Here is a 56,216-nt window from a genome sequence, read left to right on the forward strand (position 1 = left end):
CCAACCGCGAAGCCATGTTTACCGATGCACTTTCCCACTTGAAACCTTCTTTTTCTTCATACGGGGTAGAAGCATGTTGATGTCTTTTCCCTCGTGTATTTATGTCCCGCGTCCAGCGCGTTTGTTCTATGAGGCCAATGACTTCCTTTTTCTCCGGTGCGAACAACAGAATACTGTGGGCGAGTAGTCCTCGATACCGGTTTCCCTGATTCACATGTCCAAGGTCTGAGCGAACCGATTTATGGCTATAGCTAATGGTGGTCGTATCTTCCAAAGCCAGCAAAGTCTCATAAGACTTGGCGCTCAAGGCCGTCACATCAAATCCAGCTTCGGCAATAGAAGAGGCTTTGATGTGTTCGTTACGAATAAAGCGATACGCGCCTTCCATATCTGCGGGAGATTGTGTGATATTCACGATAGGTTTTCCTGGTGAGCTGGCTAACGATACCGCCAACTTTACCAAACGTGCAGTGCGACGGGGATCGCCTAAATTGGCTTTTCCAAAAGTATTATTAGACCACTGTGCAATTTCCATCATCATTTACTCTCACAACCAAGTTACAAGATCTGATCAGAGTGAAGAGATAATGTTCAAAAAAAATCCCCACTAATTTCTTAGCGGGGATTTGTGTATAAGAGACAGCCTTACGGCGCCTTCAATCGAATAAAGTAAACTTAGTAGTTGGCGTTACCAGGCGTACGTGGGAATGGGATCACATCACGTACGTTCTGCATACCAGTAACGTAAGCCACTAGGCGTTCGAAACCGAGACCAAAACCAGAGTGAGGGACTGTACCGTAACGACGTAAGTCGCGATACCAACCGTAATCTTCTTTGTCTAGGCCCATCTCTTCTAAGCGACGATCGAACACGTCTAAGCGTTCTTCACGCTGAGAACCACCAATAATTTCACCAATGCCTGGCGCTAAGATATCCATCGCTGCAACGGTTTTACCGTCGTCATTAATGCGCATGTAGAAGGCTTTAATGTCTTTCGGATAATTTTGCATGATGATTGGCGCACCTACGTGCTCTTCAGCCAAATAGCGCTCATGCTCTGAAGATAAATCTACGCCCCATTCAACAGGGAACTCGAATTCTTTGCCGCTGGCTTGAAGAATGTCGATTGCGTCGGTGTAATCCATACGCACAAATTCACTGTTTACTAAGCTTTCTAAGCGAGAAATCGCGTCTTTGTTAATACGTTGGGCGAAGAAGGCCATGTCGTCGGCGCGCTCTTCAAGCACGGCTTTACAAACGTACTTCAACATATCTTCAGCAAGTTGTGCGACGTCGCTCAGTTCGGCAAAGGCCACTTCTGGCTCAATCATCCAAAACTCAGCCAAGTGACGCGAGGTATTGCTGTTTTCTGCGCGGAATGTTGGACCAAAGGTGTACACTTTAGACATTGCTGTGCAGTAGGTTTCAACGTTGAGCTGACCTGATACCGTCAGGTAAGTCTCTTTGCCGAAAAAGTCCTGAGAGTAATCTACGTCGCCTTTGTCAGTGCGAGGAATGTTCATCATGTCCAACGTTGATACGCGGAACATTTCACCTGCGCCTTCCGTATCAGAAGCGGTCAATATTGGTGTGCTGATCCAAAAATAGCCACGCTCGTGGAAGAAGCGGTGAATCGCTTGTGACAGACAGTTTCGAACACGAGTCACTGCACCAATAACATTAGTACGAGGGCGCAAGTGTGCGTGCTCGCGCAAATACTCGATAGAGTGACGTTTCGCGGCCATGGGATAAGTGTCTGGGTTTTCTACCCAGCCAATCACTTCTACGCTCGTCGCTTCGATTTCAAGCGCCTGGCCTTGACCTTGTGACTCTTTTACTACGCCAGTCGCTGCAACAGAGCAGCCAGCAGTTAAACGTTGTACGTCAGCATAATTGGGCAATGAATTTAAGGCGATCACCTGAACCGGGTCAAAACTGCTACCATCGTGCAGTGCAATGAAAGATAAACCGGCTTTTGAATCTCGGCGAGTACGAACCCAGCCTTTAATCGTCACCGTTTCGCCAACAGCGTACTTACCTGATAGTACGTCGACAACGGGCGCATGCGTCATTCTTTAGTTCTCCAACAATCTATATTCAGGGTTAATCCGGCATCATCGCATAGCCCCAGCGTGATTGCACCTGCAATATTAAACTTCTTGCACGATTCGCCGATATGAGTACATCAGCTGGGTAAAGTGTGAACATCATTCACCCAAACTGATACACGGGAATAGACAAGGTTCGTTAATACGTACTCTGCGATATACCAAAAATAAAAAATTTCATAGTCGCTAGTATACCCAACACGGGGACGCTTTCCAGACAGTTGAGGGGTAGGTTTTGATAGACACAACTGAATATAACGGCGTTGATCGCAGAACAAAGCCACGAAGTGAAGACAAGCTTTTTCGTTTAGTCGTTAGCTTGAATGTGATGGCATGGTTTGGGTTGTTGGTTACTTTTGTGCTGTACCATTACGCACGTCCAGACCAATACACAGGGTTGCCTATTTTTGCTGGGCTGGCGATAAAAGAAGGCTGGAGTGTTGCTTATTTGCAAACTATGTTGATGATCCTACAAGCCTGTTTTGCTATGAGCGTTATGTGTTTATTGCTCAGAGCACCCCGCAATCGCCGCAAGGGCGACGGTTACGGGTTAAACTTATTTATACTTGCTGGCATTACTACCTTGGGTATTGCCAGCTTGACCAAGTAAGTATTAAGCCACAAAAGCGGACGAAATAAGGTAGTAAGTATAAGCGGCATAGCCCAGCAGAAAAGCGCCGCCTTCAAGCCGGTTTAGGCGACCTGGACCTTTCAAACCGATACAGAAAATGAACAGTAATACAGAGAACACCAGCATAATGGTTACATCGCGATAGAAGAAACTCGGTTCTACTGTCATTGGCTTAATTAACCCTGCAATACCTACAACGGCGAGAGTATTAAACATATTCGAGCCGATCACATTGCCCAAAGCCATGTCGTGTTCACCTTTTTTAACGGCCATAAGCGATGAAGCTAATTCAGGCAGAGAGGTACCAATTGCGATAATGGTGAGGCCAATAATGGTATCGCTCACGCCAAAGAAGGTGGCAACTTCTACGGCTCCCCATACTAATACTCGTGAACTGGCAATGAGTAAAACCAAACCGACTAACAGCCATACGATGTTCATTTTCAGTTCGGCTTTGTTGGCGCTAATCTCGTCACCAAACTCTTTGGCAAGCTCGTCTTTATCGCCTTGCAGGCCCTGCCAAATGCTCCAAGACAATAACAGAATAAATAGCCCAATCAGCGCAAAAGCGTCGTCGTTGGAAATTTCCAAATCGAACACTTGCCAAGCCGCAAAAAAGGTAATACCCAACATGACAGGTAATTCTTTTTTGATGATTTCAGAGCGAACGGCAATGGGGCTAATAATGGCAGTTAAACCGAGAATCAATGCAATGTTGGCTATGTTGGAGCCATACGCGTTTCCTAGCGCTATTCCCGAGTTCCCTTGAACTGCAGCGAAAATAGAAACGATTATTTCTGGTGCGGAAGTACCAAAACCAATAATCAACATTCCAATCAGTAAGGGAGGGAGACCAAAATGATTGGCTACCGAAGCCGCGCCCGCTACAAATTTATCTGCGCTCCACAGTAATATCGGCAGTCCCAAAACAATAGCGATAGTCGCTAACAACATAATGTCTCCTTGGCGTTTTTCTTGGTATTCGACAGGGCAAAGCTACGTCTTTATCCATGCGTAAAATTGATGGTAACGATAAAAATAAACCGTTCACAAATCACTTTGCATTTTAACGCGTTAACGTAGACTTTGCGCCAATTACTCATAGCGTTTAAGACGCCAGAGTAGTGAGGGAACTCCCTCTTTTTTGTAATTGTAACCTACCTTTGGGCTAAAAGAAGCGTTTTCAATGTATCGCACATTAATTGTGACCGATGAGGTCAACCAACTTAACTTGCAAGATGACAATATCATCAGCTTTGCACAATATTTATCAGACTTTCCTCAGCGTAATGAGCCGAAAACGCGTGTCATTAACTTGTGTGACACCGAACGTTATTTAAGCCAAGGTTACTACTGCTCATTACTTGCTGAGGCGCGTAACCACCGGGTTTTACCCAGCGTTAATACCATCAACGACCTGCGACTAGCTACCGAGTCAGACGAACTGACGGTGCGTTTTGCATTACCCGAAAATGTTGAAAATACCGCCGCCCTTATTGCCGGTGGTGTGTACAAGGTGTTTTTTGGCGAAGTAGACAACGCCTCATTAGCAAGTATTGGTCATAATGCATTTGCTCGATTTGCTTGCCCAATTCTCGAATTGTCGGTTGTACAACACGACGGTAACACGGCTGTAATTTGTAAAGCTGTTGGATTAAACGCACTTGGTGAAGAAGACAAGCAGTTGTTTGCCACCCGTTTGCGTGACTTTACTCAGCAGCAGTGGGTGAACAAACGCACTGTGAAAAAAGTACGCTGGGATATGGCGATGTTGGTTAATCCAACAGAAAGCACACCACCAAGTGATGCCAAAGCCATCGCGAATTTTGTTAAAGCGGGTGAAAAAGCAGGTTTTCACGTTGATGTGGTTACGTCATTGTCACCACGCGATGTAGGCCAGTACGACGCCTTATTTATTCGCGAAACGACAGCCATTGACCACCATACTTATCGTTTAGCTCGTGCAGCCGAACGTGAAGGGCTGGTGGTAATAGATGACACCCAATCGATATTGCGTTGCTGTAACAAAGTATTTTTGCAAGACGCCTTTAGTTATCACCAAGTGCCAGCGCCACGCACAGAGTTTGTCTCTCGTTCTGATGTTGGCACTTGCCAGGCGTTAGCTGAGAATTTGGGGTTACCATTGGTATTAAAGTTACCAGAAAGCTCTTTCTCACGTGGTGTGTATAAAGTTGATAGTGTTGAGAAGCTAGGGCTACGCCTTGAAGAAATGCTCAAGGAATCGGCGTTAGTGTTAGTGCAGGAATACGTGTTTACGGAATTCGATTGGCGCATTGGGGTGTTAGGCGGCAAGCCAATCTACGCGTGTAAATACTTTATGGCGAGAAACCATTGGCAAATTTATCACCATGAAGGCGATAAGTTCAGCTCGGGTGACTTCGTAACCATGGCGACTTTTGAAGTACCTAAACCTGTACTAAATGCAGCAGTGAAGGCCGCAAAGGCCGTTGGTAACGGGCTGTACGGTGTAGATATTAAGCAGCGTGGCAATACGGTGTACGTGATTGAAGTGAACGATAACCCCAGCATTGACGCGGGTGTCGAAGACAAATATTTGGGCAAAGAGCTTTACAGTATTGTGATGCAGGAATTTGCTAATCGCTTGGAACAACGCGGGCGATGACATTTCACTTTCGCAAAGCCGAGCTGGCAGACTTAGACAGCTTGTGCGAGATAGAAAAGCAGTGCTTTCTGGTCGACCGCTTGCCGCGGCATCGGTTAAAGCACTATATAAGCGCGCCACAAGCAGAGTTGTTTGTGGCGTGTAATGGCACAGAAATAACGGCTCAAGTAAAAGGGTACGGATTATTGTTGTGCCGCAGAGGTACTCAGTTAACGCGTCTATATTCTTTGGCCGTGTTAGAAGAAACACGCGGTCAAGGCGTCGCAGCGGGTTTGATCAATCAGCTCGCTGAACAAGCATTGGGGAGAGGAAAGCGTTTTATGCGCTTAGAAGTCTCAAGTGAAAATCATCAAGCTATTCGTTTGTATGAAACGCTAGGTTTCCAGCAATTTGGTGTATATCCGTCGTATTACGAAGATGACACCGATGCTCTGCGTATGCAAAAACGCCTTACTGGGCGTAGTACGCCTGCGGGGTTAGCACAGTATCCGTGGTATCAACAAACCACAGAGTTTACGTGTGGACCAGCGAGTTTAATGATGGCAATGGCCGCTACCTCGCGATGTTATGCGATGTCGCAACAGGAAGAACTGGCAATTTGGCGTCGTGCAACAACCATTTTTATGACATCTGGGCATGGTGGTTGTCATCCTATTGGTTTGGCGTTGGCAGCGAAAGATCGAGGCTTTCAAGTTTCAGTACTTGTGAATAAGCCCTTACCTTTGTTTGAAGATGGCGTGCGCAATGACAGTAAGAAAGCCATTGTCCGAGAGGTGGAGAATGAGTTTCTCGACGAGTCGCTTGAGCTAGACATGCCCGTTGAATTTATCGATTGGCAGGTGGAGCACGTGCAGTCGGCCATTAATGCGGGTCAAGCCGTGATATGTTTGATCAGCACCTACGGGCTAGATCGAAAGAAAGCGCCTCATTGGGTGGTGATCACGGGTATGGACAAGCATTGCTTGTATATTCATGATCCCGATTTCACCCAAGCTGACTTTATCAATGGTACTGAATTGACCCAAAGTGTCGAAGGGCAACACATTCCAATCGGGATCGACAGCTTCTTAAAAATGACCCGCTATGGGAAGCGCAAAATCAGAGCCGCAATCATAATAGGTGAATAGCGGCTTACTCTGAAATCTTGCAAGGCTTTAGTACTAATGTGCTAAGGCCTTTTTTTCGGCGCTTTTCAACTTGTCATTAAAGCGGGTAAGTGCCTTTAACATCGTCATTAAGTCGTTTATTGAACCTGTGAAGGCGGTTTTTTTAACCCCTTCATATTGTGCACGAGCGTTGGTTTGACTGACAAATTCAGGCGTTAATTCTGACGTTTTGTCGAGGAGTTGTAGCCACTCTTGATTCATTGATTTTGGGATCAAATGGCGTTTTGCGAAAACTTTGTCTCTAATTTGCAACAACTGACCAGTTACCAGTGTTTCATCGTGCATTAATGTGGCCATGTTTTTTTCCTCTTTACCGCTTGCAGGCCTTGAATTGTGTAGCCTGACTCAAATTTTCGTTGTCTCTCAACACGTTTTAAGTGCGAATACATAGAGATATGCAGCAAATTTGATACCAATTCGATAAAAAGCGCTAAAACCGGAAGGGTCAGATATAGGCTTGTTGGCGTTTACGACGAACTTTTTTGGTTAGCCAAACGGGACAAATAACCAATAAATTCAAACATAAAGCGACAATAAAGCTGGCGCCAATTGCTGAGGGCTGCAAGGGCACTGAAGGTTGAAAGTTGGCTAAAACTCGGTTGAGGGTTTGGTATTGGGCGGGTTGAAACATATACCAAGCTTGTTTGAAATAATTGGATGTATCAAGTGCCGACAAGCCCGCATTCGCTCGTTCATAACGGATAAGCGTTTGTTGTTTAAGCGCGGCGTCGTCTCTGACTAATTGAGCTTCATTGTTGCTCAGTGCTTGGATCATTGCGTCAATGCTTGGATAGCCGTTACTGCTTGCAAGGTTTGTTAGCCCGTCGACTTCCGATTGCATCGCATCAAAATAACCACTGAGATATTGCCGATAGTGGTCAGCCAATATGGGTACTTGTAAGGCCACCACAAAAAGCGCTGCAAAAACAATTTTGTCAACAATGCGTCCAATCATGTGATCACCCTTCGCAGTTTACCGGCACAGTGGAGGTACTATGCCGATAATTGAAGAAAATTAAAAGTCACTCAATGCTTTGTATATTGCATGGGTTAATAAACGCAACTGCGCCGGCGAGATAATGTAAGGAGGCATGATATAAACGAGTTTGCCAAATGGGCGGACCCACACCCCACTTTCCACAAAGCGTTTTTGCATTCTCGCTACGTCAACCGGCATTTTTGTTTCAACTACCCCTATGGCTCCCAACACACGGACATCAGCCACACTTGGCAATGCTAGACAGGGGGCGAGTTCGTTTTGCAATTGTAATTCGATATTTGCCACTTGTTCACGCCACTGCCCTTGGTTGATCAGGTTTAAACTGGCGTTGGCAACAGCACAGGCGAGGGGATTACCCATGTAGGTGGGACCATGCATAAATACGCCAGGTTCACCTTGGCACACACCTTGAGCAACATCTTCTGTGCATAAGGTGGCAGCGAGTGTCATGTAGCCGCCGGTTAACGCTTTACCCAGACATAAAATATCTGGAGAAATATCGGCGTGATGGCAGGCAAACAGTTCTCCTGTGCGTCCAAACCCTGTGGCTATTTCATCACAAATTAATAGCACATCGTAGTTATCGCATAATTGGCGGCAACGTTTTAAATACTCAGGATGATAAATTCGCATCCCACCGGCACCTTGCACAACGGGCTCGATTACCAACGCCGCTAATTCGTGATGATGTTGCTCAAACATCTGTTCCAACGGCAAAATGTCGTCTTCGCTAAAACTTTGTCCAAAGCGTGTTTGCGGAGCAGGGGCGAATAAATGTTGTGACAGAACCTTGTTGAACAAGCTATGCATCCCGTTGACTGGGTCGCACACAGACATCGCTGCAAAGGTATCGCCGTGATAGCCATTTCGCGGAGTGATCATGCGGTGTTTTTCGGGACGGCCTTGGCAAGCCCAATATTGTACGGCCATTTTTATCGCGACTTCTACCGACACACTGCCTGAGTCTGCAAGAAACACGCGTTCCAGACCCGAAGGCACCATCGCGAGTAAGTTTTTACATAAATCAATCGCGGGCTGGTGGGTGATGCCGCCGAACATAACGTGGGAGAAACTGTCTATTTGGCTATGTGCTGCGTTGTTGAGTACGGGATGATTGTAGCCATGAACCGCTGCCCACCAACTCGACATGCCGTCGACCAATACTTCCCCAGAAGCTAACGTGAGTTCTACACCTTGAGCACCAGTGACTTCATAGCAAGGAAGTGGGTTAACCGCTGAGGTGTAAGGGTGCCAAATATGACGCTTATCAAATTCAATATTGTTCAAAATGCAACCATTAGTTAATTTGTAAAACTCATCAGAGTTGACAACTTTGTCTTGCCGCATAGACTAAGCGAGCAATTCACTAGAGTAAAGGGTAGGCGATGCAAGCCGGCACAGATCAGATTAGTCAACTTTCAGTAAACACGGGTGAAATTCGCCATGATTGGACCAAGGCCGAAATTGAGGCTTTGTTGACCCTGCCATTTAACGATTTACTATTTCAAGCGCAATTAGTTCATCGGCAACATTTTAACCCGAACGAAGTACAAGTGAGCACCTTGTTGTCGATTAAAACCGGTGCTTGCCCTGAAGATTGTAAATATTGTCCGCAGAGTGCGCGCTACGATACCGGTTTGGAAAAAGAGCGTTTGCTGGAAGTAGAGAAAGTTATTCAGCGAGCAAAAGAGGCAAAAGCCACAGGATCAACGCGTTTTTGTATGGGGGCTGCGTGGCGTAATCCCAAAGAACGCGATATGCCGTACGTGACTAAGCTTGTCAGTGAAGTAAAAAAGCTCGGACTAGAAACCTGTATGACGTTGGGCATGCTGACTCGCGATCAGGCCCTCGCTTTGAAACAAGCTGGGCTAGATTATTACAATCATAACTTAGACACGTCGCCTGAGTTTTATGGTGACATTATTACCACTCGAACCTATGAAGACCGTTTAAATACCTTGGAACATGTACGTTCAGCTGGGATGAATGTGTGCTCTGGAGGTATCGTTGGAATGGGTGAAAGTGCGAAAGATCGCGCAGGGTTATTGATGCAATTGGCGAACTTGCCGCAGCATCCTGAGAGTGTGCCTATCAACATGCTGGTGAAAGTGGAAGGCACCCCGTTAGATAACGTGGATGATCTAGAGCCGTTCGAGTTTATTCGCACGATAGCGGTAGCACGTATCATGATGCCAAAGTCTCACGTGCGTCTGTCAGCTGGTCGTGAGAATATGAATGAACAAATGCAAGCAATGTGTTTTATGGCTGGCGCGAACTCTATTTTTTATGGGTGTAAACTATTGACCACCTCAAACCCAGACACCAACGAAGACGTGCAATTGTTCCGTAAATTGGGCATAAATGCAGAACGTACCCGTGGTTATTCAGACGAAGCACATGCAATGGCACTACAAGAAGAAATAGAACAGCAATCTACTGATACCAGCGCGCTGTTTTACGACGCTACCCAGCCTAAAGCTAATAAAGTTACAGCATCGGCAGAGGCCTAATGCGCGGTTTGTCGTTTCTAACAGAACAGTTAACTGAGCGCGCAGAACAAGGCTATTTACGTGAGCGTATTGCTATTGACTACGAGCGTGATGGCATCATTGGCGTAGATGATCAGCACTACCTCAACTTTGCCAGTAATGATTACCTCGGCCTACGCCAACACGAGGGGGTGTTACAAGCCTGGGTAGAAGGGCTGGCACAGTATGGTGGCGGTAGCGGTGCTTCGCCACTGGTAACTGGTTATAGTCGTGCTCATGCGTTACTTGAACAAACCATAGCAACGCAACTGAATCGCGAGGCTGTGCTACTGTTTAATTCTGGTTTTGCCGCTAATCAGGCATTGTGCCAAGCGTTATTGAGTGAGGGCGGCACAGTGGTGTGCGACAAACTCATGCATGCTTCGTTTATCGACGGTGCTATGCACAGTAAAGCGCAGTTAAAGCGGTTTGCTCATAATGACCTAGAACACCTCACATCAATCCTACAAAAAATAGATACAGAAACCCGTCTTATTGCCTCTGAAGGGGTATTTAGTATGGATGGCGATTGTGGTCGGTTAACCGAGCTGAGTAAGTTAGCTAAGCAATCAGAAAGCGCTTTTCTACTCGACGATGCTCATGGTTTTGGGGTATTGGGTGATAATGGGCTCGGGTCTGTTGAAGCTTTGTCCCTGAGCCAAGACGATTGCCCAATTGTGATGGCGACGTTTGGAAAAGCGATAGGCACAAGTGGCGCTTTTATTGCGGGTAGCCAAACCCTGATTGATTATCTGGTTAACTTTGCTCGCCATTATATTTATTCAACAGCTTTGCCTCCGGCGCAAGCAGTTGCGACCATGGCCGCGATTAACGTGATGCAAAATGGTGAGCAACGTGAGCGCTTACACACAAATATTGCTTTATTTAGGCAACTTGCAAAAAGCGAGGGCCTAATATTGGCTGATTCTATCAGCCCAATTCAACCCGTGATTGTTGGTTCGCCGCATGCCGCTAAAGCCATGAGCGAAGGGCTGAAACAGCGGGGTATTTGGGTGCCAGCTATTCGTTATCCCACGGTACCCAAAGGCACGGACCGTTTGCGCATTACGTTAAGTGCCAGTCATGGCGAACAAGACATTCAGGTACTCGTTGATGCACTGGTGCTTGTGCGTGACAGCAACAATGAAAAAGGCTGCAAGTAATGGCGTTACACGACGGCCCGACAGCCCTTCAGGGGGCAGATAAAAAACAAATTGCTTACGCTTTTAGTCGTGCCGCTCATCAATACAACCATATTGCTGAAATTCAGCACACGATTGCGCTAGAAGCGTTAACCCCCTGTGCTAATTGGCAGAATATGAGTGTGTTGGATATTGGGTGTGGCACCGGGCGACATACTCACACCCTTGCAGAGAATAACAACACAGTAATGGGCGTCGACCTAGCACAAGGGATGTTGGATGAGGCGAAAAAGGCTTATCCAACTATCAATTTCCGTTTGGGGGATGCCGAAGCCCTGCCGTTAAAAGCGAATACGTTCGACGCCGTCTTTTCTTCTATGGCGCTGCAGTGGAGCTTGCGCCCGGATACCGTGATGCGAGAAATAGCCCGTGTTACGAAAAAGCGAGGCCAGATCGCTTTAGCGATCATGGTGGCAGGGTCTTTTCGCGAACTGTCGCAAGCACGTAAACGGGCGAATCTCCCCTGTACTGAAAATAACATGTGTCACGCACATGATTGGTTAGATGCGAGCGTTGCCAATGGCATGGTAATCAATGCCGCAAAGGTAGTTGATTATATCGACACCTTTGAGGATGTGTTTCAGTTGCTTCGTTCGATCAAAGGGGTAGGGGCGGGTACGTTAACATCATCGCAGCGCGTATCACTTTCGTTAACACGCACACAACTCAATCAGCTACAACAAGCCTACTCTCAGCTAGCGTTAGAACGCGGTAGTCGAACGTTACCGCTAACGTATTCTGTGTTGCATTTGTCGCTTGAAAACCGCACCGCTTAATATTAAATACGAAGAATTTTTATGCAAAAAGCCTTTTTTATTACCGGTACCGATACTGATGTCGGTAAAACCTATGTCGCCCACCAATTACTCAATAGTGCGCAAGCGCAAGGTTTTCGCACCCTCGGCTATAAGCCGGTTTCTGCCGGCTGTGAGTGGCGAAACGAGCGGCTAGAAAATGATGATGCGTTGGCGTTACATAGCGCAAGTAATGTGGGAGCATCACTCCAAGAGGTGAACCCTATTGCTTTTGAGCCGCCAATAGCGCCGCACATCGCCGCACAATTGGCGGGTAAGACCATTTCGGTAAATGACATCGTTAGCGGCTATCGTCATCTGCAATCATATTCAGCCGATGTATTGTTAATGGAAGGTGCGGGTGGATGGCGTTTACCTTTATCCAACAATACTCAGATGCCAGAAGCGGTTAAGGCACTTAAACTACCCGTTATTATCGTGGTGGGAATGCGGCTAGGTTGTTTGAATCATGCCATATTGACTGCCGAAGCGATTCAGCACGATGGGTTGGAAATAGCCGGTTGGGTAGCAAATAAAATTGACCCGAACATGCCGTATTACAAAGAAAACCTTGCAACATTAGACGCGACTATGCCTGCGCCGCGTTTAGGTGAAATAGGCTACCAGCAATCAACAGACAACTGGCAGCATCTCAATGGGTGGATAGCGTTACTCGGCTAGAGACTGGTGCTTAGAGATACGCGCTCAAGTCTTCGCCTGAAGTGAGTGCCGTTTTACTCTCACCTAAAAAGCAAAAGCCGCCTAGCTCACCTAATAAGGTTAATTTTCCTTCAGATAAACGCAGCGCCGTGCCTTCTCTAATGGCTAATACCGGTGTGGTGGGGTTAAGAGTAGTAAATTCTGCTAAACGCTCATCGCGGGTTTCACCGTTGTGATTGGGCGGCTGGTAATCGGTGTAATGAGGGTTGAGCTGACAGGATACAAATTGTAATGCGTTGAATGACGGCGGCTGAATGATGGGCATATCATTGGTTGTGCGAATGGTAAGGCCACAAATATTAGAACCGGCACTCCATCCGATATAAGGCATACCTTGTTTAACTCTGGTCTGTATGCAAGAGATTAGGTCGTTCACGTACAACGTGGAGAGCAAGTTAAACGTATTGCCACCGCCAACCAAAATGGCATCTGCTTGTTCTATTGCTTCTTTAGGGTTTTCATATTCATGAATGCCCTTCACGTTCAAATCAGGGAGCGCGTTCTGAACTTTTTGGGTGTAATCGTCCCACGAAACGGTAACGCCTGCATAAGGGATGAACAGTACCGAGGTTATGTTACCCAAGTGGGTTTTTATCATTGGTGCGGCGTGCTCTAAGTATGCTTCGTTACCTTGGCGAGAACTACTTAACATTAATACATGTGCAGACATATCGACTCCTTATTATGTCCCAGCGTTGAGTATCATTGGCATTATCAGAAACGCTGGGTAGAATGCATGACCACAGTTTACGTGAAAGCCAGTGAAATTTCAGGGGTTCACACAAACGAACCCATAATAGAGAGTTAACAAAGGGAATACTTATTTATGCCAGGTTTTGTACCCAAGGTCTTATTTGTATGTTTGGGCAATATTTGTCGTTCGCCCACAGCAGAAGCGGTATTTAGGCAGAAAGCCGCAGCTCGGGGGTTAAACATCACTATCGATTCTGCTGGTACTCATGGTTTTCATGAAGGTCATGCGCCAGATAAGCGTTCTATGGCAGCTGGTGAAGCGCGTGGGTATGACTTTACCGGTATCAGTTGCCGTAAAGTCGTCGATAAAGATTTCTCAGAGTTTGATTATATCTTGGCGATGGATGCTGAAAACTTGAAGAATCTTCGCAAAATGAGCGAAGCCATCTACCACCCCAAAATTCGTTTGTTTTTAGAGTTTGCTAAAACCAGTGAACAGGAAGTGCCAGACCCTTATTACGGTGGTTCAAAGGGGTTCGAGCTGGTATTAGATCTCATCGAAGAGGCCTCCGAAGGCTTACTCAACCATATCGCGCCTTAATCCATTTAGTCGCAGATTCAATCACTTCACTGACACGCGCTACTTTCGGCATTAAATATAATCAAATCAATCGATAAATTAGCCGTGTCAGGCTAACTATTTGTGTTAAGCTTGTCGGCCATTTAACCACCCATATTTAAACGAGGACGATAAGTGAGCAACTGGCAACCGGATAGTTGGCGCAATAAGCCAATCCTCCAACAACCGACCTACGAAGACAAAGCATTACTAGCAGACGTAGAGAACAAGCTGAGTTCTTATCCACCGCTGGTTTTTGCTGCTGAAGCCCGTGAGCTTCGTAAACAGCTAGGACAGGTCAGTCAGGGTAAAGGCTTTTTACTTCAGGGTGGCGATTGTGCTGAATCGTTTAGTGAGTTTAACGCGCCAAAAATTCGCGATACTTTTAAAGTATTGTTGCAAATGGCCATTGTGTTGACCTTTGCCGGCCGCTGCCCAGTCACTAAAGTGGCGCGTATGGCTGGACAATACGCCAAACCACGTTCAGCCGATTTAGAAACGCGAAACGGTATCTCATTACCCAGTTATCGCGGCGATATCATCAATAGTATCGAGTTCACCGAAGCGGCTCGTATGCCTGATCCTAATCGCTTACTCGAAGCTTATCATCAAAGTTCAGCCACATTGAACCTACTTCGCGCATTTGCACAAGGTGGTTTGGCTGATTTACACGAAGTAAACCGCTGGAATATGACCTTCTTGGAAAACAACCCCATGAAGGAACAATACCAAGACATTGCAAAGCGTATTCAAGACTCTCTTGAGTTTATGGACGTAATTGGGATCAATTCCAGCAATACACCAACCTTGCATGAAACTTCATTGTTTACGTCTCACGAAGCCTTGTTGTTGAACTATGAGCAAGCGTTGACTCGCATAGATACACTCACGGGTAAGCCTTACGACTGTTCTGCACACATGGTGTGGATTGGCGAGCGTACGCGTCAGTTAGATCATGCTCATATTGAATTCTTCCGTGGTATACACAACCCAATTGGTGTGAAAGTTGGGCCAAGCATGCAACCAGACGAGCTAATCCGTTTGATTGACGCCTTGAACCCGACGAATGACCCTGGTCGTCTAACGTTAATCACGCGCATGGGCGCAGGCAATCTTGAGCAAAACTTACCTGCATTGTTACGCCGCGTGAAAGAAGAAGGTCGCCATGTGGTGTGGAGTTCAGACCCAATGCACGGCAATACCATTACATCAAGCAGCGGCTTTAAAACCCGTAACTTTGATGCAATCCTGAGTGAGATTAAGCAATTCTTCGGCGCGCACGAAGCAGAAGGCACTCATGCTGGTGGTATTCACTTAGAAATGACAGGCCAACACGTGACAGAGTGTACCGGTGGTGCTTATCAAATTGGTGATGACGATTTGAAAGAAGCCTACAAAACACAATGTGACCCACGTTTGAACGCAGACCAAGTATTGGAATTAGCGTTTTTGGTGGCTGACCACTTACGCAAGTAAGACTAATTGCATGTGCGAAAAAGGCGCTAGGTGTGAAACCTCAGCGCCTTTTTTAATTGGGCTAACGGCGGGTGAGGGCTAAGTAGTGCGGCACACTGGCGAAGAAACGCTGATTAATTTTGCCCGCTTCCATATCGAATAAGTGTGCCATGTTATTAATTTCGAAGGCTTTTCCCCAGCGCTCTACTTCATCTTGTTCTGTAAATTGTACTACCAGATCAAGTTGCTCTTGAGAAAGCTCGCCGATATCGCTGTGAGAACCACACAAATAACTCGGTTGATACAACTTGTGTACCTCAAACAGTTGATACAGTTGATAACAGGCTTGGTTTGCCGCATCGATTCGAAGATCAACCAGTGTATCTGAGCCTGAATAGCCAGCCGCTTTTTGCTTGGCGATGATCGCGGCGGCGAGTTTTCCTCGTGGCTCATCTAACGCTGATTCTGTTTGCATGAACGCACTAATAATCGACTGTAATAAATCGTTTTTGTGCCCTTGAAACGCCTCGAAGTGATCAGTAAGACAAGCAATAGTCCCTTGTTTTAAGCGGTTACCTATGGCGATGTAGCCGTCTCCCGTTCTTACTTCCACTGCCCCTACACAATTAACCCCACAAAAGAACGTCGATTTACCGGAGGCGGAAAGTATGGCAACTTGGCGGAAACTCTTTTCTGCATCGTCATGTAGAAACGTATTGAGCGCTTGTTGAGGGTCGCGAGTTGCGCTTAGTGTATCTAGGCTTGCGTCGACCGCTTTAGGGTTAGCGACAGATTGAGTGAGGATGATCCCAACGCCTGTACGTATGTGGGGAACCAAGGCGCCAACGGCTAAAAAATGTGATGAACTCGCAGCCGCTAACAGACCATGCTTGTCAGTTGCAGCCAGCGAAAAAGTCGCCAGTTTTATCGTCAAAATGTCGCTCCTCAAGGCAGTAGGAGCGACACTTTAGCACTCGGCTTGGCCTATCGCAAAGCGCTATTGGTCGTAGATAACAGACTGTTAAATATGGGTAATTTTAGTGTAAACAAATGGCAGTAATACAACTTAATCTTCGTCAAGTAGCGGTTCAACCACCTTTTCCATGCCATTTAGTTTAATTTCATACATTAGCGCCAGTTGTTGACCAAGTTTGTTATTAGGAAAGCCTTGTTGATAAAACCATACCAAATACGGCTCAGGTAAATGGAATAGTCGCCGTCCGGCATATTTGCCGAATGGCATAACGGTGTTAATGGCTTGTTTTATCAGTAGTGGGTCCATAATGACTAATGCTGTTGTTTTTGTTGGGCATCCCACAAGGCTTTGTAATAACCTTGTTCTGCTAACAGGGTAGCATGAGTACCTTGTTCGATAATACGGCCTTGTTGCATCACTAAAATTTGGTCAGCATCAACAATGGTAGATAGTCTGTGCGCAATGACCAAGCTGGTATGCCCCTTTGCTGCCTCTTTAAGAGCGCCAATGATGGCTTGTTCCGACTGGCTGTCTAAAGATGAAGTGGCTTCGTCGAAAACGAGAATTGGAGGGGCTTTCAGTAAAGCTCTGGCTATGGCGATACGTTGCTTTTCTCCGCCCGATAATTTCATTCCCCTTTCACCTACCTGCGTTGACAGCCCCTCAGGTAATCTTGCTATAAAGTCGTTTAGGTGTGCTAATACGATGACTTTATGTACGTCATCGTCTGTTGCGTGAGGGTTGCCATAACGAATATTTTCCAAAATTGAGTCATTAAACAATACAGTATCTTGAGGCACTATCCCAATGTGTTTACGCAATGAATCAAGTGTGACTTGGTTAATTTCCTGACCATCTATCGTAATGGTACCTTCGGTTGGGTCGTAAAATCGAAATAGTAACTTTACGATAGTGGATTTACCCGCGCCACTCTCTCCAACAATAGCAACTTTGCTTCCCGCTGGTATCTCAAAACACAGGTTATCAAGAATCTGTCGTTCGTCCTGTCCACGTTTATAGTAGAAGCTGATTCGGTCAAACTTAATCACACTGTGTTTGATATGCATTTCTGGCGCATCGTTTGGTGCGGAAATGGCGGGTTGTTGGCGTAAAATGGCAAAGAGGTTTTCAATGTTAGCCAGTGAACCTCTGATTTCACGATAGACAAAGCCCAAGAAGTTCAAAGGCATAAAGATTTGCATGGTAAACGCATTGATTAGGACAAAGTCGCCAATGGTCATTTTCCCTGCCTGTACTTGCAGCGCTGCAAGTACCATCATACTCGTCATTGCGCTGGCAATAATAAATGCTTGGCCAGCATTGAGTGCAAATAGTGACAAGCGGTTTTTACGTCGTGCGCTCTCCCATTGTGCTAAGTTATGATCGTAGCGTTCAGCCTCAAATGCTTCGTTGTTAAAGTATTTTACGGTTTCGTAATTTAATAAGCTGTCTACGGCTTTGGTGTTTGTTGTTGAGTCTGCTTGATTCATTTGGCGCACGAAACGCGTTCGCCAATTCGTTGCTTTGACCGAAAATGCAACGTAAAGGACAACAGCTACCAGAATAATTAGCGCAAACTCGATACCGTATTGTTGATAGAGAATACCAACCACCATCGCTAACTCAACGAAGGTTGGCACAATATTGAACACCATAAAACGCATTACAAAACTAATGCCACTGGTACCGCGCTCTATATCGCGAGACAGGCCCCCAGTGCGACGGTTCAAGTGATAGTGTAAATCTAGCCGATGCAGATGTTTGAATACTGTTAGCCCGAGGCGACGCATGGCCCTTTCGGTTACACGGCCAAAAAGTGTATCGCGCACTTCACCTAGTATTACATTGAAAAAGCGTAGGGTGCCGTAAGCCGTTATTAAGGCCAGTGGAACAGTGAGAAGTAACATGCCATCACTATTGAGGGCGTCGACGGTGTGTTTGAGAACAAAGGGCAAGGCAACACTGGCTATTTTCGCCAGTATTAAGCACACCAAGGCGAGTACCACGCGGGTTTTAAATTCGAGTAAATAGGGCCACAGTTGACGTAAAACTTGCCAATGCATTGGCGTATCGGGGTCTATGGCATGTCGAGATTTGGGCATCAGGTTTTATATTGAAGTGTTTTAGGCAGTCTAGCTAAAATTAGGCAAATGAAGAAGAGAAGATGTCTAGGGGAACCATTTACACATTTCGTTGTTCTTATTATTAATGCTGAAGGAGAGCAATAATGAAAAGTCAAAAAATGAAACAACTATGGAAAGAGTATCGTTCTTTGATGCTGTTTATTTTACTCATGTGCGTTTTTAGGAGCGCTGTTGCCGATTGGAATACCGTACCAACAGGCTCGATGTTGCCAACTATTGTCGAGGGTGACCGTATTTGGGTGAATAAAATGGCATATGACCTTCGAATCCCTTTTACGCATCAATCCGTTAAGCGAATCGCCGACCCAGCTCGTGGTGATATCATTGTGTTTGACTCTGAAGCGTCGGATAAGCGTTTGGTAAAACGCGTTATTGGGGTACCAGGCGACACCATAAGCATGCAAAATAACGTGTTGTATATCAATGGCCAAGCAGCGAATTATGAGGCCGTGACACGCACTACAGCATGGCGAGAGCAAATTGAAACACTAGGGCAAATAACCCATAAGGTCAGACTGCAAAACCAACCTTCGTCGTTTTCTAGTTTCGCAACCGTTACAGTGCCTCAAGGGCATTATTTAGTGTTAGGTGATAACCGAGACAATAGTGCAGATTCTCGTTTTATCGGCTTTGTACCAAGACAGGAAATTATAGGCCGAACTGAAAATGTCGTGCTGTCGTTGAATTACGACAATTACTACTTACCTCGTCAGCATCGCTTTTGGGTTCCTCTCGACGCTTAACACTGGCGGCAGTTCGCCCCGATAGTTATAGGCTATGCCATGATAGGTATTGAGAAAAATGCTGATTATGGCATGGTAGAGACTTTCTCCAAACACGAGCTCGTTGCTTTTGCTACAAGACACATTTGGTCGCCGTTTTTATTATTTAAGACTGTCGATTACCGAAGCCTGTAATTTTCGCTGTCAATATTGTTTACCGGATGGCTATCAGCCGACCGGTGATAAGTTCATGTCTGAAAAAGAAATTCAAACGGTGGTACAGGCGTTTGCTGGTTTGGGCACGCGTAAGATACGCATTACCGGTGGTGAACCTAGCTTGCGTCGAGATCTTACTCATATCATCGCATCAACAGCCAGCACCGAAGGGGTGCGTAAAGTCGCTATGACCACTCATGGTTTGCGTTTGGCGCAATATGCCAAAGACTGGTACGACGCTGGGTTAGACCAAGTAAATGTAAGCATTGATTCACTCGATCCTCGTCAATTTGCCGCGATTACGGGCAATGATAATCTAAAGCGCATTCTTTTAGGTGTTGATAAAGCCCTTGAACTAGGTATGAAAGTTAAAGTGAATGCGGTGCTGATGCGCCATTTGATGAAAGGCGATTGGCATCACTTCCTTTCTTGGATTAAAGACAAGCCAATTACTTTGCGATTCATTGAGTTAATGGAAACTGGCGACCATCCGGCGTTTTTTGAACAACATCATATGCGCGGCGCTCCGGTTAAAGAAAAGCTATTGGCAGAGGGCTGGCAACCGGTGATGAAAACCAAAGACGCGGGGCCAGCACAAGAATTTGTTCACCCCGATTATCTCGGTAAGCTGGGCCTTATCATGCCATACAGCAAAGATTTCTGTTCTGATTGTAACCGCTTAAGAATCGCCGCCACAGGCAAATTGCATCTGTGCTTGTTTAGTGAACAAGGTTTGGATTTGCGCCCTGTTATTCAGGCCGGTGACGTGTCGGCTCTGCAAGCTCATATTCGCGCTTTGTTAACCGATAAAAAAGCGTCGCATTACCTACACGATGGTAACACTGGCGCCACCCGTCACTTAGCAATGTTAGGCGGCTAATACCATGTTTGAAATTCCAGATAGTGCCCGTTTGAGTTTCCACTTTGTAACAGCTCAAGACGCTGATTTTTTGTTTCAGCTAGATCAAGACCCTGAAGTGATGCGATTTCTCAATGGTGGCAAGCCGACGCCCAGAGATGACATCGATAATGTTTTTCTTCCCAGGCTCAATGCGTATGCATATCGCGAGCGGGGGTGGGGGCTGTGGAAGGCCTGCTTGAAAGACACCGCGAAAACACCGATAGGTTGGATACTTGTGCGCCCTTATGGTTATTTCACCGATTCTGCAGAAATGGATAACTTGGAATTGGGGTGGCGGTTTATGCGGGAATATTGGGGGAAAGGCCTAGCATCTGAGGCCGCTGAACGCGTACGAGATACCCTCTTTGAAAGCGGTGTACAAGTGTTTTCAGCGATTGCGATGCCAGACAATCTTGCATCTATCGGAATTATGAAGAAACTGGGTATGGAGTTTGACCATTTTCAGCACTATCAAGACGCGGTATTTGACGAGCAAGTAGTGGTTTACAAGCAGTCTTTTGAGTGACGAGGCATTCGCTACTCACCACGACTAATGCGAAATTGCCGGAGTTTGAACCTCAACCAAACAAAAAGTGATGAAGCAGGAATAAAGGCCAGCGTAAGAGGCCAAAACCAACTGAAAAAAGTATCGGATACCACTGTCCAGTTGACACTGCTTTTTGTATGAAACAGTTGCGCAGGGTTCACCGCGTAATCCATTAATGTGGTGCCAGTCGATATGATCAAAGCCATACCTATGGCGGTTAACACCAGACGAGTTAATAGTCGAAACACTTTCCTTAACGTCATAACGGTCTTCATTAGCGCCATTTGAGCGGCGGGACAGGGACGTTGGGGTATGCTCCACATTTATCGATGTAATCATACACAGCCGCTTTTTTATAGAACCAAAAACGTTCAAAGGGTTCTGTGTGTTGACTGTCAATAACACAACCTTCTGGATCAAAGAGCACAAAATGTGGCACTGAATTAAAAGTAGGGATATCTCGGTCTTCGTCAAAAGGAATGCGGCCATCTTGCTCTACGGGGCATCGCAGGTAAATTACCTTTTGCAGCCGTACTAGAGCTTCTTTGGAAGACAGCAAAAGATGCATCCGATGTGACCATTTACACCAGTCACCACCAAATTCAACCAGTATGGGGCGTTGTGATTCATGTGCTTGGTCTAATGCGGCATCAAACTGCTGTGTAAATGTTGCGAACGATGGAAATGAGCGCATTACAATCCTTTGGTAAGAGTCGCTAAATTAATTCAGCCACTGTTGCAGAATCATCCGAATTTGATCATAGCGCTGGATTTGTTCGTCTGTTAACGAGCTGTTTTCTAACGTCTCCATACACTGAAAAATCATGGGGCGTTGTTGATCAAATTCATCGAGTTGCAGTGTGTGCTCTCGCATTTTTACCACAGTGGCTTGCAACAAGTTTAACGCGATCGAAGGGTTCTTTGGCATTAACGTAAATGCTTCACGGAACCGACGAAGCGCATTGGTTATGTCGCCTTTATCATATTGGGACACCGCGTCATTATTCAACTCCTTCGGTGTCATACGTATTGCTGATTTTTCTGCTTTTTGGTTTTGTATGTATCTTAGAAATAGCGCCCCTTGATTTGGGTTTTGTTCACAACGACTTTCTATTTCATCCAAAATATTGAGCGCGTGGTCATGTAATCCAACTTCGTGAAACGCTTTGGCTTTATCGAGCAAAGATTCAATAGGGTCGGCTTCCCATTGTGCATCATTGAGTTGGTTCAACAGCGCTTTAGCATTGTCGATATCATCTTTTAAGTAATATTGCCTCGCTTGAATAACGGTCAAGGCTTCAGCAACATTGGCCTTGGGGTGCTGCTGTGTTAACTGTTTTAAATAATCCTGTGATTGATGTAGTACCTCGGTAACACTGTCGTCTTGCGTTGTCATGGCGTAATCAATGCCAGCCCGCGCCACATTGAGGTAATGCTCGGGCTTGTCGTAAAGCGAATTTTTTGCCATTTTTACAATATGCTTGGCCGCTTCAAACTGGCCTGAATAATCGTGAACAATACGAGAAAGGTCAAATGCTTGCTTGTTTCGTTCCTGATTTCGAGGTGATATGTCACGGGCTAATAAAACACTTTCTAACGCGTCGTCGTAATCTTCGCGTTTCATATGCAGGCTTGCTAACAAATCATAGGCGGCGAGCGATGATTCTGGTTTGAATGCTAAGTCGATGATGTTTTTTTCTGCTTCATCATCCATATCAAGAGCAATGAACGTTTGAATTAGGCCAATATGCGCCCAATTGAAATGCTGTACATTCAGTACTGCTTGGTAAAATTCTTTGGCTTCGTCAAAACGCTGCATTGCCAATAACAGCTCCCCTTTAATGCGCAACGCATACGGGAAAAATTCAGCTAAATTTTTCTGAGTTAGTACGCTGTCTACTTCACTCAATGCCTCAATATATTTTTCACTCCCCATGAGTGCCAATGCCGGTTTGAGAACCGATTTACGCCGCAGGATTTTTTCTAATCGTTTTTCTAACTCGCTGACTGAAAAGGGTTTGGCTAGGAAGTCGTCGGGTTGGAGTTCAACAATACTGTGTACAATATCAGGCGTTGTTTCAGCACTGATAAACAGAAATGCCACGTCAGGGGTAATTTGTTTGTGCGCTTTTAACTTTTCATATAAAAAATAACCGTCTTGGGTTTTTTCCAGATCATACGCGCATAAGATGACGTCAAATTTGTGGTCATTGATTTTTATTTCGGCGTCATCAACATTCACGGCAACCGCAATCCGTTGAAAGCCTAACTCTTGCAGCGCATATTTAATGTGGCCCTGGTCCATCGATTGATGTTCTATTATCAATACGCGTGTTGTTCGCGCTATTTTTGGGTCAATCATAGTGCTCTCGCTGCGTGGTTACACCAACTGTCATACTAAGCACTGTAACCCGAAATGGGCGTGAAACGTAGTGTAATTTCAAGCTCATTGTTGGCTAAATAGGCGTGTTGCAGCAACCGCTCGTTGCCATCGTTCAATTTGGCTTTGCCTAACAGAGGCTTCACATTTCGGGTCGTATTGGGTTTGTACTGGGTTTTGTTGTTTCAGGCTGGTGGTGTCGCTTATTAAGCCAGCATACAAGCCTGCGAGATAACTTGCGCCTAATGCAGTGGTTTCCTTAACAAAAGGTCGTGTTACTGGGAGGCCTAACAAGTTAGCCAAAAATTGGCAAAACCATTGATTGGCGACCATACCGCCATCAACGGCTAGCTGTTCTACGGGTATCCCGTCAGCCGCCATAGCGGCCATTAAGTCATGGGTTTGATAACACACCGATTCTAAAGCTGCTCGAATTAAGTGGGCTTGGGTTGTACCGCGCGTAAGGCCAAACACACTGCCTTTGGCTTCCGAATCCCAATAAGGAGCGCCTAGACCAGCGAAAGCTGGGACCATCACCACGCCATGTTCATCGTCTAAAGTACGCGCGAAACCCTCGGACTCTTTGGCGTCGTTGAGTATACCAATGCCATCGCGACACCACTGAATGGCAGCTCCTGCGATAAATATTGATCCTTCTAAGGCATAGTGGGTTTCACCATTGATCGTATAACCAACGGTTGTCAGTAGCTGGTTTTGGGAATAAACAATATCGGTACCCGTATTTGCTAACGCGAAACAGCCTGTGCCATAGGTACTTTTCATCATGCCTTTTTCAAAACAGCATTGACCAATTAATGCCGCTTGCTGGTCGCCCGCTACACCGCAAATCGGAATGGGGTAGGGAAGTAGACCTGCTGCTGTTACGCCATAGTCATCCGCAGACTCTTTGACTTTAGGAAGCATGGTTTCGGGGACATCGAAAAGGGCCAATAGCGCATTGTCCCATGCCATATCACGAATATTAAACAGTAGGGTTCGCGAAGCATTGGTGGTGTCTGTGGCATGGACTTTTCCTGTAGTTAGTTGCCAAATCAGGAATGAGTCGATAGTCCCAAATGCCAGTTCGCCAGCCTCGGCTTGTGTTTTTGCACCGTCAACATTATTTAAGATCCAGTGAATTTTTGTGGCTGAGAAATAGGGGTCGATACGAAGGCCTGTTTTGTGGGTAACCGTTTTGTTGTGTTGGCCATGTTGGGCGCACCATTCAGCCGTACGCTTGTCTTGCCATACTATCGCTGGGTAGATAGGTTCGCCGGTAGACTTGTTCCAAACCACCGTGGTTTCACGTTGATTGGTAATACCTAACGCTTTAATCACAATACCCGCTTGAGAGGCTTGGGCAATGGCGTCTTTGCACACTTTCAGTGTGACCTGCCAAATTTCTGTAGGGTCGTGTTCTACCCAACCCGTTTGAGGGAAGTGCTGAGTAAAGTCTTGCTGGGCTTGAAATAACACTTCTCCGCTGGGAGAAAAAACAATAGCGCGAGAAGAGGTTGTGCCTTGGTCAATTGCAAGAATCGCAGCGGGTGTTTCAGGGTGAGTCATACATGCTCAGAGTTAACGATATGATAACAACAGCATAGCGCGAAAATTAAAATAAAAACAACGAATAAGGTTGGGGGAGTGTGTTGAAATCCGGTGGTTCGCAACGAAGTGTTGAACCAGTGTCTCTTTGTTTTATGAATGTATTGAAATATAGGAGAAGTGATGAACGCTACTGTGGCTCGCAACGAAGTGTTGAACCAGTGTCTCTTGTTTTATGAATATATGGAAATATAAGGGGAAGTGGTGGACGCTACTGGGCTTGAACCAGTGACCCTCGCCTTGTAAGGGCGATGCTCTCCCAACTGAGCTAAGCGTCCATATTGTCAATTTGTATTCTTAGAGAGTGGTGGACGTTGCTGTGGCTCGTAACGAATTTATTGAACCAGTGACCAACACTTCACTCTGAAAGAGTGGTGGACGCTACTGGGCTTGAACCAGTGACCCTCGCCTTGTAAGGGCGATGCTCTCCCAACTGAGCTAAGCGTCCATCTAAAATACAAATTTTTGTGGAAACTAAAGAGTGGTGGACGCTACTGGGCTTGAACCAGTGACCCTCGCCTTGTAAGGGCGATGCTCTCCCAACTGAGCTAAGCGTCCGCTTTGTTTCCGTTGTCGTGTCCGACAAGTGGGGCGTATTATAGGGGGCGAACTTTTTGTGTCAACACTAAAATAAAACAAAATGTTTGTTTGCTGCAAAAGTAGTCATTTCGGGTCGTGTTGCATACAACTTGTATTTAATTTCGGCAGTTTCTTCGCTTTAGCTCGGTTTATTTCATCTTTTATGCAGTTTCATCTGTGCATTTCTTTATTAGTAGTGGCAATGATTGATAGAATACGCGGCATTTTCTAACACAAATAACAGAGAGTTATTATGTCGGTTGTTACTCGATTTGCCCCCAGCCCTACAGGTTACCTTCACGTAGGTGGCGCGCGCACGGCATTGTATTCATGGCTATATGCCAAAAAACAAGGTGGTCAGTTTGTATTACGTATCGAAGATACAGATATTGAACGTTCTACTGATGAAGCGAAACAAGCTATTTTAGATGGTATGGAGTGGTTAGGTCTTAAATGGGACCAAGGGCCTATTTATCAAACTGATCGCTTCGACCGTTATAAAGAGCTTATTCAGCAGCTTCTCGATAATGGTCAAGCTTATAAGTGCTTTATGCCGGCAGAAGAACTTGACGCGATTCGTGAAGAGCAGAAAGCCAAAGGTGAAAAACCACGTTACCCAGGTACCTGGCGTGATCGTACTGATCACCCAGAAGGCCAGCCTTTTGTTATTCGCTTTAAAAACCCGCTAGACGGCACAGTCGTCATTAATGACCATGTGCGTGGAAAAATTGAAATCAGCAACACTGAGTTGGATGATCTTATTATTCAGCGCAGTGATGGTACGCCTACCTATAACTTCTGTGTGGTTGTCGACGACTGGGATATGGGCATTACTCACGTTGTACGTGGTGAAGACCACATCAACAACACGCCTCGCCAAATTAATATCCTTAATGCGCTAGGTGCTCCCATTCCAGAATATGCACACGTTTCTATGATTTTGGGTGATGATGGCAAAAAGCTATCTAAACGTCATGGCGCAGTGAGTGTGATGCAATATCGCGATGATGGTTATTTGCCACAAGCGGTAATGAACTATCTGGTTCGCTTGGGTTGGTCTCATGGTGATCAAGAGGTTTTCTCAGAAGAAGAAATGATTAACTTGTTCAGTTTAGACAACATCAGCCCTTCAGCCTCGGCTTTTAATACAGAAAAGCTGATTTGGTTAAACCAACACTATATTAAGACCATGCCAGTTGAAGAAGTTGCAGCACATGCGCAATGGCATTTTGATCAACAAGGCATCGATGTTTCAACAGGCCCAGCGTTAACCGACGTGATTGCCATTCAAGCTGACCGTGTGAAAACGTTAAAAGAGTTGGCAGAGATAAGCCGTTATTTCTATCAAGACTTTGAAGAGTTTGATGCGAACGCAGCTAAGAAGCATCTTCGTCCAGTGGCAAAAGAGGCCCTCGAAGTAGTAAAAGCGAAATTAGCTGCAATTACTGAATGGAATCCGGAAAATATCCAAGCTGCTATTAATGGAACAGCAGAAGAATTGGAAATTGGAATGGGTAAAGTAGGGATGCCTTTGCGTGTTGCTGCTACAGGCGGAGGTAACTCTCCTTCCCTTGATATTACTCTGAATTTACTCTCGCAGGCGAAAATTGATGACAGAATAAGCAAGGCGCTCGCTTTTATAGCAAACAGAGAAAATTCGTAAAAAAACCGTTGACATGATCTCGGTGGATGCCTAGAATGCGCCCCGCTGTCACGGAAGAGTCATCTGAAAAGATGAGTGTGATGACACGGGGCCATAGCTCAGCTGGGAGAGCGCTTGCATGGCATGCAAGAGGTCGGCGGTTCGATCCCGCCTGGCTCCACCAAGAATTTTAGGTTTCACAGTCCTTTAACTGTGAGTATAGGCTGGAGGTTTAATAACCTTCGGACGGAAATTTCAGTAAGGAATAAGGTCGCTCGATTTCGCAGAGCTCATCTCGCCTTACAGAAATTTAGCAAAGCGAATGCTTTGCTAGCAAAATTTCTGTCCCCTTCGTCTAGAGGCCTAGGACACCGCCCTTTCACGGCGGTAACAGGGGTTCGAATCCCCTAGGGGACGCCATTTTAAAGGTGTCACAGTCCTTTAACTGTGAGTATAGGCTGGAGGCTAGATAAAACTAGCTTTCGAGACAAGAGTCTAGATTTGTAAGAAGAAGGTCGCTCAGTTCGCAGTGCTCACTTCGCCTTACAAAAAATCCACAAAGCTTTGTTTTGTGAAGAAGATTTTTTGTCCCCTTCGTCTAGAGGCCTAGGACACCGCCCTTTCACGGCGGTAACAGGGGTTCGAATCCCCTAGGGGACGCCATTTTCAAGGTGTCACAGTCCTTTAACTGTGAGTATAGGCTGGAGGCTAGGTAGAACTAGCTTTCGAGACAAGAGTCTAGATTTGTAAGAGGAAGGTCGCTCAGTTCGCTGCGCTCACTTCGCCTTACAAAAAATCCACAAAGCTTTGCTTTGTGAAGAAGATTTTTTGTCCCCTTCGTCTAGAGGCCTAGGACACCGCCCTTTCACGGCGGTAACAGGGGTTCGAATCCCCTAGGGGACGCCAATTGAAAAACCAGCCTTCGGGCTGGTTTTTTGCTTTTTGGTGTTCGCAAGGGGTGAGAAGCCCTTTGATTACACCATCATATCGAACTTTTTCATTAGATCTTTCATCGTATTACTAAAGATAGACTTGGGGTTCGACACCACTGTCGGGAACAGTGGTGAACGTGCGAAGCACGGCCCGAAGGGCAACAGGCAGGAGCCTGTTGTAATCCCCTAGGGGACGCCAATTGAAAAACCAGCCTTCGGGCTGGTTTTTTGCTTTTTGGTGTCCGCAAGGGGGGAGAAGCCCTAAATCCCTAATGATTTTTCATTGCTTTACGGTGAGCCGTATACGTATCTACGTTGTATTTGTCTTTGTTATCTACTAGGTATTTCACAAACCCTTCATGGGCTTCACTAGATACCGCTATATAATCGCCTCCCACGCCATGAAAAATGTAAGTCACTATTTTTGTCGATTCGGGAACCTTGTTTAGCATCTCGATAAGATCTTGTGTCGAACTGTTCTCTGGCATGTAGACCGTTTCAGTTTCTTTATCAAATTCCCACCATTTTATCCCCGTGAATAGCCCAGCGAGTGCGGGAATATAGTTTTTGCCGCCTGCTAACTTGTCGCCGCAGGGTGGGGTGTAAGAACGCTCCGTTTTACCATCAACCGCAAATAACACCTCGTTGGCTTGTTTTACTTGTTCAAGCATGTCTTCAACACTCATGGTATCGAGGTCATTGTCAGCAGCAACCCATTCTCTGCCTGGTAAGCTAGCCTGACACGGATGAGTGAGGCTGTGATTACCTAATTCGTGGCCTTGTTGAGCAATGCTGGCCCATTCAGGCTGATGTGATGTGAATCCGTCATAACTCGGTACAACGTAAAAAGAGCCTTTTACTTGATACCGATTGAGAACAGGGATCACGTTAGCCAACTGGCTTTCCAGAGCATCATCGTAAGAAAGATTAACTCGTAGTGGCTCAGCGGCTAATGCCGAGTAACTTAAGGCACTACAAAGCACAACCGTAGCGAATACTTTCATAACTTTCCTTGTGTCTTGAGATAGTTGTTCATTGCAACAGGTTTCTTCACCTTTGTTAAATGGAAATTCATGATACGCTTAGGCCATTGCAATAATAAAAACGACAGGAGTAGCAATGAGCGCCTATCCAATTGGCACTCCGGGAACACCTTGGAGTGACGATGAAAAAGCACAATGGTTTGAAGCACAAACCATTAAACGCAGTTATAAAGAAGAAGTACTCGATAAGTTAGAGCTGCACGTCGAGGGCTTAGCCCTAGTGCAATACGGAGCATTACCTTATGATGAAGCTCGTTATCCGTTATTTGCTTATTTGAGTGAAGCCATTGATGTAAACAAACCTACAGTACTCGTAACTGGTGGGGTACACGGGTATGAAACCAGTGGTGTTCAAGGTGCGCTCCTGTTTGCGCGCACAGAAGCTGCACATTACCTAGATAAATGTAACCTCATTATCGCGCCTTGCGTCAGTCCGTGGGGCTATGAAACCATCAATCGTTGGAACCCGAAAGCGTTAGATCCCAATCGTTCTTTTTATCCCGACTCTCCAGCGGCTGAACCCGCTGCGATTATGCAGTTTGTGCAAAGTCTCAAGCTCGATATTACGATGCATATCGATTTACACGAAACAACCGACACCGACAACTCAGAGTTTCGCCCTGCGCTAGCTGCTCGTGATGGCACAACACACGATAATTGGAACATTCCTGACGGGTTTTATTTGGTTGCCGATACGAATCAGCCTCAGATGGCTTTTCAACAGGCAATTATTAACGCCGTAAAAGCCGTGACACACATCGCACCGGCAGATGAAAACGGCAAGATCATTGGCGCAGAGGTAGAATCTGAAGGCGTGATTTGTTACGACAAACCAGCATTGTTCTTGTGTGGTGGGTTCGCCAACGCGCGTTTCTGTACCACAACAGAAGTGTACCCAGATAGCCCAACAGCAACGCCGGATATTTGTAACCAAGCACAAGTGGTTGCCGTTAGTAGCGGGATTGAGTTTGTTTTAGCCAATTTATAGGGCAAAGTTTCACAAAGCGTCACTTTAAGTTGACGTTTTGTGAAGGCTTTACACTGCACAGACATAAATTATTTTAACAGACGTTTGGATTTCTGGACGTCTAAACGTATAATCCTCTCAAAAGGAGGGGATTGTGTACCAATTTACAGCACTTATTTATGACGGTTTGGCCCAGCATTTGGTTAAGCACCAGTGCACATCCGTGGATGAATTTAATCAATACCTCCACCACGTGTATCCGGTGTATATTTGTGTGTGGATGAGTCAAGACTGGCTACAACAAGATGAAATCGGTCAATCAGCATAAAACAAATACGCTACCTGCAATCACGTCACCTTGTATTGGCAATTGTTGTCTAAATTTTGATGACGTCTGTGTTGGGTGTTATCGCCATATCGACGAAATTACGGGTTGGTCTCAGGCCGACGATCAACAGCGTCGACACATTCTTACCCAGTGCCAAATACGTCAACAAAAACACCGGAAATAACACCGATTCTCTTCGCGCTCGTTTGGCATTTTTGCTACAATCCGCGCCGTTTTACTGGCCGGAATACGGGGCACCTACCCATCTGCGTTAGTCTTTAATTCTCTCACAAGGTACAGAGGTTTCATGAAAGTCGTATTAGCCCCAATGGAAGGCGTTGTTGATCACCTGATGCGTGATATGCTGACCCGCGTCGGCGGCTTTGATTTATGTGTAACCGAATTTGTACGTGTGGTTGATCAAAAGCTGCCTAAAAAGACCTTTTTTCGTTTATGCCCTGAGTTGTTAAACGGCAGTAAAACCCCTGCAGGTGTGCCAGTGAGGGTACAACTGCTTGGCCAGCATCCACAATGGTTAGCCGAAAACGCCTTGCAGGCCGTTGAACTGGGCTCTCCCGGGATTGATTTAAACTTTGGTTGCCCAGCTAAAACGGTGAATAAGAGCAAAGGCGGCGCGGTATTACTGCAGTACACCCAGCAGCTTTACGACATTGTTAAAGCCGTACGCGAGGCGGTACCTGCTGATCAAGTTGTTACTGCGAAAATTCGCTTGGGTTTTGAAGACAAATCGTTAGCTATCGACAATGCTTGTGCCATTGCAGACGCGGGTGCGTCTGAACTGGTGGTGCATGCGCGTACCAAAACTGAAGGTTATAAGCCACCTGCTTATTGGGATTGGATAGCAAAGATGAAACAGCATACCGATATTCCGATTATTGCCAATGGCGAAATTTGGAGTCGGGAAGATGCGCTCAATTGCCAACAGCAATCAGGGTGTGAAAACCTGATGATTGGCCGAGGTGCGTTGGCGCTACCTAATCTGGCTCATTGTATTCGAGGCACTCAAACGCCTATGTCGTGGGAAGCACTGACCGAACTATTAATTAATTACTCAGGGTTTGAAATATTCGGTGATAAAGGTCGGTACTATCCCAACCGCATTAAGCAGTGGTGCGGATACCTAAAACGCCAATACCCTCAAGCGCACGTTTTGTTTGATGCAATTCGCCGACTCACTCAAGCCGACGATATAGTACGGGTATTAGAAGCGCAGCGAACCGCACCTGAAAACCATTAGTCAGCTTTTTTGGGGGCGAGTCGTTTGGCAATAAACTCGCTCACGGTTAGCGGCTTGTCATAAAAATAGCCTTGACCATAGGTGCATTCGTGAGAGACGAGAAAGTCTTGTTGCCTTTGCGTCTCAATCCCTTCGGCAATAATCTGCAAATTAAGGCTTTTCGCTAAGCTTAAGATCGCTTGTATAATGGCTTGATCGTCTGTGTTTTCGCTCAGGTCTCGTACAAAAGAGCGGTCTATTTTTAACTCATCTATTGGGAGTCGCTTCAAATACACTAAGGAGCTGAAGCCGGTACCAAAATCGTCGATAGAAATGGTAATACCGAGCGCCCGCAATTCATTGAGTAGCACCGAGACGGTGTCTAAACTGTCTATTAGCACACTTTCGGTTAACTCAATCGACAAATTGTCGGCGCCAACATTAAACTGTTTCAGTGCCGTTTGTATTTGCGCCAGTAACGCAGCGTCAACCACCTGCCTTCCTGAAATATTAATGGCGAGCCTGATATCAATATTGGCACAGGATAAACTTTCTAACGTACGGCACGCTTCCTGAATCAGCCATTCCCCAAAGGGTAAAATGAGATCGGTGCGTTCTGCCAGCGGGATAAATACGTCGGGAGGAATAAAGCTACCGTCATCTAATCGCCAGCGAGTCAAGGCTTCGCATTTCACCACCTGTCCCGAATGCAGATCTACAATGGGCTGTAAAAAGAGTTCGAGTTGTTGGTTTGCAATTGCGTCACGCAGCTGAGCTTCCATCGTCGACATGGCTTGTTGCTGACGTTTTAAGTCTTCATCGTAAATTAAGGTGGTATTTTTACCCTGATATTTAGCAATTTGAAGGGCAATATCACTGTGGTGCAGTAACTCGTCAGCTTGTGTGGCGTGCTCTGGAAAGTTCGCAATGCCCATATTAACCGACAGGTTAGATTCAGCTCCTTGCAGCGACGTATACGTTTTGACTAATAAAGCCAGCATTGTACTGGCGTAGTGTTCAATCTGCTGGCGTGAAGGAGCATCGAATTGCTTCACAACGGCAAATTCGTTACTTCCAATTCGGGCAACAAAACCGTTGTGGCCAACAAAATTCTGAAGGCGCTGGGCAAAATGCCGCAGTATTTCGTCGCCTGAGTGATAACCGAGTTTTTCGTTAATTTTTTTAAAGGCGCGAATATCAATGGTAATTAGGGTAAAAGGCGCGCCCTGTTTAACCAGTTTTCGTGTGTAGGTATTGTAGTAGTTACGATTGGCAACACGAGTGAGTGAGTCTAACCCTGTGGCGGGTAACACTGCATCTTCTTTATTGTGAATGTGGGTGATGTCGGTAAAAAGAAAAATCCAATGGGTTAGGGTGTTATCATTTAATACCGGATGAATTGTGAGTTGTAGCCACGCCTCGTGCGCCTCGTCGGCTTGCCAGTACAACTCGCCTTGCCACGGTGCTTTTTTGTCTACTAATGAGGGTAAGAACCCGTCGGGAATACTGACATCACGCATAAATTGTTGCAACATGCTGCCACTGTTGTTGTCTTCATTACAAAGAAGCAGTTTTTTAGCGGCTCTGTTGTCGATGATGGTATGTTGATGCTTGTCTAATATCACCACGCCCGTGTCTAAATGGTGGATGGTTTGTTTGAGTGGGGGTAATAAAGTATCGAATTTTTGATTGTTCAGCAGTGCTTCGTCAAGACGATGGCGAATATACTCGTGTTGCCCCACAATTTCATGATGACTTAGCAGTAATTCACGTGCGGCCTGCAAGGTTTTTTGTTTTTCTGCGAATTGGGCAGCAACATTTTTTACAACTAAAAAATGTTGGCCTTCACCATTATTGATCGCCAATGCTTCTAGGCGCAGGGTGTGATCATCAATCTGTTCACTCCAATATCCCGACGATAAGGTCATAGCTGTATCGTCGTGCCAAATTTCTTGTGCATCAAATAAGAAATCGTTGAGAAACAAAGACCGAAAACTGGAAAATGGCTCATTGGCCTTTGTTTCTGGGAGAATATGAGCGCTCCATTCCACCTCAGGTGTTAGGCAAGCATAGTGGTTAGTATCAATCGGTGTGAAAATAGCGCAATCTGTTACGCCTAGGGCATTGAGAAGTTGAATATCCATGTTCAGTTTGCCCAAAAAGCAATATCGGTAAACAGCGCTTCAACGTTGTCACCGGTTTTTGCACTGGTTTTAATGGTACTGGCAAACCGGGCGCTGTGCTTCGTTAACTCTTCTTCTGTCCAGTGCCAGTTAGACGGTAGGTCGGTTTTGTTAACGACGAAAAATGCGGGTACATCTGGATATTGCTCTTGTGCCATGTCTAGTATTTCCATGCCTTCAATAAGCGATTGTGCGCGGGTTTGATCAACCACAATCATGTACGCACTCGCACCGCGTAAATAGCGAGGGTTAAACCCGCAATAGCGGTCGATACCTTCTAAGTCCCAGATCAGTAACTGCACATGGTTGTCATTGTGAACAACTTGCTTTTTATCAATTTTCACGCCGATAGTTGTCTGGTATTTCTCTGAAAAAATACCGTCGACAAATTGTTTAATTAAACTGGTTTTTCCCACTCCAGTGGGGCCAAGCACGCACACTTTTTTTTGAATCACTTCGTGTGTACCTCATGAGTGTTTGGTGAAGAAAATAAAACGTGGAAGAAAACACTGCGTCCCATCTCAGGTTTGGCGAGTTCGACTTGCCCAAGGCCGATTGGGATCAGTGAGCGGGTTTCAATATTCAACGACTCAAGCGCTTGGATAACACTGTAGGCTCGCGACTCACTGAGTTGTTGGTTATGTGCAGAGGCGCCGGTGTGATCACTGGCGCCGAGCACGAATAGTGTCATTTCGCGCTGTTGCTGTTTGGCTAGCGCTTGAAGCTGGCGAATTACCCCAGCAACAAAAGTAATATCGTCCATTTGCGCCGCTGAAACGTTAGCTTGATTGGGCGCAAAGATAATAGGCTTGGTTGCTAACTTACCTGAAAGTGCGGTTAATAGTGCCTCTGTTGCGGTGTTTTCAGACAGGTTGGGAGTGACTACAGTGATCTTGTCTACCGATATCGCGAGGGTATCAATGCCTGGTATCGCCGCTAATGCACGCTCAAATTGTTTGGCTTCATAGGCTGTGAGTGAGCCGCTCAACTCGTTATTGAGGTATGTTAACGAAGGGTACTGCAGCAAGACGTTTGCCAACTTTTGCTGAATAACATCCTGGCTCATTGATGCATAAGGCGATTCGTTGATTGATAACACTTGAGCATCAATACTGTGCTGACGTAGCCATTCATTTATACTCACTGCGCTAGGATCGCGCATTACGTCTAAGTGTACTTGCCCATCTTGAACTCGGTTGCTGGTTACCACAATACCTGCGGGACGAGGTAATTCATTGATGTCGGATTGCAGAAGAGATAATTCGAGGCGCACAAAAATCAAATAAATTATGGCCAGTAATGCCACACCTATCACTATGCCACCCATCAACAGGCTTTTTTTCTTTGTTGATGTGTCTTTTCGTTCGCTAACCAAGCAATCAGTGAGTAGTGTTTCGCACCCTGCAAAACTACTATTGTCGCCTTGGTAGTCCTGTAATGGCTTTTGGTAAAAGCGGTGAAACTCCTCCAACGTCACTTGTAACTTGGCCCTTATTTCCGGCGGGACACTACCAGACACGGCTGCAACAATAATGGCTTGAGGGCCTATTTTGGTTAATAAGGTAAAGGCTTCGGTTTTAATTTCATCAATGTCGTTGTCGGTATCTTGCTCGGCCGTGTGAAACGCGTCGGCAACAAAGTCATTAATCGCCACCAGCATAGACGACATTAAATCAGCGTCTTTGGTGCGATCGGGGTCATTGGCAACTGTGTGTAGTAGGGTGCCAGTTTCCCGATGAATAACGAAAATCTGTTGGACTTGATACTGGTAAACCTGCGACGCCACATATTCAGAATAGCGAATACCGGCTTGCCATGCTTTTAAACGCCAAGTAATGCTTTTGGGGCTTAAACTGTGTTCGATTAACGCGTTGGTTCGTTCAACAAAGTCGACCAGAAACGCCGATACGGCTTTGCGTACTAACGTGCCGACGAGTGGATATAGGGTACCGACAATTTTTTCGCTGTTGGCTTCAATAGAGCGATGCAGAGAACGTTCAACCAAAGGAACAAGGACTTTGTTAACCGAACCATCTTGTCCTTCTCGTTCATGCAGCGCCTCAGAAACCACATCAACAACCATGTTTTTTGCGTTGCGCTGTACTGCTTGCTGTACGAATTTATCGTCTTTACCTATCACTAACTCACGAATCTTCTCCATGGATGAGTCGGTAGAAGTGGAGGCGGCGGTCGCACTGTTATTCATGGGTTTGATTTAATCGGTAACGAGGTTGTTCGCCATAGTAGCGAGTAAACTGGCCAATGTTTTTCTGTCGGTTTTGTTTTCAGACAGTTCATTGGTGACTTGTTTCAGCTGTTCTAGTAAGGCCTCGTGCCGCTGTTGCATTAACGTTTCCAAGTTATCGAACTCTTGCACCATGTGTTTTTCTAGTGCGTCGTTGTCTTGTTTGGCAACCGTTTCAGCAATTTCTAAATCAGAATGCAGCTTGTCTGCCGTCACTTGTAAAGCGTTTTGCGTGGAATTGTGAGCATCATTTGACGCATCTAAACGTTGCGACAAAGCTTGTATTTCGTCTGAGATGTGTTTTCTGATATCGCCAAAGGTTTGGTTAAGTTGCTGATCTAACGCACTGAAACGCTGAGTAATCTGGTGTTCTAAATCGGTAACTTGTTGCTGTAACGCACGATTGGCCTGCCCAAATATAATTTCTCTCAATTGGGTGAGTTCATCAGTTGATGCACTGTCGTTCGCGGATTCACGCTGTTCATTGTTGGATTTCTTCGTTGCCATTTCTTCCCTCCAAAGGCAATAAGAACAGGTTGTGGATGAGCGACACCCAAGCGTGACGGCTTCCTGCTTGTCGACTACTCGCTCAAATTCACAACAGGTGATGTAAAATTAGCACTATTTTGGCGCGATGGGAATTGTAAAGCGGGGAATACTTAATCAAGGCGAAGTCATTGACGGCGCTTATCTTATTCTCGCTCTATTTGAACGTGTAGTCGCTTGCTGCTGGAATTAGCTTTGTCTATGTTTGATTATGTCCCATTGTCTCTTTTATTTGAGCGGGGCAACACAACAACAAATTAGTATAAATAAAACTGATACAACAAAAATGGAAATACTATGAAACACACTCGTTCGCGAATTGGCTTAGCCCTCGCGTGCTTGTGCGCTACCACACTCTGGGGATGTGGTGACGAAGCGAACAAGCCTGCAGAGCAAGCACCCAAAGTGACTATCGACAAAGACCCTTACCCAAGCACGTATACGCCGATCCCCGGTGCTGAGACGGTGATTACCAACGTGACTATTCTTGATGGAGTTGGCAACAAGATTGAAAACGGCATGGTCCATTTTGCCGACGGTAAAATTGTTGCAGTGGGCAGTAATCTTAGTGTGCCGAGCGGTGCACAGGTTGTTGATGGTGAAGGCAAGTGGGTGACCCCGGGTATCATCGACGTTCACAGTCATTTAGGGGTGTATCCTAACCCGTCTACACATTCTCATTCTGACGGCAATGAAATGACCCGTCCTGTCACGCCGGGTGTGTGGGCAGAGCATTCGGTATGGCCACAAGATCCTGGTTTTGGTCGTGCACTTGCTGGCGGTGTTACATCGTTACAAATTTTGCCGGGCTCAGCTAACTTGTTTGGCGGTCGTTCAGTGGTACTGAAAAACGTACCAAGCCGCACTATGCAAGATATGAAATTCCCTGAGGCGCCTTACGGCTTGAAAATGGCCTGTGGTGAGAACCCCAAACGGGTTTATGGCCAAAAAGGTGGCCCTGCAACGCGTATGGGTAATGTGGCGGGTTATCGCAAAGCTTGGGCTGACGCACAAGCTTATCAGCGCAGCTGGGAAAAATACGACGAAGATTACGAAGCGGGTAAGAATCCAAACCCTCCTAAGCGTGATCTACACCTAGAAACACTGGCTGGTGTACTAGACGGTGATATTAAAGTGCATATGCACTGTTACCGCGCTGACGAAATGACCGTGATGATGGATGTGATGAAAGAGTTTAATTATCAGATTACGTCATTCCAACACGGTGTTGAAGCTTACAAAATTGCTGACAAGTTAAAAGAAAATAACGTGTGCTCTGCAATGTGGGCTGACTGGTGGGGCTTTAAAATGGAAGCCTACGACGGTATTCGTGAAAACATTCCAATGGTTCACGCCGTTGGTGCCTGTGCAATTGTGCACTCAGACAGCGACTTAGGAATTCAGCGTTTGAATCAGGAAGCGGCAAAAGCGTGGTCTGATGGTTTACGAGCAGGTATTGATATCAGTGAAGCGGATGCGTGGACGTGGTTGTCTGCGAACCCAGCTAAATCACTGGGTATTTTTGACAAAACCGGTTCTCTAGAAACGGGTAAAAACGCAGATATCGTGTTGTGGACGGCTGACCCGTTCTCTACCTACGCCAAAGCAGAGAAGGTTTATGTGGATGGTGGTCTTGCTTATGACCTGAACGATCCAGAATCATGGCCAGTGAGTGATTTCGAAGTTGGGCAAATCGGTGAAGGAGACGCGAAATGAAAAAGGCATTATTTTTAGTTTCAGCATTGTCGCTATCGGTTTCAGCCTTTGCTGAGAAGGTTGCGATTGTCGGTGCAGACGTGTACACCATGACCACGCAAGGTATCGTTAAAGGCGGTACTGTGCTGCTGAATGACGACAAAATCGAAAAAGTCATTGGTGGCACTGATGCGCCAAGTGGTTATCGCGTAATTGATGCCGCTGGCAAAGTCGTCACCCCTGGTTTTATTGGTGCTCATACTTCATTGGGTTTGGTTGAAGTGGGGATGTCTGCAGGTACAGTAGATAGCTCTACCAAAGCTAGCCTCATTTCTGGAACTGGCGCTGCTTTTGATGTGAGTTATGCGGTCAATCCTGATTCAAGCTTAATTGGTATCACAAGACTTGAAGGTTTTACCTCTGCTGCCACTACCATTACACGAGGCGAAGGCCTGTTTAATGGCCAAGGGGCAGTGATTACTCTTGATGGTAAGGCAACCCCCGTACTTAAGCCGCGTGCGTTTATGAGTGTGGATGTGGGTAACCACGGTGCAGACGATAATGGCGGTTCACGTGCTGCGTTATGGGTAGCACTTGAACAAGCGATTGCAGAAGCGGAGTCTGTGAAAGGCACTTTGTCAGCAACCAGTGATTGGAATGGCATTAACACGCCAGCTGATATTACTGCATTGAAGGCTGTCGTGAGCGGTAAAGCGCCTTTGTTTATGTCGGCTGATCGCGCAGCGGATATTCGTCAGGTGATCGCGTTTAAAGCTCGCCACCCCAAAATCAACGTGGTACTTGTACATGCTGTTGATGGATGGCGTGTTGCTGACGAGATCGCAAAGCACGATATTCCCGTGATTATCGACCCAGAGTACAACTTACCTGGTGGCTTTGATCAGATGGGTGCAACCCTTGCCAATGCGGGTCGACTTGCCAAAGCCGGTGTAAACGTTGCGATTGGTATGGATACGCACAATATTCGCTTAGCTGCTCAACATGCGGGAAATGCCGTTGCAAATGGTCTACCACATTTGAGTGGTATTGCAGCCTTGACCAGTGTACCTGCACAGATATTAGGTATGTCGGGTGAGATAGGTGAGTTGTCTGCTGGGGCGAAAGCGGATGTGGTTATTTGGAGTGGTGATCCACTCGAAGTCACTGAAGCTGCCGAGCAAGTGTTTATCGACGGTGAAGCCATGCCAATGGAATCTCGCCAGACTAAACTGCGCGACCGCTATCTAACCAAAACATCGAATGCGCATACGCCGCAATATATTCGCCAGTAACGGCTGAGTATATGTGACAATGAAAAAAGCCCCCGAGGTACATTTGATCACCTCGGGGGCTTTTTGCTATTCGCTTGAATTGATTATGCGTAGGTGTCGACGCGACCACCTACTCGTGCACTAGGATCAGGGGTACTTGATGTACTCGTTGAAGATGACGCTTCTTGCGAAGGCTGAGACTCACGAGCCGCAGGCTCAGAAGACGCCAGAGTACGAGATTGTGACGCTTGTGCCTGTTGGCTCACTTCATTGGCGATGGCCGCATTGGCTTGATTTGAACTGCTAATCTCCATCACTCACCTCTAAATGTAAAATTGTTTTCTAAGTGTAGAACAAGTTAATGCAAAATCAATGGCGTTAACTGGTCTCGCATGTGCTCGGCAATCAAGGGTTGTGCGTCGGCATTGGGATGAATTTTATCTCTCTGCATGAGCTCAGGTTTGAGCGCGACGTCAGCAAGAAAAAACGGCAACAGGGTAATGTTGTTACTTTCTGCAACGGTTTCAAAACTGTCAGAAAACAGCTTGTTATACCGGCGTCCGTAATTGGTAGGAATTTCCATATCTTGCAAAATTACGTCAGCACCAGCGGCCTTTGCCAGCTTAACCATGGCATCTAAATTATTTTGCATCTTATCGACTGGATGGCCTTGCAGGCCGTCATTACCGCCTAATTCAATTAAAACATGAGTGGGCTGATGTTGTGTTAATAAGCGAGGTAATCGGGCTAGGGCACCATCTGTGGTTTCTCCGCTTATCGCAGCATTTATTACGTCAATCCCAAGCCCCTCGTCCTGCCATATATTCTGTAACAAACTAACCCAGCCTTGTGCTTGCAATAAGCCATAACCTGCGCTTAGGCTATCTCCAAGTACTAACAATTTGGCCGAGGTTCCAGATACTTGTGCTTGTTCTGGTGTTCCATCGGTAGCGGGCGCTGGTGCAGCTAGCAGGTGATCCGAAGTGAACCAAAGCGGTATTAATAATATCAATGTGTTAAGCCATTTAGTATAACGGCTACTACGAACTAAACCATGATTCAACACCACAGTGAACACTCCTTTATGATCGAGACAAAAAACATTACTAAAATTGTGACTACGAGTGAAGGTCAGCTACAGATCCTTCAGCCAATTTCTTTTGAAGTCAAGGCGGGAGAGTCAATCGCACTGGTTGGTGCGTCGGGCTCGGGAAAATCAACGCTGTTGGGCTTGTTGGCGGGCTTGGATCAAGTATCAGACGGAGAAATTTATCTCGACGGCCAAGGCCTGCACAATATGGATGAGGAAGCTCGCGCCCAACTCCGTGGCGAAAAAGTGGGTTTTATCTTTCAAAGTTTTATGTTGGTGCAAAGTTTGACTGCACTAGAAAATGTGATGTTGCCCGCTGAAATTACTGGCCTAAAAGATGCCAAAGCACGGGCTAAATCTATTTTAGAACAAGTAGGATTGTCTCATCGCGCTAACCATTATCCCAACCAATTATCCGGTGGTGAGCAGCAGCGCGTGGCCATTGCTCGCGCGTTCATAGGCCAACCCAAGATTTTATTTGCTGACGAACCAACCGGTAACTTGGATGCGGCAAACAGTGAAAAAATTGAGTCTTTGTTATTTAGCTTAAACAAAGAACAGGGCACGACTTTGGTGCTAGTAACTCATGACGATGTGTTAGCGCAACAATGCGACCGTCAATTGCGCATGCAAGCAGGCGAGTTAACCGAAGTCACGGCGAGTGAAGAGCCTAGTCGCGAGGCGGTATAGTATGTCGATGACTTCGAATTTAGCGTGGCGTTTGTTTAAGCACGAAGCGAAACGTGGTGAGTTAACTATCATCTTGTTTGCTATCATTCTGTCTGTTGCAGCAGTGCTGTCTTTGTCATTGTTCAGCGAACGTTTGCAAGGTGCCTTGGTTGAACGTTCTGCGCAATTAATTGCGGCTGATACGCAATTGCTGTCTGACAAACCAATAAACCAAGCGTGGTTAGATGAAGCTCACAATCAGGGGCTGACGACCACTAAGCAGGTTAGCCTGCGCTCGATGGCGTTCGGCGAACAGAAAATGGGCTTGGTCGACTTGCGTGTGGTATCGGCAGGATACCCATTAAAAGGCGATGTGTTGGTCGCCGATGCGCCTTTTGGTAACAATCGAGTGGCCCAAGGTATTCCTGCACAAGGAGAAGCTTGGCTTGATTCTAGACTGTTTCAAGTACTCGACGTTGAGCTGGGTGAAAAGGTGTATATCGGTGATATTGAACTCACCATAACACAAGTACTCGGCGAAATTCCCGACGCGGGCTTCAGTTTGTTCAACACTGAGCCTGTGGTGCTGATGAATCGAGCAGACTTAGCGGCCGCTCATATTACAGGGCCGGGAAGTCGAGTGACTTACAAAGCGTTCTTCACTGGCGACAATGACGCTTTGGCAGACTACTACGAGTGGTTACGCCCTCAACTAGACGACGAACTGCATTTTTGGCGAACGGCTAAAGATGATGAGTCTGCCATAGGTCGTTCGGTGGGAAGAGCCGAGCGTTACTTCTTGCTCGCCAGCTTATTGGCAATTGTGCTGGCCGCGGTTTCAATTGCCGTTGCCGCGCAGCGCTATAGTCAGCGCCATTTCGACCCCGTAGCGATTATGAAAACGCTCGGGGCGACAAAAAGCATGATCCGCAAAGTTTATGTGATGCAGATTTTGTTTATCACGGCATTGGGTATTGCGATTGGCATTTTAGCGGGCTTCATCATTCAACAAGTGGTGGTTACGGCATTGGCTGAGCAGGTTGATGTTGCCTTAGATATTTGGCATTGGCGTCCAGTGGCTATTGCTATTTTCACTGGCAGTGTTTGTGCATTGATGTTTTCTATTTATCCTTTGCTACAGTTATTTTCAGTACCGCCATTACGAGTGTTGCGCAGAGACATGACATCCAATATGCGCTCTCGTGGTGTGCAGTTTGGTTTGTCTGGTGGCGCAATATTTCTACTCATGTGGGCATACAGTCGCGACGCACAAATTAGTGGGATTTTATTCGGCTCGGGTATTGTACTGGCTGTGTCGTTGGTTTTTGTCACCATGGGGCTCATCGCGTTAGGCCGTAAAATGGGCCAAGGCTCAATGGGTGCTTGGCAACTTGCTTGGGCGCGAATTCGTCGCCGTGCAATGGATAATTCTGTGCAACTGATCAGTTTCTCCATCACTTTAATGTTATTGCTGGTGGTTTTGGTGATGCGCAATGACATGGTTGCCCAGTGGCGCGCTCAATTACCACAAGGCACACCCAATTACTTTTTGGTCAATATCACCTCTCAGCAAAAGCCATTGCTGGACGAACATTTTGCCGAACGCAACGTGGACATAGAAACCTTTTATCCGGTTGTACGCGGTCGTTTTGTGGCGGTGAATGATGAGACGGTTAATACCGAAGTACGTAAAGAAGATGAAGAGAAACCCCGTGAAGGTAGAGACGGATTAGGAAGAGAAGCCAACCTAACATGGAGCCTCGATTTACAACACGAGAATAAGATCACGGCGGGGGAATGGCTCACTGAGTGGCATCGCACAAGCGAAGATGATTTGTATCCGGTATCGGTTGAAGAGCAAGTAGCCAAGCGCTTGGATATCAAGCTGGATGACGTACTCACGTTCAATATTGGCAGTGAAGTGGTGAAAGTACGGGTGACGAGTTTACGTGAAGTCAATTGGCAAACTATGCAGCCGAACTTCTTTTTTGTGCTTCACCCAGACGTCATGCAGGGCTTTAACCCCACTTACATCACTAGTTTTCATTTAGACAGTGATCGCAAGTCAGAGTTAACAGAGCTACTCATGCCGTTTAGTTCAATTACCTTATTTGACGTAGACGCGCGAATTAATCAGTTGCGTGAAATCGTAGATCAGGTATCACTGGCCGTTGAGTTTATCTTGGTGCTAGTACTGATAGCGGGCAGTTTGGTCTTGGTTGCGCAAGTACAAGCGAGCATGGATGAGCGTCAGCAAGAACTGGCTATTTTGCGAACGCTAGGTGCTAAAGGGCGTTTAATCCGCTTCAGCGTTATCAATGAGTTTATTATCATTGGCGTTGTTGCTGGTTTAATGGCCGCTATGTCGAATGAGATAAGTTTAGCCTTGTTGCAAAAGCAAGTTTTCAACATGGAGCCGTCAATGCACTGGGAGTATTGGTTGATTGCACCAGTTGTTGGTGCTGGTGTGGTTGGTGTGTTAGGAGCCTTGAGTTGTTGGCGTTTACTGTCACTGAATACCAGTCAGTTACTGCGTAAGATTTTGTAGAACGCTAATCCGGTACTCAGGCTACTCAATGCACTTGTGGTGCAGGGGCTGAGTACCGGAACACAGTTTGGTTGCTATTGCGACGCTTCAGTTCTTGACTCGTCCTCACGGTAAGTCCATTTCAAAAACAGCCCTAACGCGACGAGCAAAATACTGGCTGCAAATACCACTGCAACGGGGTAAAACAAGTTACCTGCCAGATCCAGTTGGCTGTATTTGATGATCATAATCAGTCCTTCAAGAACTAAAGCAATAATCACCACACTCACAAACCGAGTGACGGTGCGTCTGATCGCGGAAACTAACGACGCCTTTTCGTCATCGCCACGGTATTCTTTAAAAATCCCCATTGCCAATTCATACGTGGCTAACGCAATAAATAAATCGTTGATGCAACGAATGACACCCGATACAAACTGACCATCTTGACCCCGAGCCTCAAACGCGCCCATAAAATGAGAAATTGCAAGGCCTATCATGGTGAACGAGACCACCATGAAAAGGGCAGAAAAGCCGAAGGCAGTGGTTTTTTTTAACTGAGCTTTAAAAGAGTACAAATGACCTCCAATGAATTTACGCGTTGCGTTTTAATCGCCAGTTCAGTAAAGCTGGCAGTAGAGTTAAATCGGTAATCAGAGCCATGAGCATTGCAGTGGCCGTTAGCAAACCAAAAGATACGCTAGGAATAAAATCTGAAAATCCGAAGAGAGAAAAACCGACAGTGATGACGGTAGTGGTTATAACCAATGCCAGACCGGTATGGCCAAAGGCGTTTTTCGCCGCCGCGCGGGTGGCATCATCGTGGTTATTTTTTCTATAGGCGGATAAATAAGCGTGCACAAAGTGGATCGTGTCATCCACAGCGATGCCCATAGCGATAGCCGCGATAGTGATGGTCATAATATCTAGTGGCATGCCCAGCCACCCAATCAGGCCTAAAATACCCAGTGTGGTGAGCACGTTGGGAATCAAGGCGATAAGGCCAATGCTAAAAGAACGAAAAATCGCAAACATCACCAAGCCTAAGGCGGCATACACGATACCCAGTGTAGTAATTTGCGAGTCGAATAAGCGCGATAAAATATCCTGATACAACACAAATAGACTAGTGAGTTCATACTCTTGTGGAGTTAGCCCAACGGTGGCTAGATCAGACGTTAACTGGTTCATAAACTGCTGGCGATCTAACCCTTCGGTCGTGTCTTGAATTCGAATGGCTATGCGCAGGTCTCGTGCGTCACTGGCGTAATATGCGCCGACTAATTGATTCACTACTTGTTTGTCGAGTAAGTGAAAAATCGTTGTTAGTTCATATTCGGTAAGTGGCATGTCGTCGTTGAGTTGTTTAGCCAATTCAGTGAAGTTGACAATAGATGTGACACTGCCTGTGGCGTCGAAAGCCTTGACCGCCGCTTGGACTAAATGCAACTGATTGACCGTATCAGCAGAGAGGGTAAGATCTTGTTTTTCGTTCCCTTCATCAATATGCAGAATAATATCAAGTGCCGTTGTGCCGCCGAACTGCTGATCGATAAACGCTAATTCTTGATGCACTCTGGTGTCTTTTGCAAAGTAATCAATAAAAGAGTTTTCAACGTTGAGTTTGCTAATGCCAAGCGAGGTCACTACAAATAATCCGCTCACCAACACAACAACCGATTTGGGGTAGTGGCTTGATAGTCGATTGCATACGGAAAGTATCGATTGAATAAATGTTATCTCGTTGGTCTCGTTTTTTGCCTTTAACAAGCACAACAATGCGGGGAAGAGTAGTAAGCCAACACTCATGGTGATCAACATAGCGAAAAGCATCATCCAGCCAAATGACACTACCGGCTGCAAACCACTAAAAATCAAAGAACTGAATCCAACAGAAGTGGTGAGGGTGGCGTAAAAGCAGGGCGTGAGCTTGTCTTGCAAAGTCGCAATTACCCGTTGTTTTTGCGTAAGTTCGGGTTGTGTTCTTGCTATTTCTCTATAACTACCAATCAGGTGAATCATCACGGCTAGCGTGAGAATGATTTGCAGCGCAATAAAATTGGCCGAAATGACTGTTGCTCTTAAATCAAGTGCGCCAAAAAGTCCTATGGTCAGCAATACACTCATTGCACAAGCGACCAGTGGGAATATGACCCAACGGAGAGTGCGATAGAGTACAAGGAGCAGCACCGCGATAACGGCTAGGATAGCCAATCCGAATGTTTGCAGATCAGACTGGATAATATCAACCAAGTGTTGCCCTACAACGTAAGAGCCGCCTAGATAAGTATTTGCTCGTTTACTAACTTGCTGTGTGATGCGCTCTATTTGTTCAATTTCTTGTTTTCGCTGCTTTGACAGGGCCTGACGAATGGGGTCTGCCTTAGCTTGAAGTTCAGATAGTTGCTGCTGCTCTTCCTCGGTCAAATCACGGGTGAGCAGATGTTTGCGGATATCTGTGATTTGTTGCTCAATATTGACTAACTCGGGGTTAGCGTTGAAAACAATTTGTATAGCCGTTGCAGTATTGTCGCGGTTTACCAAAAGGTCGGTAAAAATGGGGTGCCCAGATATCATCGACTGCATTACGTTCGGTGAATAATGTTGTGTTTCCCACGTTAATGAGGCCACATCTGTTTCACCGCTCAAGGCCGATTTATCTTTTATCAAGGGAACAGTAAGGATAGAAGTGACGGCTTTTACTCGTTCCAATTGTTTCAATTCGGCTGATAAGTCGTGTAGGTCGCGAAAGGTTTGATCGCTATACAAAGCGTGAGATTGCGGCGCATAGGCAAGCAAAATAAATTCTTCGGGAGAGAAAGTCTGGTTGGCAATTTGGGTTTGAATATACAACTTGTTGTCTTTGACTAACAAGGTATCGGCCGAGGCATCTATTTTAAACTGAGAGACCATCAGGCTCGCTGCGACAATTGCAATAAAAAAAGCAACGAGAATAACCCAACGACTACGAACAATCAGATCAGCAATGCGCTTATTCATCGGTGTCTCCAGTTTTCTCTTCGGATTTTTGCGCGTTTTCCTTAGCATTGGCCTCGAACATGGCGTTGCGTCTTTGCCCTTGGATGTATTGGTTTCTGAAATACAGGTATGGGTCTTCTGCCTGTTGGTACAAAATGCGATAGGTTTCTGTTTGGCTTGAAAGGTCGTTGAAGCCTTCTACTATACGAATTTGGTAGCTTTCTGGTTTGTCAGCGAGTTGATTAATCGGGTGAAGCATGCCTTCTGCTAGCAGTGAAACAGAGCCCCTCGCATCACTGCTGCCAAGAATAGGCAATACAATATAGGTGCCGGCACCTACGTCGTAATGCTGCAGTGTATCGGCTATGGTCTGCTTTTTCTCGGGCAGGTCGAACCAAGCCGTTGCTGGATCGAAAATGCCCAGCAGCCCTATGGTTGAATTAATTAGAAATCGACCTACGTTGGTACCCGCATCCGATACCTCACCCGCAGCAAGGTTACTGAGCAGGTTTAGCGGTTCTCGCAGATTAGCAAATACATTGCCTACCTTTTCTCTTGCCACGCTAGGCACAACGTATCGATAGCCATCAGAGACTGGGAAAATAACGTACTGATAAACCACGTGGTTGAAATCAAACATAGCCCGATTGAACCCTTCAAGCGGGTCGTTGTAGACCACACTATCTGGCGAACCAGTGTTGCCGGTATTGTCACCAATGGCAACGACAGTCGGGGTAACACTGATATTGCCTTGGCTAGTCGTAATATTAACGGTTTCGCCGGCTTTTAGGCGATTAACCGTATTATCCGCTTCATTAGAATTGATTTGAGGTTCGGGTTGTGATGACGTGGGCTGTGGCGGGCTTGCACACCCTCCAAGTAGCAGAATCAGCCCAGCCAAGGCCCATAAATTAGAGGCTCGCATAGGCATGGTCATAAGCTTTTTGTAATTTTGATTGGTGGTGCTCAAGAATGTTCTCCGCTCTTTCTATGGCGTCATTTCGGTTGTAGTACCAGCCATTCTGCTGATAGTTCTTAGCTTGCTGAAGGTAATATTGGATGCGTGATAGACGCAGTCGATGGTCGCGTTTAGTTTCATCGAACGGGATCGCGCTCAAATGTTTTTCAAAATTGACAATGGTTTTGTCAGAGGTCGTGCTGCTACTGGGCAACTGAAGTTCGCTCTGAAGCAATGTATTCAAAGAATCGGTTTGACTTGCGGCAACCACGCTGCCACAGATAAATAAAGAAAGTATTGCCCACTTGATGAATCGCATCATGCTTGCTCTCCAAGTTTTTCGGCGTTACTGCTTATTTTGCCAAAGGATTAAAGTACTAGCTTGCGCTAGGTGTGTATTACGCAAGATAGACAATTCAAAGGGCGAGCCAATATTTTAAAATTCATACAAAACAAATGGTTAGTTTGTTTTTGGTGAGTGAGGTGTCGTTTTTTACCGACACCTTTTGTGTAAGAATTTCGCGATAAAGGAAAATATTACATCGCTAAATACAGAGGCTGAGAGGGGCGGCGTTCCTGCCTTATAAAGATGACATTTTCCTGAGAGGTTAATCTGGCGCGTAGATTTCAGAAAACGCATGATTGATTTCTGGGAAGCCAAACCGAAAGCCTTCTTCTTTGAGCCGTTGGGGGATCACTTTTTGCCCAGTGAGCAACAACTCAGCAGATTCTCCCATCAGCAATTGCAGGGCAAACGCAGGGACAGAAAGTAGCGTTGGGCGGTGTAATGTAAGCCCCAAGGCTTTGACAAATGTGGCGTTGTTCACCGGGTTGGGCGCTGTTACGTTATAAGCGCCGTGGCTACTGGGGTTAGTAAGCAACCACAATATCGCATTCACCATATCTTGAATATGTATCCACGACATCATTTGCTTGCCAGAGCCAATTTTTCCGCCAAGCCCGAGTAAAAATGGTAGCTCCATTTTTTTAAGAGCGCCAAAGCCACGGCCAAGCACTACACCTGTTCTCAATAAACAAACCCGTGTGTGGGGACTTTGTGCTTCCATCGCAATGCTTTCCCATCGCGCGCACAGTTCATGACTAAATTCGTGATGAATGGTGTGCTCTCGCTCGGTTACTGTGTTGCTGCCCTGTCGGCCATAATAGCCAATGGCCGAGCCAGAAATAAACACACTGGGGGGGCGATCACATTGGTTTATTCTTGCAACTAACGCTTGCGTGAGTTTCCAGCGACTATTTTCGATGCGCTGTTTTTGCTTTTTTGTCCAGCGTTTGTCGGCAATGGGTTCTCCAGCAAGATTGATAATTGCGTCGAGCTGACTAAAATCGGTAATGTCGTTCAACGAAGACGTGACTGACACACCTGCAGGTAAGATTCGCTTTGCTCTTGCAGTATCTCGGCTCAACACGGTTACTTGGTGTTGTTTAGCTAATTTAGCAACCAGATGCTGCCCAATAAAGCCAGTGCCACCGGTAAGTAAAATGTGCATTACAACCCCCAATAACGGCTACGGTTTAGTGCATGATAATGTCAGTGATACTGAGTCTGAAAAACGCAACGCATGAGGCTTATCCACTTCAACTTCGGCGAACGTTACCCAATGGTGTTCAGCTGCAATGGCCAATACGTCTGCGGTGAGCTTTTCTAGTAAATAGAAACGGTTGTCTTCGACCAAGCGAATAATCGCTTTGGTAATCGTTTTATAGTTTAGTGCGTCGTCCATTTCATCGGTGTTTGTTGCGCTTTCGGCGTTGTAATGAATTTTTACATTCACTACCACGTCCTGTTTGTTTTTGATTTCTTCGTCTTTAATGCCGATGTAGGTGCGCAAGCGCAGATTTTTAATGCGAATAGTGGCTTGGTTAAGGGTCATGAGTCTTTCGTGTGCCTATTTCTATACGAATACAATTCTGTTAGTTTGAGCGCAGTGAAATAACAAAAAGCAATATGGATATGAAATCACCTACTGCCAAAGCCTTTATTATCTTTGCCTGCCTCATCGTTATTCTGGCTGGTATCAAATCTGCCAGCGCTATCATGGTACCATTTTTTCTGTCAGGCTTTATTGCTATTGCGTGTAGCCCAATTATTCACAGAGCCACGAGATACAAAATCCCGCGCTGGTTATCCATCTGCTTAGTTATACTGATGATCGTGGTTTTTGGTTTTATGTTGGCGGGATTAGTTGGTCAGTCGATGGCTGAATTTAAAGAAAACATGCCCCAATATCAAAAGCAGTTGTCGGGTCATTTTGCTTGGACAGTAGAAAAGTTGGCGGCATTTAATGTTCATGTCGACAAAGATCTTATCACCTCTTATCTCGACCCCGGCATGGCAATGTCGATGGCGACTAACTTTTTAAGCGGAATGGGTGGCGTGCTGTCGAATTTATTCCTCATTTTGTTGACCGTGATCTTTATGTTGTTTGAAGCTGAAAGCTTTCCTCGTCGTGTTCACATAGCGTTAGCCGACCCAGATATGAAAATGCATCATATCGACCGTTTTATTAAATCGGTAAACAGTTATCTCGCCATTAAAACGGTAGTAAGTTTGTTTACTGGTTTCTTTATCGGCATTTGGCTGTGGGTGATGGGGGTTGATCATTTCTTGTTGTGGGCCGTGCTCGCATTTATGTTTAATTACATTCCCAATATCGGCTCGATTATTGCCGCTGTTCCTGCGGTGTTAATGGCCTTGGTACAGTTTGGCTTACCAGAAGCAGGTTTAGTCGCGCTGGGTTTTGTACTGGTGAACACCATTATGGGTAATGTGATTGAACCGCGTTTTATGGGGCGGGGTTTGGGCCTGTCAACGCTAGTGGTGTTTTTGTCATTAATTTTCTGGGGGTGGTTGCTAGGCAGTGTGGGGATGCTGCTGTCAGTCCCACTGACAATGATAGTTAAGATTGCCCTTGAATCGCGACCAGAAAGCCAATGGTTGGCGATTTTATTATCCAGTGACGGTGAGACCACCAAACAAGAAGTGGTGGAAGCGGAAGAAAAAATAGCAAAATAATTCAGATAAGCACTTATTGCTTGTTATTCTCCCAAAATGCAACACATCTTGTTATTATGCTTGAAACATTACAAGTGTGCGTACATAGGACTAGCAATGCGTCAAAAGGTTGTTTGCGGTAATTGGAAAATGAATAAAACAGTGGATGAGTCTGTTGTTTTAGCAAAACAAATAGTTGAAAAGTGTGATCCTGATTCCGACACCTTAGTGGCCATAGCGCCAACATTTCTTGCGTTATCTAAAGTGGCTGATGTTGTAAAGGGCACGGCTGTGAAACTCGCTGCGCAAGATGTGCACTTTGAAGACGACGGTGCGTACACCGGAAAAGTGTCGGTTGCTATGCTCAAAGCCGTTGGTGTTGAATTAGTGATTGTTGGTCACTCAGAGCAGCGCCAATATTTCCACGAAACCAATGAAACCGTGAATAAGAAAGTCCATAAAGTACTGGACGCAGGCCTCAAGGCAATTATTTGCATTGGTGAAACCCTTCCAGAACGGGAACAAGGGCATTTAGAGTCGGTGCTGTCTGAGCAAATCGTTGGTGCATATAAAGATGTGCCAGTAAGCGATGCGTTGAATACGGTGATCGCTTACGAACCCGTATGGGCTATTGGTACTGGAGTCACCGCTAGCGACGATCAGGCCCAGCAAGCCCACACATTTATTCGCACCGTTGTCGCCAGTATTTACGATGACAGAACAGCACAGGCGATAAGTATTCAGTACGGCGGTTCAATGAACCCTGCGAATGCAGAAGGTTTATTGTCTCAGTTGGATATTGACGGCGGCCTGATTGGCGGTGCTGCCCTTGACGCTGACAAATTTGCAGCCATCGTCACGGCTGGTTAACCTTGTAGCGAGCTAAGGGCGTAGTGTTACAAGCGCCCTTGTCAGTTCGTCGCGGGTTTTGTAACGCGCGGTATTATTGTACCGGAAAGCGCAAGGTAATGGCTGCTCCGCCTAACTTTGAACGTGCAATGTGCAGTTGGCCTTGATAAGCATCAACAAGGTCGGCGACGACGGCCATGCCAATGCCTTGCCCTTCTTGGTAGGTGTCTAAACGTTGCCCACGGGTAAGTAACTGTTCAATTTTGTCTGTGGCAATACCGGGGCCATCGTCGTGTATATTTACTTGGCTCCATTGTTCAGACATAGAGATATTTATTGCGATTTTTTTCTTCGCGGCTTTACTGGCATTGTCGAGCACATTACCAAGCATTTCCATTAGATCGGTTTTATCCCCCCAAAACAAGCCTGTTCCCGTTACCTCAAATTCCAGGGCTTTATCGCGATACACTTTCGACAGGGCATTGTTGATTGAAGTGACAACGTCTTCTATCGCTTCAGGTTTTTCCCATGCAGTCGCGCCAAGTGTGGCGCGTTTGAGCTGACGCTGTATTAGCGCATCAATTTGGCGTAGTGGCTCTTTGGCATCGTCTGGTAAGTTTGGTGTGCCAAGCGCGACAGCCAGCGGTGTTTTTAAACTATGGGCCAAATCACCTAAGCTATTTTTATATCGCGTGCGTTGGTCAGCCTCAGATTTTAATAGTTGATTAATACTGTTTTGAAGGCCGGAAAATTCAGGTGGGTATTGCTCGGAAAGTTGTTGAGTGTCGCCTTTGGTTGCTCGACGAATTTCACTGATCAGCAAACGTACAGGGCTGAGAACGCGATTAAGACCAATCAATAAAATCACCAACAGGCCCAATCCTAACATTGTCAGGTACTGCCACAAGGTGCGAGAGAAGGTTTTGCGTTCGTGATTAAAGTCGGCCTTGTCATTAAAAATATAAAAATGCACCGGTTCGAAGTCGCTTAGGGCTTCAAATTCCGCGCTGTACGCATAGGTGAAGTACGGACGATGTTGATCAAATGGGGCGGCAAACTCTTCATTAAATTGTTCTTCACCAACGCTAGGTGTCAACGGGGTTTTGGTCAGCGAATGATAGAGCGAGGAGGCTGATTGCCATACCACATGATCGCGAAATACGATGGCTGCCATGTAACCTGATTCAGGTAAGTTTAGCTGCTCATCGTTTAACAATTCTGGCATGTAGGGGGTGTCGCCCTCTAATTCAAAGGCTGAAATTAATGCCAGCCCCATGAGTTTCAACTCGTTGTACTTAGCTTGGGTTAAGCTGGATGTATAAGCGGTATCTAGGGTAACAACGGTTGTCGGTAAAAACAGTGCTAATGCAATTATTGCTAATACTAGGCTACGTAACCGAAGCGACAGCGATTTCATAGCTGTCGATTAATACGGTAGCCACGACCACGAAGCGTTTCGATAGGCTTTAAGCTGCCGTCGGGGTCTAGCTTTTTGCGCAAGCGGCCAACAAATACTTCTATTACGTTGCTATCGAGGTCGAAATCTTGGTCGTAAATATGTTCGGTTAATTCGGTTTTGGAAATGATTTTTTGTGGGTTGAGCATCAAGTATTCCATCACCTTGTACTCATAGGCAGTAAGCTCTAGCGCCACGTCAGACAATAAAATTTCCTGACTAACAGTGTCCAAGCTAATAGGGCCAAACTGGATCAGAGGGTTGGCCTGGCCGGCAGCGCGGCGAATTAGCGCTTTAATTCGAGCAAGTAATTCTTCGTTGTGAAACGGTTTGGTTAGGTAATCATCCGCGCCCGCGTCCAGACCTTCTACTTTTTCTTGCCAACGGTCTCGCGCGGTCAAAATTAAAATAGGGCAGCGAACATCGTGTTGGCGGGCTTGGCGAATCACATCAAAACCGTCTAGTTTGGGTAAACCGATATCGATGATAGCAAGGTCATAATTGACTTCTTTCAGTTGGAATAGGGCTTTGTCTCCAGCGTCGGCTAAATCAACACTGTAGCCTTGTTCCTGAAGTAAACTGTCGAGTTGTAAAAGCAAACGGCTATCGTCTTCTGCAACCAAAATACGCATACTGCTTAATCGTCCTTGTCTTTTTTCTGTTTCACTTTACCTGAGCGCTTATCGACATCAACTGACACCACGCGACCTGATTTTTTCAATACTTTCACGCGGTATTTCTTTTTGTCTTGGTCTACGCGCAATACACGACCTTCAATGGCTTGTTGAACGCGTTCAACGGCTTCATTGCGATCGATATTTGCATTGTGATGCTGCTCTTGATTGCCATTGTTTTGTTGGGCAAAGGCGTAACCACTGAACGCTGTCACAGACGACAACGTCAATACAACACACAGTGCAGAAACAAATCGATGTAGCGATGCAGTTTTCATAATACCCTTTTATTGTGTTTACCACGGCGAAAGCCAAACATCGTCATGCAAATTGTAATCTCACGGCGGTGTTCCTCACCTCCGGATACACAACTTCCCAAACCTATATTGGCTTACTGTAATAGCATAACGACGACAACTGAATATTAGCTGAATCTTGCACTAATAGGAATGGGGAGTAATTTTACCGCGTAATTGCTTTACTGCGCCGCGCTTTGTTTTTGAGTCGGTGCGTTTGCGCTTAGCCGACAGTGTTGGCCGGGTGGCAATACGAGGCGTTGGTTTTTTTAAGGCCTCACGCACGATGTCAGCAAGGCGATCGAGTGCGTCTTGCCGGTTTAACTCTTGGGTACGAAATTGCTGGGCTTTCAATACAATAGCGCCATCTTGGGTGAGCCGTTTATCACTGATCCCTAATAGAGCTTCTTGCGCGTACTCTGGTAGGCTAGACTGCTGAATATCAAAACGCAGATGAATTGCCGTTGAGACTTTATTTACGTTTTGGCCGCCCGCACCTTGGGCACGAACTGCGCTGAGTGAAATCTCGCTAAGCGGGATGCTTAGCGAGGCATTAACTACGAGAGCTTGCATGGTTAAGGCAAAACCTTTTTGTAAGGCTTAACTATTACGCTTTCATACACGCCAGCTTCAACGTAAGGGTCGGCATTTGCCCATGATTGTGCTTCTTCAAGAGAGGCAAACTCAGCGACTACAAGTGAACCTGTAAACCCTGCTGGGCCAGGATCTGGGCTGTCAACGGCCGGAAATGGGCCCGCAATCAGCAAACGACCTTGATCCTTCAATGCATTTAGACGCTCAAGATGTTTAGGGCGCGCAGCCAAACGTTTGTCTAAACTGTTCGCTACGTCTGTAGCGCAAATCATATAGTACATGGTTATTCCTTTACCTTATTTAGCCGTGGCCGCTTTCATGCTGCTAACAAAGCTGTTAAGTGCACCTAACATGGCGTCTACGTTTCCTAGATTTTGTTCAATCAGGTTAACGGTGGCTGAGCCTGAAATTGCCCCAGCTGCGCCAGATTGAATCGCGTCTTTCACCTGCGCTGGGGTAGAAATACCAAAGCCCAATAGCGCTGGAGCCGTGTGGTATTTATTTAGCTTTTCAATCAAGTCTGATGCTGGCATGGTCGCGGCGGTTTCTGCACCGGTAACGCCTGCGCGCCCGAGTAAGTAAGTGTAGCCGTCTGACTTATCGCCAATTTCTTGCAACGTTGATTCTGACGCATTGGGTGGTGCAATCAAAATTTGTTGCATGTTATTCGCTTTGGCTTGGGCGATAAAACGGTCAGCTTCACGCAATGGTACGTCTGCAATCAATATTGAGTCTACACCAGCCTGTGCCGCACTTTGGTAGAATTGCTCAACCCCTTTGGCCAGCACCAAGTTTGAATAAAGTAACAAGCCGATTGGCGTGTCTGGGTAGTCTGCGCGAATACGTGCTAACAATGCAAAGCAGCTTGTAGGTGTTACCTTGTTATCCAACGCGCGGATCGCCGCTTTTTGGATAGTAGGGCCATCGGCGATTGGATCAGAATAGGGTATACCCAGCTCCAACGCATCAGCACCAGCTTCAATCAGTTCGCGAATGATTTTTTCAGAGGTGTCGATATCAGGGTCGCCAATCATCACGAAAGGCACAAAAGCACCGGCATTTTGTTCCTGCAAGCGCGTAAACATGGTTGCGTATCTAGCCATTGATATCTTCTCCCAAAATACTGATGACGTGGGCTAAATCTTTGTCACCACGACCTGATAGGTTGACCACAATAATGGTTTCTTCTTCGGCTTCATCTGCCATGTTGAGTGCATGAGCAAGGGCATGTGATGATTCCAGAGCGGGGATGATCCCTTCTTTACGAGCGAGAAGTTGGAAAGCGTTCAGGGCTTCGTCATCGGTTGCTGCTACGTACTCTGCGCGGCCAATATCAGACAAATACGCGTGTTGTGGCCCTACCGCAGGGTAATCTAGCCCTGCTGAAA

At 46.1% G+C, this 56,216-nt stretch carries 57 protein-coding genes and 7 tRNA genes (1 of these 64 running past the window's edge); 27 read left to right on the forward strand and 37 right to left on the reverse strand.

The window, feature by feature from the left end:
• The coding region (locus ACXAH6_RS00005) for an IS4/Tn5 family transposase DNA-binding protein (protein ID WP_474875029.1) at positions 1 to 535 on the reverse strand (535 nt) is incomplete at its 3' end.
• A 140-nt stretch (positions 536 to 675) separates the two neighbouring features.
• Positions 676 to 2,073, reverse strand: a complete 1,398-nt coding sequence (gene asnS / locus ACXAH6_RS00010; RefSeq protein ID WP_474874576.1) for an asparagine--tRNA ligase — start codon at positions 2,071 to 2,073, stop codon at positions 676 to 678.
• A gap of 271 nt (positions 2,074 to 2,344) precedes the next feature.
• On the opposite strand from asnS, the gene ACXAH6_RS00015 reads away from it, so the two are divergent.
• Positions 2,345 to 2,719 (forward strand): hypothetical protein, encoded by a 375-nt coding sequence (locus tag ACXAH6_RS00015; RefSeq protein ID WP_474874577.1) that lies wholly within the window; start codon positions 2,345 to 2,347, stop codon positions 2,717 to 2,719.
• 3 nt (positions 2,720 to 2,722) lie between these two features.
• Here ACXAH6_RS00015 and ACXAH6_RS00020 read toward each other — a convergent pair whose 3' ends face one another.
• Positions 2,723 to 3,694, reverse strand: coding sequence for a calcium/sodium antiporter (locus ACXAH6_RS00020; protein ID WP_474874578.1), 972 nt, complete (start codon positions 3,692 to 3,694; stop codon positions 2,723 to 2,725).
• A gap of 232 nt (positions 3,695 to 3,926) precedes the next feature.
• On the opposite strand from ACXAH6_RS00020, the gene ACXAH6_RS00025 reads away from it, so the two are divergent.
• A complete protein-coding gene (locus tag ACXAH6_RS00025; RefSeq protein WP_474874579.1) occupies positions 3,927 to 5,384 on the forward strand; it encodes a RimK family protein in 1,458 nt (485 codons plus the stop codon).
• Positions 5,381 to 6,511 (forward strand): GNAT family N-acetyltransferase/peptidase C39 family protein, encoded by a 1,131-nt coding sequence (locus ACXAH6_RS00030; RefSeq protein WP_474874580.1) that lies wholly within the window; start codon positions 5,381 to 5,383, stop codon positions 6,509 to 6,511. The genes ACXAH6_RS00025 and ACXAH6_RS00030 overlap by 4 nt, the downstream gene beginning before the upstream one ends.
• Before the next feature lie 33 nt (positions 6,512 to 6,544).
• Here ACXAH6_RS00030 and ACXAH6_RS00035 read toward each other — a convergent pair whose 3' ends face one another.
• The 3 genes from ACXAH6_RS00035 to bioA all read right to left on the reverse strand — a co-directional run bounded on the left by ACXAH6_RS00035 (position 6,545) and on the right by bioA (position 8,837).
• Positions 6,545 to 6,847 carry a hypothetical protein gene (locus tag ACXAH6_RS00035; RefSeq protein WP_474874581.1) on the reverse strand — a complete coding sequence of 101 codons (303 nt, stop codon included), beginning with the start codon at positions 6,845 to 6,847 and terminating at the stop codon, positions 6,545 to 6,547.
• 148 nt (positions 6,848 to 6,995) lie between these two features.
• Positions 6,996 to 7,505, reverse strand: coding sequence for a DUF2937 family protein (locus ACXAH6_RS00040; protein WP_474874582.1), 510 nt, complete (start codon positions 7,503 to 7,505; stop codon positions 6,996 to 6,998).
• A gap of 60 nt (positions 7,506 to 7,565) precedes the next feature.
• On the reverse strand, positions 7,566 to 8,837 hold the full coding sequence (gene bioA / locus ACXAH6_RS00045; protein WP_474874583.1) for an adenosylmethionine--8-amino-7-oxononanoate transaminase: 1,272 nt from the start codon (positions 8,835 to 8,837) through the stop codon (positions 7,566 to 7,568).
• 98 nt (positions 8,838 to 8,935) lie between these two features.
• On the opposite strand from bioA, the gene bioB reads away from it, so the two are divergent.
• Genes bioB through bioD form a run of 4 tightly spaced genes read left to right on the forward strand, consistent with a single transcriptional unit; the run spans position 8,936 to position 12,755 of the window.
• Positions 8,936 to 10,060 carry a biotin synthase BioB gene (gene bioB / locus ACXAH6_RS00050; protein WP_474874584.1) on the forward strand — a complete coding sequence of 375 codons (1,125 nt, stop codon included), beginning with the start codon at positions 8,936 to 8,938 and terminating at the stop codon, positions 10,058 to 10,060.
• Positions 10,060 to 11,241 (forward strand): 8-amino-7-oxononanoate synthase, encoded by a 1,182-nt coding sequence (bioF, locus tag ACXAH6_RS00055; protein ID WP_474874585.1) that lies wholly within the window; start codon positions 10,060 to 10,062, stop codon positions 11,239 to 11,241. The genes bioB and bioF overlap by 1 nt, the downstream gene beginning before the upstream one ends.
• Positions 11,241 to 12,056, forward strand: coding sequence for a methyltransferase domain-containing protein (locus tag ACXAH6_RS00060; protein ID WP_474874586.1), 816 nt, complete (start codon positions 11,241 to 11,243; stop codon positions 12,054 to 12,056). The genes bioF and ACXAH6_RS00060 overlap by 1 nt, the downstream gene beginning before the upstream one ends.
• 21 nt (positions 12,057 to 12,077) lie before the next feature.
• Positions 12,078 to 12,755 carry a dethiobiotin synthase gene (gene bioD, locus ACXAH6_RS00065; protein WP_474874587.1) on the forward strand — a complete coding sequence of 226 codons (678 nt, stop codon included), beginning with the start codon at positions 12,078 to 12,080 and terminating at the stop codon, positions 12,753 to 12,755.
• A 10-nt stretch (positions 12,756 to 12,765) separates the two neighbouring features.
• On the opposite strand, the gene pepE is transcribed toward bioD, so the two are convergent.
• Positions 12,766 to 13,464 carry a dipeptidase PepE gene (gene pepE / locus ACXAH6_RS00070; RefSeq protein WP_474874588.1) on the reverse strand — a complete coding sequence of 233 codons (699 nt, stop codon included), beginning with the start codon at positions 13,462 to 13,464 and terminating at the stop codon, positions 12,766 to 12,768.
• Between the two features lie 156 nt (positions 13,465 to 13,620).
• Here pepE and ACXAH6_RS00075 point away from each other — a divergent pair, with 156 nt between their 5' ends.
• Together ACXAH6_RS00075 and ACXAH6_RS00080 are read left to right on the forward strand one after the other, a co-directional pair.
• Complete coding sequence (locus ACXAH6_RS00075) at positions 13,621 to 14,088, forward strand: low molecular weight protein-tyrosine-phosphatase (protein ID WP_474874589.1); 468 nt, start codon at positions 13,621 to 13,623, stop codon at positions 14,086 to 14,088.
• Positions 14,089 to 14,241: 153 nt separating this feature from the next.
• Positions 14,242 to 15,582, forward strand: coding sequence for a class II 3-deoxy-7-phosphoheptulonate synthase (locus ACXAH6_RS00080; protein WP_474874590.1), 1,341 nt, complete (start codon positions 14,242 to 14,244; stop codon positions 15,580 to 15,582).
• A gap of 61 nt (positions 15,583 to 15,643) precedes the next feature.
• Here the strand turns inward: ACXAH6_RS00080 and ACXAH6_RS00085 are convergent, their stop codons facing one another.
• The 3 genes from ACXAH6_RS00085 to ACXAH6_RS00095 form a co-directional block, all read right to left on the reverse strand.
• On the reverse strand, positions 15,644 to 16,495 hold the full coding sequence (locus ACXAH6_RS00085) for a DUF1028 domain-containing protein (RefSeq protein ID WP_474874591.1): 852 nt from the start codon (positions 16,493 to 16,495) through the stop codon (positions 15,644 to 15,646).
• 132 nt (positions 16,496 to 16,627) lie between these two features.
• Positions 16,628 to 16,843 carry a DUF3820 family protein gene (locus tag ACXAH6_RS00090; protein ID WP_474874592.1) on the reverse strand — a complete coding sequence of 72 codons (216 nt, stop codon included), beginning with the start codon at positions 16,841 to 16,843 and terminating at the stop codon, positions 16,628 to 16,630.
• A 5-nt stretch (positions 16,844 to 16,848) separates the two neighbouring features.
• Complete coding sequence (locus ACXAH6_RS00095) at positions 16,849 to 18,639, reverse strand: ABCB family ABC transporter ATP-binding protein/permease (RefSeq protein ID WP_474874593.1); 1,791 nt, start codon at positions 18,637 to 18,639, stop codon at positions 16,849 to 16,851.
• Between the two features lie 125 nt (positions 18,640 to 18,764).
• On the opposite strand from ACXAH6_RS00095, the gene lepB reads away from it, so the two are divergent.
• The 3 genes from lepB to ACXAH6_RS00110 all read left to right on the forward strand — a co-directional run bounded on the left by lepB (position 18,765) and on the right by ACXAH6_RS00110 (position 21,046).
• Positions 18,765 to 19,424, forward strand: a complete 660-nt coding sequence (gene lepB, locus ACXAH6_RS00100; protein WP_474874594.1) for a signal peptidase I — start codon at positions 18,765 to 18,767, stop codon at positions 19,422 to 19,424.
• A gap of 109 nt (positions 19,425 to 19,533) precedes the next feature.
• Positions 19,534 to 20,499, forward strand: coding sequence for a GTP 3',8-cyclase MoaA (gene moaA / locus ACXAH6_RS00105; protein WP_474874595.1), 966 nt, complete (start codon positions 19,534 to 19,536; stop codon positions 20,497 to 20,499).
• A gap of 4 nt (positions 20,500 to 20,503) precedes the next feature.
• Positions 20,504 to 21,046, forward strand: coding sequence for a GNAT family N-acetyltransferase (locus tag ACXAH6_RS00110; RefSeq protein ID WP_474874596.1), 543 nt, complete (start codon positions 20,504 to 20,506; stop codon positions 21,044 to 21,046).
• An 11-nt stretch (positions 21,047 to 21,057) separates the two neighbouring features.
• Here the strand turns inward: ACXAH6_RS00110 and ACXAH6_RS00115 are convergent, their stop codons facing one another.
• From ACXAH6_RS00115 to ACXAH6_RS00145, 7 genes are all read right to left on the reverse strand, one after another.
• Positions 21,058 to 21,330 (reverse strand): hypothetical protein, encoded by a 273-nt coding sequence (locus tag ACXAH6_RS00115; RefSeq protein WP_474874597.1) that lies wholly within the window; start codon positions 21,328 to 21,330, stop codon positions 21,058 to 21,060.
• An 11-nt stretch (positions 21,331 to 21,341) separates the two neighbouring features.
• Entirely contained in the window at positions 21,342 to 21,761 is a 420-nt protein-coding gene (locus ACXAH6_RS00120; RefSeq protein ID WP_474874598.1) for a thioredoxin family protein, read from the reverse strand.
• Between the two features lie 27 nt (positions 21,762 to 21,788).
• Positions 21,789 to 23,429, reverse strand: a complete 1,641-nt coding sequence (locus ACXAH6_RS00125; protein WP_474874599.1) for a response regulator — start codon at positions 23,427 to 23,429, stop codon at positions 21,789 to 21,791.
• An 84-nt stretch (positions 23,430 to 23,513) separates the two neighbouring features.
• Complete coding sequence (gene glpK / locus ACXAH6_RS00130; protein WP_474874600.1) at positions 23,514 to 25,013, reverse strand: glycerol kinase GlpK; 1,500 nt, start codon at positions 25,011 to 25,013, stop codon at positions 23,514 to 23,516.
• A 241-nt stretch (positions 25,014 to 25,254) separates the two neighbouring features.
• Positions 25,255 to 25,330, reverse strand: a tRNA-Val gene (locus ACXAH6_RS00135).
• 94 nt (positions 25,331 to 25,424) lie between these two features.
• Positions 25,425 to 25,500: transfer RNA gene (locus ACXAH6_RS00140), tRNA-Val, on the reverse strand.
• Between the two features lie 34 nt (positions 25,501 to 25,534).
• Positions 25,535 to 25,610, reverse strand: a tRNA-Val gene (locus tag ACXAH6_RS00145).
• A gap of 274 nt (positions 25,611 to 25,884) precedes the next feature.
• On the opposite strand from ACXAH6_RS00145, the gene gltX reads away from it, so the two are divergent.
• The 5 genes from gltX (at position 25,885) to ACXAH6_RS00170 (ending at position 28,179) form a co-directional block, all read left to right on the forward strand.
• A complete protein-coding gene (gltX, locus tag ACXAH6_RS00150; RefSeq protein ID WP_474874601.1) occupies positions 25,885 to 27,294 on the forward strand; it encodes a glutamate--tRNA ligase in 1,410 nt (469 codons plus the stop codon).
• An 87-nt stretch (positions 27,295 to 27,381) separates the two neighbouring features.
• A tRNA-Ala gene (locus tag ACXAH6_RS00155) sits at positions 27,382 to 27,457 on the forward strand.
• 160 nt (positions 27,458 to 27,617) lie between these two features.
• Positions 27,618 to 27,693 (forward strand) — tRNA-Glu (locus ACXAH6_RS00160).
• 167 nt (positions 27,694 to 27,860) lie between these two features.
• A tRNA-Glu gene (locus ACXAH6_RS00165) sits at positions 27,861 to 27,936 on the forward strand.
• A gap of 167 nt (positions 27,937 to 28,103) precedes the next feature.
• A tRNA-Glu gene (locus ACXAH6_RS00170) sits at positions 28,104 to 28,179 on the forward strand.
• Positions 28,180 to 28,474: 295 nt separating this feature from the next.
• On the opposite strand, the gene ACXAH6_RS00175 is transcribed toward ACXAH6_RS00170, so the two are convergent.
• Positions 28,475 to 29,209 carry a polysaccharide deacetylase family protein gene (locus tag ACXAH6_RS00175; RefSeq protein ID WP_474874602.1) on the reverse strand — a complete coding sequence of 245 codons (735 nt, stop codon included), beginning with the start codon at positions 29,207 to 29,209 and terminating at the stop codon, positions 28,475 to 28,477.
• A gap of 115 nt (positions 29,210 to 29,324) precedes the next feature.
• Here ACXAH6_RS00175 and ACXAH6_RS00180 point away from each other — a divergent pair, with 115 nt between their 5' ends.
• From ACXAH6_RS00180 to ACXAH6_RS00195, 4 genes are all read left to right on the forward strand, one after another.
• Entirely contained in the window at positions 29,325 to 30,236 is a 912-nt protein-coding gene (locus ACXAH6_RS00180) for a M14 family metallopeptidase (RefSeq protein WP_474874603.1), read from the forward strand.
• 133 nt (positions 30,237 to 30,369) lie between these two features.
• Entirely contained in the window at positions 30,370 to 30,543 is a 174-nt protein-coding gene (locus ACXAH6_RS00185) for a hypothetical protein (RefSeq protein WP_474874604.1), read from the forward strand.
• A complete protein-coding gene (locus ACXAH6_RS00190) occupies positions 30,521 to 30,727 on the forward strand; it encodes a DUF1289 domain-containing protein (protein WP_474874605.1) in 207 nt (68 codons plus the stop codon). The genes ACXAH6_RS00185 and ACXAH6_RS00190 overlap by 23 nt, the downstream gene beginning before the upstream one ends.
• Positions 30,728 to 30,850: 123 nt before the next feature.
• Positions 30,851 to 31,801: a tRNA-dihydrouridine synthase gene (locus tag ACXAH6_RS00195; protein ID WP_474874606.1), complete on the forward strand. Its 951-nt coding sequence runs from the start codon at positions 30,851 to 30,853 to the stop codon at positions 31,799 to 31,801.
• Here ACXAH6_RS00195 and ACXAH6_RS00200 read toward each other — a convergent pair.
• The 4 genes from ACXAH6_RS00200 to ACXAH6_RS00215 are packed head-to-tail and all read right to left on the reverse strand — an operon-like array spanning position 31,798 to position 36,715.
• On the reverse strand, positions 31,798 to 33,924 hold the full coding sequence (locus ACXAH6_RS00200) for a putative bifunctional diguanylate cyclase/phosphodiesterase (protein ID WP_474874607.1): 2,127 nt from the start codon (positions 33,922 to 33,924) through the stop codon (positions 31,798 to 31,800). The genes ACXAH6_RS00195 and ACXAH6_RS00200 overlap by 4 nt on opposite strands.
• A gap of 2 nt (positions 33,925 to 33,926) precedes the next feature.
• Positions 33,927 to 34,418: a Rab family GTPase gene (locus tag ACXAH6_RS00205; RefSeq protein ID WP_474874608.1), complete on the reverse strand. Its 492-nt coding sequence runs from the start codon at positions 34,416 to 34,418 to the stop codon at positions 33,927 to 33,929.
• Positions 34,415 to 36,169 carry an OmpA family protein gene (locus tag ACXAH6_RS00210; protein ID WP_474874609.1) on the reverse strand — a complete coding sequence of 585 codons (1,755 nt, stop codon included), beginning with the start codon at positions 36,167 to 36,169 and terminating at the stop codon, positions 34,415 to 34,417. The genes ACXAH6_RS00205 and ACXAH6_RS00210 overlap by 4 nt, the downstream gene beginning before the upstream one ends.
• 9 nt (positions 36,170 to 36,178) lie before the next feature.
• On the reverse strand, positions 36,179 to 36,715 hold the full coding sequence (locus tag ACXAH6_RS00215; protein ID WP_474874610.1) for a hypothetical protein: 537 nt from the start codon (positions 36,713 to 36,715) through the stop codon (positions 36,179 to 36,181).
• Positions 36,716 to 37,051: 336 nt separating this feature from the next.
• Here ACXAH6_RS00215 and ACXAH6_RS00220 point away from each other — a divergent pair, with 336 nt between their 5' ends.
• Entirely contained in the window at positions 37,052 to 38,470 is a 1,419-nt protein-coding gene (locus ACXAH6_RS00220; RefSeq protein WP_474874611.1) for an amidohydrolase, read from the forward strand.
• On the forward strand, positions 38,467 to 39,741 hold the full coding sequence (locus ACXAH6_RS00225) for an amidohydrolase family protein (protein WP_474874612.1): 1,275 nt from the start codon (positions 38,467 to 38,469) through the stop codon (positions 39,739 to 39,741). The genes ACXAH6_RS00220 and ACXAH6_RS00225 overlap by 4 nt, the downstream gene beginning before the upstream one ends.
• A gap of 83 nt (positions 39,742 to 39,824) precedes the next feature.
• Here the strand turns inward: ACXAH6_RS00225 and ACXAH6_RS00230 are convergent, their stop codons facing one another.
• On the reverse strand, positions 39,825 to 40,034 hold the full coding sequence (locus ACXAH6_RS00230) for a hypothetical protein (protein ID WP_474874613.1): 210 nt from the start codon (positions 40,032 to 40,034) through the stop codon (positions 39,825 to 39,827).
• 44 nt (positions 40,035 to 40,078) lie between these two features.
• On the reverse strand, positions 40,079 to 40,789 hold the full coding sequence (locus ACXAH6_RS00235; RefSeq protein WP_474874614.1) for an arylesterase: 711 nt from the start codon (positions 40,787 to 40,789) through the stop codon (positions 40,079 to 40,081).
• 15 nt (positions 40,790 to 40,804) lie between these two features.
• On the opposite strand from ACXAH6_RS00235, the gene ACXAH6_RS00240 reads away from it, so the two are divergent.
• Positions 40,805 to 41,500, forward strand: coding sequence for an ABC transporter ATP-binding protein (locus ACXAH6_RS00240; protein WP_474874615.1), 696 nt, complete (start codon positions 40,805 to 40,807; stop codon positions 41,498 to 41,500).
• A 1-nt stretch (position 41,501) separates the two neighbouring features.
• Complete coding sequence (locus tag ACXAH6_RS00245; RefSeq protein WP_474874616.1) at positions 41,502 to 44,027, forward strand: ABC transporter permease; 2,526 nt, start codon at positions 41,502 to 41,504, stop codon at positions 44,025 to 44,027.
• Positions 44,028 to 44,101: 74 nt separating this feature from the next.
• Here the strand turns inward: ACXAH6_RS00245 and ACXAH6_RS00250 are convergent, their stop codons facing one another.
• From ACXAH6_RS00250 to folX, 6 genes are all read right to left on the reverse strand, one after another.
• On the reverse strand, positions 44,102 to 44,584 hold the full coding sequence (locus tag ACXAH6_RS00250) for a hypothetical protein (RefSeq protein WP_474874617.1): 483 nt from the start codon (positions 44,582 to 44,584) through the stop codon (positions 44,102 to 44,104).
• A gap of 16 nt (positions 44,585 to 44,600) precedes the next feature.
• The gene (locus ACXAH6_RS00255; protein WP_474874618.1) at positions 44,601 to 47,006 is read right to left on the reverse strand and encodes an efflux RND transporter permease subunit; all 2,406 of its coding nucleotides are present in this window, start codon (positions 47,004 to 47,006) and stop codon (positions 44,601 to 44,603) included.
• Entirely contained in the window at positions 46,999 to 47,955 is a 957-nt protein-coding gene (locus tag ACXAH6_RS00260; RefSeq protein WP_474874619.1) for an MlaA family lipoprotein, read from the reverse strand. The genes ACXAH6_RS00255 and ACXAH6_RS00260 overlap by 8 nt, the downstream gene beginning before the upstream one ends.
• Positions 47,897 to 48,265 (reverse strand): hypothetical protein, encoded by a 369-nt coding sequence (locus ACXAH6_RS00265; RefSeq protein WP_474874620.1) that lies wholly within the window; start codon positions 48,263 to 48,265, stop codon positions 47,897 to 47,899. Before ACXAH6_RS00265 ends, ACXAH6_RS00260 begins: the two co-directional genes overlap by 59 nt.
• 286 nt (positions 48,266 to 48,551) lie before the next feature.
• On the reverse strand, positions 48,552 to 49,454 hold the full coding sequence (locus ACXAH6_RS00270; RefSeq protein ID WP_474874621.1) for a TIGR01777 family oxidoreductase: 903 nt from the start codon (positions 49,452 to 49,454) through the stop codon (positions 48,552 to 48,554).
• A gap of 18 nt (positions 49,455 to 49,472) precedes the next feature.
• Positions 49,473 to 49,838: a dihydroneopterin triphosphate 2'-epimerase gene (folX, locus tag ACXAH6_RS00275; RefSeq protein WP_474874622.1), complete on the reverse strand. Its 366-nt coding sequence runs from the start codon at positions 49,836 to 49,838 to the stop codon at positions 49,473 to 49,475.
• A gap of 74 nt (positions 49,839 to 49,912) precedes the next feature.
• On the opposite strand from folX, the gene ACXAH6_RS00280 reads away from it, so the two are divergent.
• Positions 49,913 to 50,980 (forward strand): AI-2E family transporter, encoded by a 1,068-nt coding sequence (locus ACXAH6_RS00280; RefSeq protein ID WP_474874623.1) that lies wholly within the window; start codon positions 49,913 to 49,915, stop codon positions 50,978 to 50,980.
• Positions 50,981 to 51,076: 96 nt separating this feature from the next.
• The gene (gene tpiA, locus ACXAH6_RS00285) at positions 51,077 to 51,829 is read left to right on the forward strand and encodes a triose-phosphate isomerase (protein ID WP_474874624.1); all 753 of its coding nucleotides are present in this window, start codon (positions 51,077 to 51,079) and stop codon (positions 51,827 to 51,829) included.
• 73 nt (positions 51,830 to 51,902) lie between these two features.
• Here the strand turns inward: tpiA and ACXAH6_RS00290 are convergent, their stop codons facing one another.
• The 7 genes from ACXAH6_RS00290 to trpB all read right to left on the reverse strand — a co-directional run.
• On the reverse strand, positions 51,903 to 53,225 hold the full coding sequence (locus ACXAH6_RS00290) for an ATP-binding protein (protein ID WP_474874625.1): 1,323 nt from the start codon (positions 53,223 to 53,225) through the stop codon (positions 51,903 to 51,905).
• Positions 53,222 to 53,896, reverse strand: coding sequence for a response regulator transcription factor (locus tag ACXAH6_RS00295; protein WP_474874626.1), 675 nt, complete (start codon positions 53,894 to 53,896; stop codon positions 53,222 to 53,224). The genes ACXAH6_RS00290 and ACXAH6_RS00295 overlap by 4 nt, the downstream gene beginning before the upstream one ends.
• Before the next feature lie 5 nt (positions 53,897 to 53,901).
• Positions 53,902 to 54,216: a PepSY domain-containing protein gene (locus ACXAH6_RS00300; RefSeq protein WP_474874627.1), complete on the reverse strand. Its 315-nt coding sequence runs from the start codon at positions 54,214 to 54,216 to the stop codon at positions 53,902 to 53,904.
• 162 nt (positions 54,217 to 54,378) lie between these two features.
• On the reverse strand, positions 54,379 to 54,807 hold the full coding sequence (gene arfB / locus ACXAH6_RS00305; protein ID WP_474874628.1) for an alternative ribosome rescue aminoacyl-tRNA hydrolase ArfB: 429 nt from the start codon (positions 54,805 to 54,807) through the stop codon (positions 54,379 to 54,381).
• A gap of 2 nt (positions 54,808 to 54,809) precedes the next feature.
• Positions 54,810 to 55,109 (reverse strand): YciI family protein, encoded by a 300-nt coding sequence (locus ACXAH6_RS00310; protein ID WP_474874629.1) that lies wholly within the window; start codon positions 55,107 to 55,109, stop codon positions 54,810 to 54,812.
• Positions 55,110 to 55,124: 15 nt separating this feature from the next.
• The gene (gene trpA, locus ACXAH6_RS00315) at positions 55,125 to 55,931 is read right to left on the reverse strand and encodes a tryptophan synthase subunit alpha (RefSeq protein ID WP_474874630.1); all 807 of its coding nucleotides are present in this window, start codon (positions 55,929 to 55,931) and stop codon (positions 55,125 to 55,127) included.
• Positions 55,924 to 56,216, reverse strand: the 3' portion of a protein-coding gene (gene trpB, locus ACXAH6_RS00320) for a tryptophan synthase subunit beta (RefSeq protein ID WP_474874631.1). It continues 895 nt past the right edge of the window; 293 of the gene's 1,188 nt are visible here — the last part of the coding sequence; its start codon lies beyond the right edge, outside the window; it ends in the stop codon at positions 55,924 to 55,926. The genes trpA and trpB overlap by 8 nt, the downstream gene beginning before the upstream one ends.

The sequence above is a fragment of the Alteromonas sp. ABE4_545 genome, assembly GCF_056161325.1.

What these genes read in the sequence shown, in the direction of transcription:
- ACXAH6_RS00220 (WP_474874611.1), top strand. Translation starts at nt 37,052, where the DNA reads ATGAAACACACTCGTTCGCGAATTGGCTTAGCCCTCGCGTGCTTGTGC.
- ACXAH6_RS00240 (WP_474874615.1), top strand. Translation starts at nt 40,805, where the DNA reads ATGATCGAGACAAAAAACATTACTAAAATTGTGACTACGAGTGAAGGT.
- ACXAH6_RS00270 (WP_474874621.1), bottom strand. Translation starts at nt 49,454, where the DNA reads ATGCACATTTTACTTACCGGTGGCACTGGCTTTATTGGGCAGCATCTG.
- trpA (WP_474874630.1), bottom strand. Translation starts at nt 55,931, where the DNA reads ATGGCTAGATACGCAACCATGTTTACGCGCTTGCAGGAACAAAATGCC.
- ACXAH6_RS00310 (WP_474874629.1), bottom strand. Translation starts at nt 55,109, where the DNA reads ATGTACTATATGATTTGCGCTACAGACGTAGCGAACAGTTTAGACAAA.
- ACXAH6_RS00125 (WP_474874599.1), bottom strand. Translation starts at nt 23,429, where the DNA reads ATGATTGACCCAAAAATAGCGCGAACAACACGCGTATTGATAATAGAA.
- ACXAH6_RS00060 (WP_474874586.1), top strand. Translation starts at nt 11,241, where the DNA reads ATGGCGTTACACGACGGCCCGACAGCCCTTCAGGGGGCAGATAAAAAA.
- ACXAH6_RS00245 (WP_474874616.1), top strand. Translation starts at nt 41,502, where the DNA reads ATGTCGATGACTTCGAATTTAGCGTGGCGTTTGTTTAAGCACGAAGCG.
- folX (WP_474874622.1), bottom strand. Translation starts at nt 49,838, where the DNA reads ATGACCCTTAACCAAGCCACTATTCGCATTAAAAATCTGCGCTTGCGC.
- ACXAH6_RS00115 (WP_474874597.1), bottom strand. Translation starts at nt 21,330, where the DNA reads ATGACGTTAAGGAAAGTGTTTCGACTATTAACTCGTCTGGTGTTAACC.
- ACXAH6_RS00195 (WP_474874606.1), top strand. Translation starts at nt 30,851, where the DNA reads ATGAAAGTCGTATTAGCCCCAATGGAAGGCGTTGTTGATCACCTGATG.
- ACXAH6_RS00020 (WP_474874578.1), bottom strand. Translation starts at nt 3,694, where the DNA reads ATGTTGTTAGCGACTATCGCTATTGTTTTGGGACTGCCGATATTACTG.
- ACXAH6_RS00095 (WP_474874593.1), bottom strand. Translation starts at nt 18,639, where the DNA reads ATGCCCAAATCTCGACATGCCATAGACCCCGATACGCCAATGCATTGG.
- ACXAH6_RS00210 (WP_474874609.1), bottom strand. Translation starts at nt 36,169, where the DNA reads ATGAATAACAGTGCGACCGCCGCCTCCACTTCTACCGACTCATCCATG.
- ACXAH6_RS00255 (WP_474874618.1), bottom strand. Translation starts at nt 47,006, where the DNA reads ATGAATAAGCGCATTGCTGATCTGATTGTTCGTAGTCGTTGGGTTATT.
- ACXAH6_RS00295 (WP_474874626.1), bottom strand. Translation starts at nt 53,896, where the DNA reads ATGCGTATTTTGGTTGCAGAAGACGATAGCCGTTTGCTTTTACAACTC.
- ACXAH6_RS00300 (WP_474874627.1), bottom strand. Translation starts at nt 54,216, where the DNA reads ATGAAAACTGCATCGCTACATCGATTTGTTTCTGCACTGTGTGTTGTA.
- ACXAH6_RS00190 (WP_474874605.1), top strand. Translation starts at nt 30,521, where the DNA reads ATGAAATCGGTCAATCAGCATAAAACAAATACGCTACCTGCAATCACG.
- ACXAH6_RS00120 (WP_474874598.1), bottom strand. Translation starts at nt 21,761, where the DNA reads ATGCGCTCATTTCCATCGTTCGCAACATTTACACAGCAGTTTGATGCC.
- ACXAH6_RS00265 (WP_474874620.1), bottom strand. Translation starts at nt 48,265, where the DNA reads ATGATGCGATTCATCAAGTGGGCAATACTTTCTTTATTTATCTGTGGC.
- ACXAH6_RS00040 (WP_474874582.1), bottom strand. Translation starts at nt 7,505, where the DNA reads ATGATTGGACGCATTGTTGACAAAATTGTTTTTGCAGCGCTTTTTGTG.
- ACXAH6_RS00110 (WP_474874596.1), top strand. Translation starts at nt 20,504, where the DNA reads ATGTTTGAAATTCCAGATAGTGCCCGTTTGAGTTTCCACTTTGTAACA.
- ACXAH6_RS00075 (WP_474874589.1), top strand. Translation starts at nt 13,621, where the DNA reads ATGCCAGGTTTTGTACCCAAGGTCTTATTTGTATGTTTGGGCAATATT.
- ACXAH6_RS00290 (WP_474874625.1), bottom strand. Translation starts at nt 53,225, where the DNA reads ATGAAATCGCTGTCGCTTCGGTTACGTAGCCTAGTATTAGCAATAATT.
- lepB (WP_474874594.1), top strand. Translation starts at nt 18,765, where the DNA reads ATGAAAAGTCAAAAAATGAAACAACTATGGAAAGAGTATCGTTCTTTG.
- glpK (WP_474874600.1), bottom strand. Translation starts at nt 25,013, where the DNA reads ATGACTCACCCTGAAACACCCGCTGCGATTCTTGCAATTGACCAAGGC.
- ACXAH6_RS00090 (WP_474874592.1), bottom strand. Translation starts at nt 16,843, where the DNA reads ATGGACCCACTACTGATAAAACAAGCCATTAACACCGTTATGCCATTC.
- bioF (WP_474874585.1), top strand. Translation starts at nt 10,060, where the DNA reads ATGCGCGGTTTGTCGTTTCTAACAGAACAGTTAACTGAGCGCGCAGAA.
- ACXAH6_RS00225 (WP_474874612.1), top strand. Translation starts at nt 38,467, where the DNA reads ATGAAAAAGGCATTATTTTTAGTTTCAGCATTGTCGCTATCGGTTTCA.
- ACXAH6_RS00215 (WP_474874610.1), bottom strand. Translation starts at nt 36,715, where the DNA reads ATGGCAACGAAGAAATCCAACAATGAACAGCGTGAATCCGCGAACGAC.
- bioD (WP_474874587.1), top strand. Translation starts at nt 12,078, where the DNA reads ATGCAAAAAGCCTTTTTTATTACCGGTACCGATACTGATGTCGGTAAA.
- bioB (WP_474874584.1), top strand. Translation starts at nt 8,936, where the DNA reads ATGCAAGCCGGCACAGATCAGATTAGTCAACTTTCAGTAAACACGGGT.
- asnS (WP_474874576.1), bottom strand. Translation starts at nt 2,073, where the DNA reads ATGACGCATGCGCCCGTTGTCGACGTACTATCAGGTAAGTACGCTGTT.
- ACXAH6_RS00025 (WP_474874579.1), top strand. Translation starts at nt 3,927, where the DNA reads ATGTATCGCACATTAATTGTGACCGATGAGGTCAACCAACTTAACTTG.
- tpiA (WP_474874624.1), top strand. Translation starts at nt 51,077, where the DNA reads ATGCGTCAAAAGGTTGTTTGCGGTAATTGGAAAATGAATAAAACAGTG.
- gltX (WP_474874601.1), top strand. Translation starts at nt 25,885, where the DNA reads ATGTCGGTTGTTACTCGATTTGCCCCCAGCCCTACAGGTTACCTTCAC.
- ACXAH6_RS00180 (WP_474874603.1), top strand. Translation starts at nt 29,325, where the DNA reads ATGAGCGCCTATCCAATTGGCACTCCGGGAACACCTTGGAGTGACGAT.
- ACXAH6_RS00280 (WP_474874623.1), top strand. Translation starts at nt 49,913, where the DNA reads ATGGATATGAAATCACCTACTGCCAAAGCCTTTATTATCTTTGCCTGC.
- ACXAH6_RS00175 (WP_474874602.1), bottom strand. Translation starts at nt 29,209, where the DNA reads ATGAAAGTATTCGCTACGGTTGTGCTTTGTAGTGCCTTAAGTTACTCG.
- ACXAH6_RS00230 (WP_474874613.1), bottom strand. Translation starts at nt 40,034, where the DNA reads ATGGAGATTAGCAGTTCAAATCAAGCCAATGCGGCCATCGCCAATGAA.
- arfB (WP_474874628.1), bottom strand. Translation starts at nt 54,807, where the DNA reads ATGCAAGCTCTCGTAGTTAATGCCTCGCTAAGCATCCCGCTTAGCGAG.
- ACXAH6_RS00035 (WP_474874581.1), bottom strand. Translation starts at nt 6,847, where the DNA reads ATGGCCACATTAATGCACGATGAAACACTGGTAACTGGTCAGTTGTTG.
- pepE (WP_474874588.1), bottom strand. Translation starts at nt 13,464, where the DNA reads ATGTCTGCACATGTATTAATGTTAAGTAGTTCTCGCCAAGGTAACGAA.
- ACXAH6_RS00200 (WP_474874607.1), bottom strand. Translation starts at nt 33,924, where the DNA reads ATGGATATTCAACTTCTCAATGCCCTAGGCGTAACAGATTGCGCTATT.
- ACXAH6_RS00030 (WP_474874580.1), top strand. Translation starts at nt 5,381, where the DNA reads ATGACATTTCACTTTCGCAAAGCCGAGCTGGCAGACTTAGACAGCTTG.